This is a genomic window from Luteimonas sp. A649 (assembly GCF_054072735.1).
On record NZ_JBSVRQ010000002.1, the window covers coordinates 279,400 to 337,070 of the forward strand.

A 57,671-nucleotide genomic window follows, 5' to 3' on the forward strand; every position below is an offset into this window, starting at 1 on the left:
TCCACTGCGTCGAACAGCGCCGCGTCGGCCTGCGCCAGCGTGCGCGGCGGCGGGGCGCCGGCCGGGTTGGCGCTTGTCGACACCAGCACGCCGCCGAAGGCGCGACAGAGTTCGACCACCAACGGGTGCGCGCTGACGCGGACCGCGATCCCGGCATGTTCACCGGTGATCCATCGCGGCACCTGCGCGGTCGCAGGCACGACCCAGGTGTGCGGGCCAGGCCAGGACGCCAGGACTTCATCACGCCCCGCGTCCGACAGCGACTTCCAGTCGACAAGGCCTTCAAGCTGGCCCACGTCGGCGGCGATCAGGATCAGGCCTTTGCCGACCTCGCGCCGCTTGAGCGACAGCAGCCGCATGACTGCGGCCTCATCGAAGGGATCGCAGCCCAGGCCCCAGACCGCCTCGGTCGGATACGCGATGACGCCGCCGTGGCGGACGGCGACGACGGCGGCTTCAACGTGTGGTGACGGCTTCATCGGGCAAGCGGGCTCACGGCGCGACGTGGCGCGGACCGACCGGCCCGCGCCGACAGCTTATCCCGCGTCCATGCGCCCGGACCCGGATGCGCGATCAGAACGGAGCGTCGTCGGACAGCTCCGCTTTCCTGGCCACGGTTCTCTTGGCCGGCGCCTTCTTTGCAGCGGTCTTCTTGGCGACCTTCTTGGTCGCGGTCTTCTTGGTGGCTGTCTTCTTCGCAGCCTTCTTGGCCGGCGCCTTCTTGGTTGCGGCCTTCTTCACCGCAGCCTTCTTCGCCGGCACCTTCTTCGCCGCCGCCTTCTTGCCGAAGCCCTTGCGCATCGGCTTGCCGGTGTCTTCCATCAGCGTGATGACTTCCTCGAGCGTCAGCGACGCGGGCTCGCGATCCTTCGGGATCTTGCCGTTGAGCTTGCCGTCGCTCAGGTATGGGCCATAGCGGCCGTTGAGCACCTGGATGTCGCTGCCGTCGAATTCCTTGATGATCCGGTTGCGCGCGATCTCTTCCTTCTCTTCGATCAGGAACACCGCGCGCTCGAGGTCGATCGTGTACGGATCGTCTTCTTTCTTCAGCGACGCATACACGCTGCCACGCTTGGCGAACGGCCCGAAGCGGCCGACGCCCACGCTGACTTCCTCACCCTTGTCTTCGCCCAGCTTGCGCGGCAGGCGGAAGAGGTCGATGGCCTGTTCCAGCGTGATGGTGTGCATGCTCTGGCCGGGACGCAGCGACGCGAAACGCGGCTTCTCTTCTTCGTCCTCGGCGGTGCTGCCAATCGCCGCGTACGGCCCGTAGCGGCCCAGGCGCACGCTGACCGGCTTGCCGGACTTGGGATCCGTGCCCAGCTCGCGGGCGCCGGTGGCCTGGCTGCGGTCGACGCTCTCGGTCTTCTCGTCCACCAGTTCCTTGAACGGGCCCCAGAACTTCTCCATCAACGGCACCCATTCCTCTTCGCCGCGGCTGACCGCGTCGAGCTCGTCCTCGAGCTTGGCGGTGAAGTCGTAGTCGACGTAGCGGGTGAAGTGCCCGCTGAGGAAGTTGGACACCGCGCGGCCGACGTCGCTGGGGCGGAAGGCGCGGCCTTCCATCTCGACGTACTTGCGGAACTGCAGGGTCTGGATGATCGAGGCGTAGGTCGACGGGCGGCCGATGCCGTATTCCTCGAGCGTCTTCACCAGCGACGCTTCGGTGAAGCGCGGCGGCGGCTGGGTGAAGTGCTGGTCGGCGTGGATGCGATCGACCGGAATGCGATCGCCCAGCTTCATCGCCGGCAGCTTGCGGCCTTCGTCCTCGTCGTCCTTGCCCTTGTTGTCCTTGCCTTCTTCGTAGACGGCCAGGAAGCCGGGGTCGACGACGGTGGTGCCGCTGGCGCGGAAGCCATGCTCGCTGCCGGCGGCGAGATCCACCGACACGGTATTGAGGATCGCCGGCACCATCTGCGAGGCCACCGCGCGCTTCCACACCAGTTCGTACAGGCGACGCTCGTCGTCGGAGAGGAAGCGGGCAACCTGCGCCGGCGTGCGCAGCGCCGAGGTCGGGCGCACGGCCTCATGGGCCTCCTGCGCGTTCTTCGACTTGGTCTGGTAGAAATTCGGCTTGTCGGGCAGCGCCCTGGTGCCGAAATCACGCGCGATCACGTCGCGGATCTCGCCCAGCGCCTCGGTCGACAGGCTGACGGAGTCGGTACGCATGTAGCTGATCAGGCCGACGGTGCCTTCGTCGCCGATGGCCACGCCTTCGTACAGCTTCTGCGCCACCTGCATGGTGCGGCGCGTGGTGAACCCGAGCTTGCGCGAGGCCTCCTGCTGCAGCGTGGACGTGGTGAACGGCGGCGCCGGGCGGCGCTTGCGCTCCTTGCTGGCGACGTCGGTGACATGCAGCGCGCCTTGTGCCGCGGCCACGATGCGGCTGCGTGCGTCCTCGGCGGTGTCGCCCTCGGTGATGGTGAACTGCTCGAACTTCTTGCCGTCGAGCTTGGTGAGCTTGGCGCTGAATGCCTGTGTCGGGTGCGCGCACTCGGCCTCGATGGTCCAGTACTCGCGGGCGATGAAGGCTTCGATCTCCTCCTCGCGCTCGACGATCATGCGCAGCGCCGGCGACTGCACGCGGCCGGCGGACAGCCCGCGCTGCACCTTGCGCCACAGCACCGGCGACAGGTTGAAGCCGACCAGGTAGTCCAGCGCGCGCCGCGCCTGCTGGGCGTCGACCAGGTCGCCGGCGATCGCGCGCGGCTTCAGCATCGCTTCCTTGATCGCCCGCGGGGTGATCTCGGTGAACACCACCCGGTGCAGCTCCTTGCCCTCGAGCAGGCCGCGCTCGCGCAGGATCTCGGCGATGTGCCAGCTGATGGCCTCGCCCTCGCGGTCCGGGTCGGTCGCGAGGTAGATGCCTTCGGCGGACTTGGCCGCCTTGGCGATCGCCTCGACGTGCTTCTCGTTCTTTTCGATCAGGTCGTAGCGCATCCGGAAGCCGTCCGCCGGATCGACCGCACCCTCCTTGGGGATCAGGTCGCGCACGTGGCCGTAGCTGGCGAGGACGTGGAAGTCCTTGCCGAGGTACTTGTTGATCGTCTTGGCCTTGGCGGGCGACTCGACGATGAGGAGATGCTTGGCCATTGCGGCTGGGGCTCCGGGGACGGCGGACGCCGCGCCTTGGTGGGGTATGTGTAGACGGCAACGCCCGGGACGGAGGCCCCGGGCGCGCGACGGACGCTCTTTATAGTGGAATCACGGCCGCAATGGGACTGTCAAGCGGCTTTGCGTGGATCAGTGCACCGTTTCCGGCTCGTCCACGAACATCTGGGTTTCCATCCAGGCGTAGGCCGCCTCGGCCCCGGGCTGGTTGAACAGCACCATCAGCACGACCCACTTGAGGTCGTCGAGGTCGAGTTCGTCCTGGTCGAGCGCCATCGCGCGATCGACCACGAGCTCGCGGCGGTCGGCGTCGATCACGCCGTGCTGCTCCAGGAACATCAGGAAACCCCGGCTTTCGACGTCCAGCTTGGCTTCCTCGCGCTGGGAAAACAGGCGCGTGGGTCCGTCCGCGCGCGGCGCGGCGTCCACCGGGCGCTGGGCGGCGAGGGCGTCGAGCCAGTCGAAGGCCTTGCTGGTTTCGGCAGGGCTGAATCCGGCCTGGAGCAGGCCGCTCTGCAGGGAATCGCGGTCGCGGACGGGGTCCGCGTCTTCGGTGAAGTAGTGTTCGAACAGATAGAGCAGGACGTCCAGGATGCTCTCTTTCATTTCCCCCCGGCCTGCGCCCGGGGGCGCGTTACTGAGACTTTCGGGAATACCGGCCGTGCTCGACCGCGACACGACCCTCCAGCTCCATGAGCAGCAGCATGCTGCCTAGTTCCGCGGCCGTCAATCCGGTGCGCGAGACCAGGTCATCCATACCTGTGGGGTCGTGGCCCAGCGCGTGCCACAAGCGCTGGTGGTCGGAGCCTGCGGGCAGGCCGGCGGTGCCGGCCACCCCGTCGGCGGTCCCGGGCACTTCAATGGGGGCGGCCAGACGCCCGCGCAAGTCATCGCCCAGGCTGGTCGCCACCGGGGCCAGCGCCTGGACGACTTCGGCCGGCGTCTCCACCAGTCCGGCGCCGTCGCGGATCAGGCGGTGGCAGCCGCGGGCCTTGGGGTTGTGGATCGAGCCCGGGATGGCGAAGACCTCCCGTCCCGCCTCGCCGGCCAGGCGGGCGGTGATCGCGGCGCCGGAGCGCAGCGCCGCCTCGACCACCACCACGCCCAGCGACAGGCCCATCAGGATCCGGTTACGGCTGGGAAACGCGCCGCTGCTGTACGCCATGCCGGGCGGCACCTCGCTGACCACCGTGCCCGTGGCTGCGATGCGCCCGTAGAGCGCGATGTTCCGCTGCGGGTAGGGCCGGTCGATGGCGGTGCCGAGCACGGCCATGGTGCGTCCGGCCGGCGCCGCCAGCGCGCCCTCGTGGGCGGCGGTATCGATGCCGGCGGCCATGCCGCTGGTGACCGCCAGGCCCGAGACGGCGAAGGCGCGAGCGAAGTCGAAGGCGTTCCTGAGGCCGCCCGCGCTGGCCGCGCGGCTGCCGACCACGGCCACGGACGGGTGCCAGAGAAGGTCGGGATCGCCCAGCACCCAGATCGCCAGGGGTGCATTGCCGAGGCGGGCCAGCAGCGAGGGATAGTCCGGCTGGTGCAGGCCGATGACCCGGTGGCCGGGCGCGGCCTGGAGCCAGCGCCGCCATCGCGCGATATCGTCACTGGCGCTGCGGGCGGACAGGGCGCCCTGCTGGGCGGCGTCCAGGCCGGCGGCGCGCCAGGCCGTGCGCCCGGCCGTGAGCGCCGCCGTGGCGCTGCCATGGCTCTTGAGCAGCCTGCGCCGGGGTTCGCTGCGCCCGCCCGCGGCGAGCAGCCGCAGGAGCGCCAGGGTGTCTTCGCTGTCCATGGCCCAGCGTGGCCCGGAAACGGCGACGGCGCCCTGGGGCGCCGTCGCATGTTGCAGTCGGTAAAGGCCGCGGCCTCAGTAAGGCGCGTCCGGATGCTTCAGGTGGTAGCCCACGCGCGTCGGCTTGACGCTGTCCATGACCAGGCCGTAGCTCATGCGGTCGAAGGTGCGGAACACCATGACGTGGCCGGCGAACTCGTCGGGCAGGCGCACCTTGTTCTCGAAGAACACGGTGGCCTCGTCGCGGTGCAGGCCCTTCTCGACGCGATCGACGACGTTGCTGCCTTCGCGCCAGATCGAGAACACGGTGCCGTTGTCCACGCCCTCGCGGGCGCCGACCGACAGCGCGATCACGTCGCGTGGGCCGCCGGAGGTGAGCATGTCGGTCACCGCCAGCACGCGCGCCTTGCCGTAGTCGGTCTGGACCTTCGGCGGGTGCGGGAAGAACTGCAGGTCGTAGGCCTGGGCGTCCACCGGCACCACGCGGTCGCCGATGCGGACCTCGCGGCCCTCCTCGTCGAGCAGCAGGGTGCTGGCCTGGATGCCGCCCACTTCGCCGCGGGTCACGGTGCCGGCGGTGACGCGCATCAGCTCGTAGCCCAGCGACTCCTGGCCCTTGTCAGGCATGACGACGTTGGCCCAGAACTTGCCGAAGTCGACGCTGCGACGGCCGGTGGCGTCGAGCTCGTCCTTGCCGAAGGTGTCGCAGCACCAGCCCGAACGCAGCAGGTGGGTGTAGCGCACCGTGGGGCGCAGCACCGCGTAGCGTGCACCGGCGGTGGCGCCTTCCAGGCCGCGCACATAGACGACCTGTCCGCGGCTGGCGCGCATGCGGTCGTCTTCCAGGCCCACCACGTAGGGCATGTGGTCGAAGTCGTCGACCACGCGCAGGTCCTTGAGGAAGGGCTCGACCTCGGACAGGGGAACGGCGTTGATCGCGGCCGCCTCGGTCCGCGGGCCGGGGGTCACGCCGACGCGGTTGAGATAGGCCAGGCTGATCACGTCGCCCGGGTAGATGAGGTGCGGATTCGCGATCTGCGGGTTGGCCTGCCAGATCTCCGGCCACAGCCAGGGCTTCTCGAGGAAGCGGCCCGAAATATCCCAAAGCGTATCGCCGCGCTGGACGACATACGTATCCGGGTGGTCGCCGCGCAGGCCCTGGGCCGCCGCGTACGTCGCCACCATGAGCATTGCTACCGCAACACCCGTGCGTAGCGCTTGAGAAAGGCGCTGAAGCTTACCGGCCATCTACCTGCTCCCCTTGGAGATTTCCCCGTATAGCGGCCGCACTATGCCTACAGGAACCGATCCGGCGCAAGCCTGCGGACGCTACAATTGACCCCCGTGCCGCACGGTTGTGACGGCTGCCACCCTTTACCACACGCCCGCATGTCCCTGATCACGATCCTCGAGCACCCCCATCCGAACCTGCGCAAGGTCGCCGCCGAGCGCGAAGCGGCCGGCATCGCCGACCCTGCGTTCCAGCGCCTGCTCGACGACATGTTCGAGACCATGTACGAAGCACCGGGCATTGGTCTTGCAGCCACGCAGGTCGACGTCCACGAGCGCTTCATGATCGTCGACGTCACCGAAGGCCGCGAGCAGCCGCTGGTGTTCATCAACCCGGTGATCCGTGAGCGTTCGGCCGAGTTGCGCGTGCACCAGGAAGGCTGCCTGTCGATCCCGGGGATCTTCGCCGACGTCACCCGTGCCGACGGCATCGAGGTCGAAGCGCTCGATCGCCACGGCAAGCCGTTCACCATGGCCGTCGATGGCCTGCTCGCCACCTGCGTGCAGCACGAGGTCGATCACCTGGACGGCAAGCTCTTCATCGACTACCTGTCGCCGCTCAAGCGCGACCGGGCGATGAAGAAGTACGAAAAGATGCGGCGGCATGACTGAGCGCCGCCACGCGGGGACTGCGGGCGCGGGGCCTGCGCGATGAAGATCGTGTTCGCGGGGACGCCCGAATTCGCGGTGCGTTCGCTGCGCGCCGCCTGCGGCAAGGCCGAGGTGGTGGCGGTGTACACCCAGCCCGACCGTCCGGCCGGTCGCGGCCGCGGGCTGCAGGCCTCGCCGGTGAAGCGCGAAGCGCTGGCGCGCGGCATTCCCGTGCTGCAGCCCGAAAGCCTGAAGACGCAGCTGGCGCGCGATGCGCTGCGCGCGCTGAAGCCCGACCTGATGGTGGTGGTGGCCTATGGGCTGCTGTTGCCGCAGAAGATCCTCGACATCCCCGCCGAAGGCTGCTGGAACGTTCACGCCTCGCTGCTGCCGCGGTGGCGCGGTGCGGCGCCGATCCAGCGCGCGATCGAAGCCGGCGATGCCGAAACCGGCGTCTGCCTGATGCGGATGGAGAAGGGCCTCGACACCGGCCCCGTGCTGCTGTCGCAGTCGCTGTCGATCGGCGATGCCGAAACCGGCGGCGAGCTGCACGACCGTCTCGCGGAACTCGGCGCCCAGGTGCTGTCCGACGGCCTCGGCCTGCTGCGTGCCGGCATCCGTCCGGTGCCGCAGCCGCAGCCGGAGGCGGGCGTGACCTACGCGCACAAGCTGGACAAGGCCGAAGCCAAGCTCGACTGGGCGCTGCCTGCCGAAGCGCTTGCGCGCAAGGTCCGCGCCTTCAATCCCTGGCCGGTGGCGGAAGCGCAGCTGGCCGGCGAGCGCGTGCGCCTCCACGGCGCGATCGCGGTCGATGCGGCTGCGGTCGCAGCGCCCGGTACCGTGCTTGCGGCGGGACGCGAGGGTATCGACGTGGCCTGCGGCAGCGGCGCGCTGCGCATCCGCGTGCTGCAGCGTGACGGCGGCAAGGCGATCACCGCGGCCGACTACATCAACGCCCGCCGCGACCTGGCGCCATGAGCGGTGCCGCGTCGCGCGCCGCCGCCGCGCGCGTGCTCGACGCGGTCCTCAACCGCGGCCGCTCGCTGAAGGCCGAACTCGCCCAGGCGCTGCCCGCGCTCCCCGACACCCGCGACCGCGCACTGGTCGAGGCGATCTGCTTCGCCGCGCTGCGCCAGCACGCACGCGCCGACGCCGCGCTGGCGGCATGGATCCCGAAGCCGCTGGGCCACCGTGATGGCGACCTGCGCGCCTTGCTGCACGCCGGCTTTGCCCAGCTCGATCCGCTGGGGCTCGCGCCACATGCCGCGCTCGCCGCCACCGTGGATGCCGCGCGGGTGATCGGCCGCGCCCATCAGGCCAAGCTGGTCAACGCCCTGCTGCGCCGCGCCCAGCGCGAAGGCCTGCCGGTGCTGGCCGCCGAAGCCGCGTGGCCGGCATGGCTGCGCGAGCGCGTGCGCGGCGACTGGCCGGACGACGCCGACGCGATCTTCGCCGCCAGCGCGCAGCCGGCGCCCACCTGGCTGCGCGTGAACCGCCAGCGCGGCGACCGCGATACAAGTCTGGCGCGCCTGCAGGAGGCCGGCATCGACGCGGCCGCCGTGGACGGCATGGCCGACGCGCTGCGCATCGAAGGCTCGCTGCCCGTCGCCACGCTGCCCGGCTTCGCCGAGGGCGTGCTGTCGGTGCAGGACGGCGCTGCGCAGCGGGTCGCCGACATGCTCGCCCCAGCCGCGGGTGCGCGCGTGCTCGACGCATGCGTCGCGCCGGGCGGCAAGTCCGCACACCTGATGGAACGTGATCCGGCGCTGCGCCTGGTCGCCCTCGACATCGACCCCGCGCGTCTCGTCCGTGTCCGCGAAGGCTGGGCGCGCATCGGCGTCGGTAGCGGTGCCGAGCTGCGCGCCGCCGACGCCTCCGACACCGCCGGCTGGTGGGATGGCGCGCCGTTCGACGCGGTGCTGCTCGATGCGCCATGTTCGGCGACCGGCATCGTGCGCCGGCAACCGGACGTGTTGCTGCATCGCCGCCCCGAAGACCTGGCTTCGCTGATCGTCTTGCAGTCGCGATTGCTGGACGCGTGCTGGAAGGTGCTGAAGCCCGGCGGCGTGCTGGTGTACGCGACCTGTTCGATCCTGAAGGACGAAAACGAACGACAGGTCGCGGCCTTTCTCGCCCGCACGCCCGATGCGCACGCGGACCCGCTCGACGATCGCCATGGCCATGCCGCCGGTCCCGGGCGGCAACGCCTGCCGGGCGAACAGGGCATGGATGGCTTCTTCTACGCCCGGTTGACGGGCGCCGGCTGAATTCGGCGCGTGGCAGGCCAGGGTCAGGCGAGACGCGTTATCGGGAAGCCGCACCTGGATAGATAGACGTTTTCCCCTTGGCTCCATTCGTGGTCGAATCCGTTCGAGCCAACGTAGAAGCTGCGATTGCAGCCAGGCTTCATGCGCTCATGGAGCTCGACGATGATCGAGTCGACCGAGTCGATCCAGGCGGAAGTGTCGGAGAAGACTTCCTTTTCCGCGCCTTCGATGTCCACCTTCAGGATGTTCACTCTCTCGAGGCCGTAATCCTCGATGATCCTATCGACGGTAAGGGCCTTGACCGCGTGGCACACGTTGTCCGGCGATTCCCCTGACGACTGCTTCCCGTCGGTCATGAAGCCCCATTTTCCGAGCCCCGGATCGACCAGGTTTATTTCCTCGTTCCTGTTCCACAGCGCGGCCTGGAGGGGAATGATGTTCGGATAGGGGGATGTATTTTCCTTCAGGAGCTCGAAATTGCTCTTCTCGGGTTCGATGGCGATGATCTTCGCGTCAGGGTACTTATTCGCGAAATAAACCGATGCCAGGCCTATGTTGGCGCCCGCGTCGATGATTACCTCGGGCGCCCTCTCCGTATGGAAGGCGTATTCCTTGTCGATGAAGACCTGCCGGTACGTCGGCACGTCCGACGAGGGGATGCGCAGCAGAATCGGGTGCTTGAGGTGGCTCTTCTTCAGCTTCAGCTTCACGACCGAGTTCGTGGCGCCGGCTCTTGCGGCAGCCAGAATTCCCGGAAGCCCCGCGGCCGTGAGATACATCCTGATTTTCCGCAGCATGGTTTTTCCTGTCGTGGGGTCTTCGCTTCTGGAGCGCCAAAGAGACTTTCAGCGCCTGGTTTCCCTCATGGGATTCCGTGTCTTCCTTTCACCCGCTTGGCCAGGATGCGCGGTCACGCATGGTGCGGGTATGCTGCATGCTCGTGGTCGATCCGTCTGGCTTTACGCGCGCATTGAGTGGCGGCGAATGTACAACAAGTGGAGCGATTCCCTGGGATTCGAGTGCCGTCATTGGTGCAGGACGCACGTCGCGTGACGGATTTGGCGCTGCATGTGGTCAATTTGCCGCGCTCGACCGAGCGCCGCGCATCGATGGAAGCGCAGGCTGCCGCGCTGGGATTGTCGCTGACGTTCTTCGAGGCCGTGAATGGCGGCGATTCCCATCCCCTGTTCGCGCGGGTTCATGCCGGCAAGCGGCAGGCCCGCAAGGGCAGGCCGTTCCGGCCGGGCGAAATAGGCTGCTGGGCCAGCCATTACCTGCTCTGGCAACAGTGCGTCGCAAGCGGAAAGCCGATGATCGTTTTCGAAGACGACATCCTTCTGGGCCCGCGCTTTCCGGAACTGCTGCATGCCTTGCCTCTCGTACCCGCGGAGGTCGGGTATTTCCGCCTGCACGCGGCGAACCGGGCCAGCGTGCCCTGGCGACGCTTCGGGGGCTTCGTCCTGCATCGTTACTGGCGCAGCCCGATGTGCACGTTCGGCTACTACCTGACCCCGGCGGCGGCGGAGCGATTCCTGCGCCATGCCACGGAGTGGGTGCTGCCGGTCGACGATTACATGGACCTGGCGTGGCTGCACGGCGTGGAGTGCCTGGGCCTCAAGCCCGGCGTGGTGTCCGGCGGCGACGTATTCGATTCGACCATCCGGGTCGATGGCAGGAAGAAGGCCGGCGTGGGCGTGACGGGCTGGGTGACGCGCGAGGCCTACCGCGCCTGGCTGAGCCTGCGCTGGTTCCTGCACAACCTGCCTGCGCGCCTGCGCCGGAGCGCACCGCCGGACTGAGGCCGGTGCAGGAGTGATCTAGAATGGCGGCATGCCCGTGCTGCCTCTTTCCCTGGTCGTCATCACCCACAACGAATCGGCGAACATCGCGCGCTGCCTCGACAGCGTGCCCTTCGCTGCGGAAAAACTGATCATCGACAGCGGCAGCGATGACGACACGATCGCCATCGCCCGCGCCCACGGTGCCCGCGTGGTGCACCAGGACTGGCTCGGCTTCGGCGCGCAGCGCAACTTCGCGACCACCCAGGCCGCGCATCCGTGGATCCTGGTGCTCGACGCCGACGAATACCTCAGCCCGGAGCTGGCGGTGGAGCTCGCCGCCCGGCTGCCGCAGGTGATCGAGGGCGATGCCGCAGTGGGCATCCTCCGGCGCCGCACGCTGTACATGGGCGCGCCGATGCGCTGGTACCGGCCGATGGTGGGCGAGCGCCTGGCGCGGCTGTACCACCGCGAGCGCGCGCGCTGGAGCGATGCGCGCGTGCATGAATCGCTGCGCTGGGAAGGCCGCGCCGAAACCTTTGCCGCGCCGTTCGAGCACCTGCACAACCCGACGCTGCCGCACAAGCAGCTCAAGGTGCTGCGCTACGCCGAGCTGAAGTGCCGCGACTGGCTGGAACGCGGCCGGCCGGTGCGCGTGTGGATGACGCCGCTGGTGTACATCGCCTCGTTCGCCAAGGAGGCGCTGCTGCGGCTGGCCGTGCTCGACGGCTGGCGCGGGCTGGTGGTGGCGCACACCGCGGCGACGTATGCGGTCTACAAGCGCATCCGCTACTACGAGATGGTGCGCAATCCCGATTCCGTCGAGCAGGCGCGCGCGGTGCTGCAGCGCCACGGCCTCGACCGCTAGTTCGCCGCCAGACAACGCATCCAGGACCCGACTCCAATGACCGGCCCGCGCCACTACCTGCTGTACGGCTCCGAGCGCTATGCGCTGGCGATCCTGCGCCCGCTGCAGGACGCCATCCGCGCCCGCGGCGACCACGCCGCCTGGTTCTTCGACGGTCCGGGTGCCGAAGACCTGGTGGAGGGCGAGGTGCTGCTCGACGTCGCCGGCGTGCGCCGCTGGCGGCCGGAGGCGGTGTTCACGCCCGGCAACCACCTGCCGCACTTCTTCCCGGGCGTGAAGGTGGAGGTCTTCCACGGCTTCGATGCCGGCAAGCCGCGGCACATCTACATCCGCGGGTTCTTCGACCTGTACTGCACCACCGGCCCGCGCGACACCGGCAGCTTCCAGGCGCTGGCCGACGCGCAGGGCCACTTCAGCGTGGCCGAGACCGGCTGGACCAAGATCGATCCGTTCATGCGCGAAATCGCCGGCGCGCTGCCGCCGGTGCGCGACGTGCCGGTCATCCTGTACCACTCCACGTTCTCGCCGTCGTGGAGCGCCGCCGAGACGCTGTACGACGAGGTCAAGCGCCTGTCACGCGACGGACGCTGGCGCTGGATCATCACCTTCCACCCCAAGATGGCCGCGGAGACGGTGGCGAAGTTCAAGGCGCTGGAGAACGAACACCTGGTGTTCGCCGAGAACGACAACATCCTCGAGCTGTTCCCGCAGGTCGACATGATGTGTTCGGACACCTCGTCCGCGCTCAGCGAATTCCTGCTCACCGGCAAGCCGGTGGTGACGTTCAAGAACCGCCGCCCGGGGCCGCAGCTGATCGACATCGACGACGTGGCCGCGTTCGAGCCGGCGATCGAGCGCGCGCTGTCGCGGCCTCCGGAACTGATGGTGGCGATCCGCGAATTCGCCGACGCCATCCACCCGTACCGCGACGGCCGCAGCAGCGAACGCGTGCTCGCGGCGGTCGATGCGTTCATCGCAGCCGGCGGGCGCAACCGGCGGCCCAAGCCGCGCAACTGGTGGCGCAAGCTCAAGCTTCGCCGCCGGATCGGTTACTGGGGCCCGGCGCGCTGGTGACGCCGCGCTGCAGCAGCCACAGGCGCACGGTCTTCTGGCGCGCGGTGTCGGCGGTGACGTAGGCGTACACCAGCCCCGCCCAGCCGTCGCGAAAGCCACGCGCAGCAGGAGAAGCGCCAGGCCGGCGCCAGCACCAGCTTGGCCAGCGTGGCTCGCTTGCCGCGGGCGTGTGCGTGTTCGGCCATCATCTGCGCGTACTGGCGGCCCTTGGCGAGCTGGTGTTCGAACGATCGGAACGGAAGGTGCAGCAGGTCGCTGGACAGGGTGAGGACCGGGCCGTCGACGCTCGCGCTTTCGTGGACCTCGCGATCGCCGCGCCAACCGCCGCGGCGGCGGTCGAACAGGCGCAGCTTGCGGTCCGGGTAGGCGTTGCCGTGGCGCAGGAAGCGGCCGAAGTACTCCGAGCAGCGCGCGAACCGGTACCCCGCGGCGCGGTCCAGCCCGGCCAAGTGCGCGGTTTCGATTGATGCCCGCAGGTCGTCGCCGATGCGTTCGTCGGCATCCACGCACAGCACCCAGTTGTGGGTCGCTTGCTCCACCGCGAACTGCTTCTGGCTTCGGAAGCCGTCGAACGTGCTGGCCGTGAACGGATTCGACCAGCGCATGCGCTACGGCGGCCAGGACCGCGAGTTCGGGATCCGGTCAGGCGGTGTCGACGCGATGCCGCTGGCCGACGTGGCCTGAGCGGGCCCGGCGGGCCTCCTACCAGCGCAGCGGAAGTCGGGCCAGGTCGGCCGCCAGCCGCGCGTGCAACGCGCGCGCCTCGGCCTCGGGCAGGAACCGCAGCCGCAGCGGAGTACCCGAGGCGCGCGCGCCGGCGGTGTCCAGCCACAGCGTGGCCATGCCGAAGCGCCGGTCCAGCGGCGATTGCCGCAGCTCCAGCGCCTGCAGCTTGTCGATCTCGGCGAAGCGCCAGTGGCGTGACCACCAGCCGTCGCGCACCGCGACCAGCCGTGCGTCGCAGGCGAATCCTGCGCGTCGCGCATGCTGGCGCGCGGCGAACACCGCCCACGGCGCCCAGGCCAGCGCCATCAATCCCCAGGGGCCAAAGCGCCAGTACGCGGCGGCAGCGGCCAGTGCGGCCAGCAGCAGCCCGGGCAGCATCAGCCGCTGCCAGGCGCGCGGATGCAGCGGCTGCCAGGCTTCCGGCGGCCAGGCGATGCCGGGCAGCACCTCGCGGACCAGCGCGTCGCAGGCGTCCGGCATCGCGATCGGCGCCAGTTCGCGCAGGCTGCGCTGGTCGCCTTCCTGCTGCTGTCCGACTGCGGTGTCGACATGCAGCGCGCGCCGCCGCAGCAGCCGGTGCAGCAGGCCTTCGTGCAGGGTCCAGGCCTGGATCCGGCGCCGCGAGGCGCTGGTGCGCACGCGCGTCAGCAGGCCGCGTTCAACCGTCAGCCGGCGGCCGTGGGCCTGCAGCGTGAACCCGTGGAACTGCAGCACGGCCAGCAGCACCGACAGCAGCCGCAACACCACCAGCGCCACCAGCACGAAGCCCGCGACGGCGGCGGCCTGCCCGGCCCAGCCGGTCGCAAGGTGGCTGGCGTAGCCGAAGGCCTGTTCGCCGGCATCGCGCACCAGCCGCGCCATCGAGCGATCCGGGAACACCTGCCAGGAGAGCGCGAATGCGCCGGCCACCACCACCATGCCGCGATTGCTGACCAGGCCCAGGCGCACGACTTCGGCGGTCGGCAGTGCCAGCAGGAGCGTGCCGTCGGGGATGGCATCGGTCGACGCGTCCGCCAGCCCGGGCGCATGCGCGCGCGTGCCGCGCTCCCGGATCAGGCGTTCGAGCGCAAGCGCCTCGTCCATGCGCAGTACGCGCATCTCGGCTTCGGCCTTGCCGCCCGCCGCCGACTCCAGGCGCACCTCGGCCACGCCGAACACGCGGTGCAGCAGCGACTGGTGCAGGGCGACGTTGTGGATCCGCGCAAACGGGATCTGCCGCACCTTGCGCTCCAGCAGCCCCTCGCGCACTACCAGCCGGTCGTCGTCGACGCGGTAGCGGTAGGTGAAGTACTGCCATAGCGAGGCCAGCGCCAGCACCGCCACGCCGATCAGCGGCCACAGCGCGTTGCCGTCGCCGCGGCCCACGAACACCAGCGCCAGCAGCGGGATGATGAACTGCTTGAGCTGCTGCACCAGCACGAACAACCACGACCATGGGTGCAGCCGGCGCTCGAGCTCAGGCGTCGACATCGCTGCCGTCCACGAGGTGTTCGTCGTCGTCGTCGACCTGCTGGGCCAGACGGTCGCGGAGGCGCTCGGCGTCGGCGGCGTCCAGGCCCTGCACGGCGACCGCGCTGTCGCGGGTGCCGGCGGTATGCACCACCAGCGTCGACAGACCGAAGCGCCGCTCCAGCGGGCCGCGCTTGAGGTCGACGTGCTGCACGCGCGTGCGCGGCACCCGGGTCTCGGCGTGCCACAGGCGCCCGCGGCGCCAGCCGAAGCCGGTGTCGTCGAGCAGCCAGCGCGCGGTGCGGTATTGGCGGTGGGCCAGCCACAGGCCGTAGCCGGGCAGCAGCACCAGGCTGGCCAGCGCCAGGCCCAGGGCCAGGCCCTGGTGGTCGCGCAGCAGCAGCCCGATCGGCACCAGCGAGCCCAGCGCCAGCAGACCGAAGCCGAGGCCGTTGCCGAGCATGAACAGGGTCCGGGCGCGCCTGGGCAGCGGCTGCCAGCCGCCGTCTTCCGTTGCCAGCGCAGGAGGCGGCACGTGGTCGGTGCCGGACTCGCGGCCGGACTCGCGATCGGGCGCGGGACCGATGCCGGCCTTCGCGTCGGCCGTGGGGTCGGGGTCGTTCATCGCCGGCCGTGCTCCAGGTCGCGGTAGGGGTTGGTCTCGCCGCTGCCGGGCGGGCGCAGGGTGAAGCGCTTGTAGGTCCACTGGTACTGCGCAGGCGCGCGGCGCGCCATGTGTTCCACGCCGGCGTTGAGCGCCGCGACGGAGGCCTGGATGTCAGAGCCCGACAGCGCGGCCGGGGCGGCATCGAAGCGCAGCGCGAAGCCCAGGTCGTCGTCGATGCGCTCGCAGCTGGCGAACAGCACCGTCGCCCCGCTGCGTTCGGCCAACCGCGAGACCAGGGTCATGGTGAGCGCCTGGATGCCGAAGAACGGCGCGAACACGCCATCGCCGGCCTTCGGCTGCTGGTCCGGCAGGATCCCGACCACCCCGCCGGCCTTGAGCACCTTGTAGAGCTGGCGGATGCCAGGTCCCTCGGCGCGGACCTGGGTGATGCGGTCGGCATCGGTATCGGCGCGCACCCGGCGCAGGAAGGCTTCGCCGACCTTCGACTCCGGCGGCTTGTACAGGATCGCCAGCGGCGTGCGCGCGGCCAGCCACTGGTTGAGCAGCTCCCAGTTGCCGTGGTGGGGCGCGGCCACGATCACACCGCGACCGGCGGTAATGGCGGCATCGAACAGGCCTTCGCCGTGGGTCTCGCGGATGAGGCGCAGGTTTTCGCCATGCGGCCGGGTCCACAGGCGCAGGGTCTCGATGGCCTGGCGGCCGGTGGTGCGCATCACTTCGCGGTGCAGGGACTGGCGCGTGGCGTGGTCCAGCGCGGGCAGCGCGAGCTCCAGGTTGCGCAGCGCCACCACGCTCTCGCGCGTGCCCAAGCGGCGGGTCAGTCCGCCCAGGGCGTTGCCCAGCGCGCGCTGCAGCGCCCACGGCAGGCGCCCGACGGCGCTGGCCCCGCCGTGCAGCAGGCTTGCGAGGAACTCGGTCATCGCTAGAGTCTATCCGGCCGATCCCGATTCCGAGGCTGTCTCCAGATGCTCCTGCTGCTGCAACGCGTGACCCGGGCCAGCGTCGAGGTGGCCGGCGAGACCGTTGGTGCCATCGGCCCGGGCCTGCTGGTGCTGGCCGGCATCGAGCCCGGCGACGGCGCGGCCGATATCGCGAAGATGGCGCCCCGCCTGATGGCCTACCGGGTCTTCGCCGACGACGCCGGCCGCATGAACCGCTCGCTGGCTGACACCGGTGGCGCACTGCTGCTGGTGAGCCAGTTCACCCTGGCCGCCGACACCCGCTCCGGCCTCCGCCCGGGGTTCAGTACCGCCGCGCCGCCAGCCGAAGCTGAACGGACCTTTGACGCCCTGGTGGCCGAATGTCGACGACTTCACCCGCCGGGGGTGGAAATTGGCCGCTTCGGGGCCCATATGACGATAAGTCTGGTCAATGACGGTCCAGTCACCTTCCTGCTGCGGTCCTGAGCCCTCGCGCCGGATGGTATAATTACGGGTTCCCCTTTCTACGGTGAGCGCCACATGGCGATCGAGCGTCCAGCCCCGCAGTCCGACATCAAGCTCCTGATTTCCAAGGGGCTCGAGCAGGGCTATCTGACCTATGCCGAGGTCAACGATCACCTGCCCGACGATCTCGTCGACGCGGAGCAGATCGAAGACATCATCGGCATGATCAACAGCATGGGTATCCAGGTGCATGAAACCACCCCGGATGCCGAGACCCTGCTGCTGGCCGGCGAATCCAGCGGTGGCCGCGACGTCGACGACACCGCCGCCGAGGAAGCCGCCGCGACGCTGACCGCGCTCGACGGCGAGGGCGGCCGCACCACCGATCCCGTGCGCATGTACATGCGCGAGATGGGCACCGTGGAGCTGCTGACCCGCGAGGGCGAGATCGCGATCGCCAAGCGCATCGAGGAAGGCCTTAACCAGATGGGCGCCGCGCTGGCGACCTTCCCCTGGTCGGTCGAGCTGCTGCTCGAGGATTTCGAGCTGCACAAGGCCGGCAAGAAGCGCCTGGCCGAGATCGTGGTCGGGTTCACCGACGGCCTTGACGATCCCGAGCCACCGGTCGCCCCGCCCGCTCCCGCGCCCGCCGCCGAGCCCGCCAAGGCGGGTGCCGAAGGCGCCGATGAGGAAGCCGACGAAGACGCCGAAGACGACAAGGACGACGCCGCCGCCGAAGAGACCGGCCCCACCGGCCCGGACCCGGCCGAGGTCGCGCGCCGCATGGAGGAAATGGGTGCCGCGTACGCCAAGTTCCAGAAGACCGTGGCCAAGAACGGCCCGAGTGCCAAGCAGGCGCTGAAGCTCCGCGAGGAGATGGCCGCCACCTTCACCAGCTTCAAGCTGCCGCTGCCGCTGACCGACGTGCTGGTGCGCAAGCTGCGCGACGTGGCCGGCCAGATCAAGGACCACGAGCGCCGCATCCTGGACCTCTCCACCCGCGTCGCCAAGATGCCGCGCAAGGACTTCATCCGCGCCTGGGACGGCAACCAGACCAATCTCGAGTGGGTGGAGGACCTGCTCAAGCGCAAGCAGAAGTGGGCCAGCGGCCTGCGCGACGTCAAGGAACAGATCGTCGCCGAGCAGCAGGCCACGCTCGATATCGAGAAGGCCATGATGGTGACGCTCGCCGACCTGCGCGAGATCACCCGCACCATGGCCTACGGCGAAGCCAAGGCGCGCAAGGCCAAGAAGGAAATGGTCGAGGCCAACCTGCGCCTGGTCATCTCCATCGCCAAGAAGTACACCAACCGCGGCCTGCAGTTCCTCGACCTCATCCAGGAAGGCAACATCGGCCTGATGAAGGCGGTCGACAAGTTCGAATACCGCCGCGGCTACAAGTTCTCCACGTATGCGACCTGGTGGATCCGCCAGGCCATCACCCGCTCGATCGCCGACCAGGCGCGCACCATCCGCATCCCGGTGCACATGATCGAGACGATCAACAAGTTGAACCGCATCTCCCGCCAGATGCTCCAGCAGTTCGGCCGCGAGGCCACGCCGGAGGAGCTTGCGAAGGAGATGGACATGCCCGAGGACAAGATCCGCAAGGTCATGAAGATCGCCAAGGAGCCGATCTCCATGGAGACCCCGATCGGCGACGACGAGGACTCCCACCTGGGCGATTTCATCGAGGACACCAACGTGGAGTCCCCGGTGGACGCGACCACCAACACCAACCTCTCCGAGACCGTGCACGACGTGCTTGCCGGCCTCACCCCGCGGGAGGCGAAGGTGCTGCGCATGCGCTTCGGCATCGACATGAACACCGATCACACGCTGGAAGAGGTCGGCAAGCAGTTCGACGTCACCCGCGAGCGCATCCGCCAGATCGAAGCCAAGGCGCTGCGCAAGCTGCGGCACCCGAGCCGCTCCGAGCAGCTGCGGAGCTTCCTCGACATCGAGTGAGCCGGCAGTACAGGCACGTCATGGAGCCCCGCGAAAGCGGGGCTTCGTGTTTTTGGGCGTGGAGTTGCGATAATCCCGCTGCGAGGGGCCTATAGCTCAATGGTCAGAGCAGAGGACTCATAATCCTTTGGTTCCAGGTTCGAGTCCTGGTGGGCCCACCATCTACTGATCCGGCTGAGTCCAGATCAGTCCGAATTTACTGGAAAATCGACCGTATTTCTGGGGTTCTTGTCCCACTCTGTCCGGTCGTGTGCGCCAACATCCAGCTGGAACGTGAGTAAAAGTGCGAGTAAGATGGTCGGAAGGCCTTCGGTTACTCACATATTCGTTACTCACAGCCATGCTGACCGACACCAAGCTGCGCAGCCTCAAGCCCCGGGGCAAGGTCTATCGTCTCGCCGACGCCAATGGGCTGTGCGTCGAGGTGAGGCCTTCTGGAGCCAGGATTTGGCGCTATCGGTACCGGTTCGCCGGCAAGGCGAACATGCTGACCATCGGCGACTACCCGGCCGTTACATTGGCAGAAGCTCGCGCCGAAAGAGAGAAAGCCCGGGCCCAGCTAAAAAAGGGCATGGACCCGGCCTTGGCGGTGAAGATCGAGCGAGCGGCGCAGCAGGAAGAGGCCGGCAATACTTTTGGCGCTCTTGCTGAAGAATTGGTTGCTCAACGGGCCAAGAAGCTCAGTCCGGGGTCCGTCGTTCGGGAACGTCGGATGTTGGAGCGCGATCTCGGAAGCATCGCCAATCTACCCGTCCGGAGCGTGACTGCGCCGATCCTGCTGAAGGCCCTCCGGAAAATCGAGGCCCGTGGAGCAGTTGAGACGGCGCATAGGGCTCGCGCCGCCGCGGGCATGGTCTTTCGCTACGCCATCGCCACCGGCCGGGCCGAGAACAACCCGGCCCTGAGTCTTGCCGGCGCATTGACCCCTACGAAAACCAAGCACTTCTCCAGCCTGACTGAGCCCGCGGAGGTGGCAAAGCTCCTCAAGGCAATCTACGGCTACCAAGGTTCGCCAATCGTGTCCGCCGCGCTCAAGCTCTCGGCGCTCCTGTTCGTCAGGCCAGGCGAGCTCCGTGCGGCGCGCTGGGAGGATATCGACCTGGATGCTGCTGAGTGGCGTTACATCACCAGTAAGACCCAGACCCAGCACATCGTTCCCTTGGCTGGGCAGGTAGTCGAACTCCTGGAAGATGTCCGACCCTATGCAAGGAAAAGCCAGTACGTCTTTCCGAGCGTGCGGAGCGTCCAGAAGCCGATCAGTGAGAACACGATCAACGCCGCTCTACGGAACCTCGGGTTCGACGGCACGATGATGACTGCCCATGGTTTTCGGGCCATGGCGCGAACATTGCTGGACGAGATGCTTGGGTTCAGGCCGGATTTCATCGAGCATCAACTCGCCCATGCGGTGCGGGATCCGCTGGGGCGGGCGTACAACAGGACTACGCACCTGGAAGAGCGCAAGAAGATGATGCAGGCGTGGGCCAACTACCTGGACGAGTTAAGGCGTAGCGCATAGCGTGACCCACGGATGAGTTCGTGCATGGTCGATCAATCGAGCTCAGTGAGCGCGGAGCCTGTTCGGTGCTAGGCGGCCGCTTCCGACCCATGGCGGACATCAGCGGATCAACTTCCACGAATCGGTTAACCAGCGATGGAGCACTCCAGGTGGGCCGGCATGTTGATGCGTCTTGAACGCGCGCATGAATCAGAATAAAAGGGAGTGCAGCATCTACTTGAAGATGCAATGGGTGCCTACCCGGCCTTAAGAGTCGCGCTGGACAACGTCTGGTCCAAGGCACGATTTCCGTGCTTGCCTAGATGTATGGCATTCGAGCCACGGGTTGGGTATCGTCCCGGATGCTGCTGGGGCATGGGGAAACTGGGTTTTCCGCCTAGGTTGATGTTGCTCCGATCCAATCACGAGCAGGGGGCTCATGTGATTGCCGAATCCGATCTAGAGGAAATCCACCCGAAGGCACCGACTGGCGTGTCGTCCCAGTCGCAGGTCCAGAACGGAATTCCGATTCCCAAGGCCGGTCGAATCAAGCTCTTCAGTCCCGATGACTGGGAGGAGTTCATCGAGGAATGGGCAAGCTCGCTTGCCACGGTCTACGTGAAGGTTCGGCGGTTTGGTGGGGCTGGCGACCTTGGCGTGGATATCGCGGGATTCTGCTCCGACCAAGGGTTTCTTGGCGCCTGGGACAACTTTCAGTGCAAGAGATATGACCATCCGCTGCGCCCCGCGGACATCTGGGTGGAAATCGGGAAAATCATCTACTACTCGCACCTTGGCGAGTACAGCCCGCCGAGGAAGCACTACTTCGTATGCTCGCAAGGCATCGGAACCAGCCTAGAGAAGCTGTTGAATACGCCTGGCACGCTGAAAGCGAAGGCAGCAGAGAATTGGGGCAAGCATTGCCGCGATGGCATTACATCCCGCGCGTCGATCGCACTGGATGGCGTGTTGAAGGACTACTTTGAAGCCTTCGACTTTTCGATCTTCTCCTCAAGATCGGTCGTCGAAATCATCGAAGAGCACAGTAAGACAAGATTCCATGCGATTCGTTTCGGCGGTGGACTTCCAGTTCGACCGAATCCCGATCTTCCGCCCGACACACCCCAGGAAGATGAAAGCCGTTACATCCGGCAGATCCTCGATGCCTATGGGGACCACCTTGGGGCCAGCTTGTCTGGCGCGGCAGCGCTCGTTCACCACGGTGCTCTCAAGCGGGACTATCTCCGGCAGCGCGAACGTTTCTATCACGCAGAATCATTGAAGAACTTTGCAAGGGATACGGTGCCGGACGGCACCTTCGACGCGTTGCAGGACGAGATCTATCACGGCGTGGTCGATGTCTGTGAAAACAACCACACCAACGGATTCGAGCGGATGAAAGCAACCATTTCGCAGGCGGCCGCGGTAGCCGCGAGTTCGAATCCGCTGGTGTCTTCAATGAAGGTCCAGGACAGGCAGGGAATCTGCCACCAGCTGGCAAACGACGACCGCTTGAGATGGATTCCAGGCGATGACTAGATCAACGCTTCCGAATCCCTTCAACAGCCCCCTGGAGACGGGCGTGCGCTCGCTTACGATTCTGGTTGCGGCGTTCCCTGCGGCGTTCGATCTGCAGCGACTGGTGGAGATGGACTATCTCGTGGTCCATTCTGGAGATGCCGATGGCCCTGAGAGCCTTCATGCGCCTCTTCCGTTGCGTGCGGGGGAGCTGCTTGTAAGGCGAGGCCTGATCGAAAAGGGACTGGTCCTAATGAGGAGTCGAAATCTTGTGAGGCGCATGCCGTCCGAGGATGGATTCCGTTATATCGCCGAGGAGGCGGCTGCACCTTTCATCTCGTCACTGACCTCCGAGTACTCCCGCCATCTGAGGGCGCGTTCCGAATGGGCGGTCGGCCGCTTTCAGCAAACTCCGACGGACGAGGTCCGCCGTATCACGCATCGCCTGTTTGAACGATGGGGGAGCGAGTTCCAGCTTGTGCAAACGAGCGGAGCAGGGCAATGAGCGACGGTTACCTCCAGCTTCGCAGGATCGCATTCAGTGGACCGAAAGGGGACTCCAGCCTCGAGTTCAGCTCGGGCGTGAACGTGGTTTGTGGCGCATCCGACACCGGCAAGTCGTTCCTCGCGGAGTCCATTGACTACATGCTTGGTGGTTCCGAACTCCGGGAAATACCGGAACGGGCGAAGTATGCGGAAGTCGAGCTAGACCTGGGCATCAGCGACGGCGAAAGTTGCCGCCTCCGCAGGGCCACGTCCGGGGGCAACTTCACCCTGATCAACCTCGACGCACCCGGATCTACCGGGATCGTCCTCAAGCAGGCGCATGCGCACGGCAAGACCGACAACCTATCCGGCTTCCTGCTCGAGAAGATCGGCCTGTTGGAAAGGCGAATTCTGAAGAGCGGAACCAAGGCCACGACTCGAAGCCTCAGTTTTCGCGACCTCGCGCGGCTCGTCATCGTCCAGGAGGGGGAGATTCAGCATCGGGGGTCTCCGTTCTGGAGTGGCCAGTACACCACCAAGACATCCGAACTGGCGACGGTCAAGCTGTTGCTGACCGGGATCGACGATTCGGCTGTCGTCGCCCTTGGCGACGCTGGGCCGGATAACACACGCCAGATCGCACTCATCGACGAACTGCTTGCCGATCTAGCAAGCGAGATCGAAGACACGGGCGCGGATCGCGAGGATCTTGTTGGCCAACTCGGTCGGCTGGAAACCTCGGTTGCTAGTCGGCGTGAGTCTCTGAACATCGCGCAACGTCAGCTTGACGAACTGCTGACGCGACGGCGCGAGGCGTTCGAGGAACGAAACGGCATGCAGAATCGCCAGGGCGAGCTCGGCGACCTTCTTGCACGATTCACACTGCTCCATGAGCACTACATCGTGGATACCGACCGGCTCAATGCCATTCGCGAGAGCGGTTCGCTGTTCGTCCACGTCGACGTGAAGCCGTGCCCGGTATGCGGTGCGAGGCCGGAGGACCAGCATCTCGAGTCTGCATGCGATGGCGACGTCGACGCTGTCGTTCTTGCGGCCAACTCCGAGATTCAGAAGATCACAAGGCTTCTCGCGGAACTCGAGGGAACGGTCTCGGACCTTTCAGCCGAGAAAGAAGAACTAAGCAAATCGATTGCCGAACAGGATGCCCGGTTCAGCGAGCTGGACAAGGCGATCCAAGAGACCGTTGCGCCGGACGTGAAAGGCTACCAAGCCTCGTTCTCGGAGCTCGTCGAGGAGCGGGCGAGCGTCCAGAAGCTCGTCGACCTGTTCGCGCGTCGCGAGAAGCTGGAGGGACGCAGGCTTTCGTTGCAGGATGATGGCGAGAGTGCGGATGGCGAAGAGCCGGTCAAGGCCGGGATTCCGGACTCGGCAGCGCATGCATTGTCCACGAAATTGTCAGCCATCCTCAAGGCGTGGAATTTTCCTGGCGAATGCTTGGTTCACTTCGACAAGCAATCCACGGATTTCATCATCGACGGGAAGCACCGGGCGAGCCGAGGCAAGGGATTGCGCGCCATCACGCATGCCGCCGTGAACATCGCGTTGCTCGAGTATTGCCAAGAGAAGGGCTTGTCGCATCCCGGCTTCGTGGTTCTCGACTCTCCGTTGCTCGCATACTTCAAGCCAGAGGGTCCCGAGGACCTTGCTCTCAAGGGGACTGACCTGAAAGAACGGTTCTACGAGTATCTCGTTACTCACCATGGGGCGGACAGTCAGGTGCTCATCATCGAGAACCAGCATCCTCCGGAGCGGCTGGAGAATCGGCTCGTCATGAACGTGTTCACCGGGAACCCTGGTGAAGGCCGTTTCGGTCTGCTGTGACGATAAGAAGCGGGGGTCGGCGCCTGACGGATCAATCCTCGTTCCACACTAGGACTACATCCAAGGATCAGTCGTTAGATCCACATCGATATCCGCATAGACCCTGTTTCGATTCTCCCTGAACCTCCCTACCTCCAGCGCATGCTCGAAATGCTTGGCCACCACCAGATGGTGCCCGCGATGGGCGTTCGCTCCAAGCTCAAAGCGGACGGGACCCCGTCCCTAGAGGCCGATTGGTGGAGCTGCCTTGAAACGGGGATGACTATCCGAACTGGCGCGACGATGAGGAGAGTGCCCTACGGGAAGATGGTGAGATGGGCGCGCCGATTCGCTTGGTCAGCAGAACGACGCTAGCGCCATAGATACAATCTTTGGAGCGCAAAGGAACTGCGCGAATGCGGCTAACATCGACGTATAGTTCGTCCGTCCGGCGACGCGCAATTGTCAGCTCTTGCGGTCGCCCGAGATCCCTCCGACACGAGAGTAGAGATGCTCCTCAACTTTCCGCCTCCAGCGAACTGGCAGGATTTTCAGCTGCTCACTGCTCGCCTTGTCGAGCTCAAGTGCGCCGAAGGGACAGTGCGCGAATACGGCCGCCAGGGACAGCGGCAAGATGGGGTCGACGTCTACGGCGAAATGTACAATGGCGAGCATCTTGGTGTGCAGTGCAAGGAGATGCAGCCTGGACGGAAGCTCACCCAAAGGCTGATCCAGACAGAGGCCGATAAAGCCCGAGACTTCAAGCCAGCGCTCAACACATTCGTGCTGGCCACCACGCTGCCGGAAGACACCGCGATGCACCAGGCGGTGACGACCCTGAACCAGTCCGGCGCCTATCCATTCCGGATTACGTACTGGAGTTGGAAACACTTTAACGACGTGCTCAATCGATCCAACCAGGTCGTCCAGGACAGCTACAAAATCTACGCGCAGAGCTTTGGCTTTGACCAAGAGCTCGCGGATCTGGAAGCCATCAGAACAGGCTTTGATCGCCCGGCCTTTATTGATGATTTCAGATATGAGATGCGCTACGTCGATTTCGTACACGCACTTGGCGACACCGCTCTTTTTCTCGAAACTGGGCTGCTACGTGATCGGCAGACCAACAGCCTGATCAGCGCCACATATGCGCGCGGCATGCTGCCTGCTGGGTCTTCAAAGACACTGCGCACGGAACTCAAGAGAGAAGTTACTGCACTGCGCATACATGCCGCCCAAGACCTTAAAGACGGGCGGCTCGATGCGAGTTCGGCGATCGTGTACAACGCGCGACGGCGTGCGGTACTTGAGACTCTGAATAGAGGGCTGCAGCGGCACAACATGCCCCCGATTGCTGCCAGCTACTGACGCCTCCGGTGTATCGAACCCTTCCAGAGATCGGGTTGCGAGCTTCTTGCAGGGTGGTCGGCCACGATGCTTCTTGATAGTCGGATCGCGCGAACCGATACGCACTGACCGCTGCTGGCCGAAAGCGGACATGGTCGCTTTCGGCCAGAAGCGGACGTTGACGCCTAGGGCACGGCTAGCTCGAACGTTCAGCACGTAAGGCTACGGCTGAAAAGGGATGGATTCGATCCACTGAGGTTCCGCGGCTGCTGCTGGACCCAAGTAGTACCTCTCAGAATCGATGACCTATTGCGTCTCCTAGACCGATCCGAACCATAATTAGCGGTAGCTCCTTCCTCTCGAGTCGTTTACCCATGCATCCGATGAGCCGCGCACGCTTCGAGGCCCTGGCTGCCTACTGCCGCGTCGGGCCGGCGATGAACCTGGTCGACGAGCACGCCTGGTACGAATCGGACGATGGTCGGCTGCTCGGCGTCGTGCTGCGTGAGCTCGTCGACGGCGAGTACCAAGCCATCTTTCTCGCACGCGATCTGGTCGAGCGCTTTCGCTGGATTTACGGCACGAAGTTCTTCGACACCCCGGAGGCCGCTGCAGCCGCGATGACCGAGAAGGCGCCTGGGCTGCTGGCTGGGCTGGACGAGGCGCGGGGGCAGGGCGACGAGCCGCGCCACGCGGTGGACTTCTTCGCCCCGCGCGTGCCCGAGGCGCGCACCGATCCGAGCTTCGTGAATTTGCGCGACCTCGAAGGCTACAGCCCGGCACGCGAGCTCATCAGCGCGATGATGCGCTGGCACGAGGACATCGACGGCAACTACGTTGAGCAGTTTCAGTCCGCTGCCTTCGATGCCCGGCTAATGGAACTGTACGTGTTCGCGCTATTGGTCGAGAACGGCTTCGTCGTTCGCCACGAGGGTGCCGCGCCGGATTACCTTGCCGACGATGGCAACGGCGAACTTGCAATCGAGGTGACCACAGTCAACCCCACACTGGATGCGCAGGGCCAACGCGTGCCGCCTCCGCCGGTCGACACCGAGGAGGAGATCGCGGCGTACCTGAAGCAGTGGATGCCGATCAAGTTCGGCGGTCCGCTAACGGCGAAACTGAGTAAGCGTTATTGGACCTTGCCGCACGTCGCGGGTAAGCCCCTAGTTTTCGCGATCCAGGACTTCCACGCGCCACAGTCGATGATCCGGGCCCGCGCGGGCTTGGGCATCTACCTCTATGGCTACGAACACGCCTGGCAGTACGACGCCGAAGGTCGCCTGATTATTGAGCCGCAACGCGTCACCGACCATCGGTGGGGAGAGAAGGTCATTCCGACCGGCTTCTTCGACCAGCCCGAGGCCGAGAATGTTAGCGCCGTGCTGTTCAACAACAGCGCGACCTTGTCCAAGTTCAACCGCATGGGTTACGTCGCTGGCTTCGGATCGCGGCACGTGCAAATGATCCGAAACGGCTTCGCCTTGAACCCGGACCCCAATGCTGCCGCGCCAACGCCTTTCGTGCATAACGTTGACGAGGAGTATTGGGAAACGTGGTCGGAGGGTTTGGATATCTTCCACAACCCGCGCGCACTGCATCCGCTCGATCCCCGCCACTTCCCCTCGGCGGTACACCACACTCTGCAGGCCGACGGGCAGGTCAGCACGCTGCGGCTGACCGACGAGTTCCACCCGCTAGCATCGATCACCCACATTCTGGTCCCCGACCACGCGGCGCACTGAGGGCCTCAGTTTCTCCTACTACAAAGCACCTGGCTTCGCTGATTCCGAATCCAAAAGCGGAGTTGCCTCTGTGCGCGTGCTGCGGAGGGCACCCCTGCACCTTGCACCCTGCTTGTCACGCGCAGAGGGTTGACCTAAGCCGAATGTAGGAAGCGGACGATCGATGGCGTGCTAGAACCGTCGAGGCAAGTCGATAATAGCCTCGTGCATCTCAGAATTGGCGCGTACCCAAGCATGATCTGGCGGAAGTGCGGCGATCGCATCAATCGCACGCACGTACTTCTGCCGCAGCCATTCGTACTTGAGCCGAACATCTGGCGCTTTAGCCGCGATGCCCTTCTTCAGGATTTTCGCAACGGAGCCGAGGTAGCTGCCATACATGTCGTTATCGCCGCCAATCACTTCGATTACGGCTTTCCAAGAGACGTACTCGAGATAGCGGCAGCCGTCAGTATCTGTTGACAGGTAGCCCTCGACATACGCGCACTCGTCCTCGCCATCGTGATGCTCGGCTGGAGCAGCGTGTGCAACATCGAGCACGCTGTTGCTGACGAGCACGCGCGGGTAGATGGCGCACTTGCTTTCTAGCTCATAGGCTTCGACCATCGCCGCCCCAAGGAGATACCGATCGGTATGGATCAAGTTCCCGACGGTGACCGCGCCTCGAACGAGGAATCCGAGTTCTACCAGTCTGGTGAGTGCAAATCCGAGTTCGCTGATGAGGTCGAACACCGCAGATCGCTCATCGCACCGGTAGGAAACCACCACGCAATCAGAAAACTGTGTGACCTGCTGGGTCTTGAAGAACTCCTGCTGCCGGCCAATCGAGCGCAATGTTTCGATTGCTTCGATGACGCGAGAAAGCATCTGGGGATCACTTTCAGTGGCGCGCGTTATTTCCTTGAACCCTAAAAAATCTAGAAAGAGAACTATGCGCCGCTCGGATGGTGCTTCAAATTCACTTTTTGACATGCGGCCCTCCTCGGGCTCGATAAGAATGCATTTAGCCACACTGGCTTGAGCGCAGTTGGAAACGTCCGCTTCTCAGCCAGACGCGGAAACTGAATGAGCTCCGGCAGTATCGCTTGGCGAGCACTCGGGAATCAGTAACAGGTGGACTCCGCCTCCCGCATCGCGAGTTCATTGTCTCCGACCCATTGCAGGCGCAGTCCTCAAATGCTCAATGAAGGAAAGTTGCGGCTTAAATCCATGTCGGCATACCCGATTGAAGCGAAGCCCCCGAATTCCCGATCGAAGTCATTCTGGGCGGCACGATCTATGGCCGCTGCGCACAGCGGCGGTCGTTAAGGACCAAACGCCTTGCTAACTCATCAGTGCTGCGCGCAACCGGTCTTGGATGGTGAGCGCGTCCGGGCGGCCCGCGGACGCCAAGGCCGCAGCAATGTCGAGCAGCGCGGTGCGTGCGTCCACGCGTTTTCGCATGGCAGCCACATCGTTCTGCAAGATCGTGAGTATCAGGTCGACGAGCGCGTCGCCGCTGCCGTTGCGATGAAATCCAATGGCGGCATTTGGTGCTTCAAGTGCGGCTTTGATCCACAGCAGGCCGTCAGATCGGAGCGGGGCACCGAAGGGCGACGCCAAAAAGTGGCACAAGCCCGCCAGATTATCTGCGCGCTTGAGGTGGGCCTTCGCCCAGGTCGCGAGCTTGCCCCGCATCCGTAGCGCCGCTCCCGCCGGGACGCTGCGACCTGCGCCTGAAGCGTCAAACCTCGACCGCAAATGGCCGGCACCGGTTCGCCCACCAGCATCTTCATCAGCAGCCAGGCGCCAACGCGATCTTCGAAGTCGAACCCCGCTCCGCTCGTGATGCGGAGCGGGGGAGCGGAACGATCCGGATCAGGCTCGCTGGACATATGCATTCATTCTAGGGTCGCCAGGGTGTCCAACGTAGTTCGTCGGGCCGGATCGGGCGGCCTGCCAGCCCGTCGGTTTCGGCGAAGGCCGCAATAGCGGAGGCCGGGACATCGGAGCAGATGTCCACGCAGTCGAGGCCCGAGGCCATGCGATAGCGGGTGCGGTCCAAGCGCGCAGAAATGAGGCTGGTGGTGAGCGCGTGCTGCGCGATCAACCGCTGGATGTTGCCCGAACACCGCCGCCAGGGAATGTCCAGCGCGAACAAGTAGCCGGTCGTGGGGGCCACGGCGACGTCGGCGTCCAGATGCCTGGCCACCGCCCGCAACCATTCGCCGCCCGCCGCCGAAAAGGCCGGGATTGCCCCCACGGGATCGTCATCATCGTGCACGTCCAGCGCAATACTTAGAGCCGAGAAGGTGTACACCGCCCCCGCCCGCACGTCCGGGCGAGCCTGGGCGATCGCGCGCTCGAGCGCCTGCGCTTGGACGACACCTCCGAAGCGCGCCCGCGCCGCCTGCACCAGGGAGGCTTCATCCCACGCGACGAAGCCGCGTGCGGCGACGTCCTCCAGAGACTTCAAGCGCGTGCCGTGGAATACGCGAATGCCGGCGAAGTGAACCCGCAGCGCTGCACTGATACTCTCAACGAGGTCGCACGCGCGGCCTGTAGCGCGAAAGGTTTCCCGGTGGAGCCACTCGATCCAGCCTGGCTCGACCTCATCAGAGAAGCGCGCCAGAACCTCCGCCGGCACGTGGGTTTCGACCACGTGGTACAGCATCGGCGACCACGCTCGCCACGCGTCGCGATCGAAGAAGGGCAAAGGATCAGGGCGGACTTCAGCCAAGGCGATAGTCCACCGGCCATTTTAGATGGCCGGTGAGTTCTTCGAAGCGCGGATCTTCGAACGCGATCACGTCAATCACTTCGGACGGGTCCAAGTCGCGCGGCACCTTCCAATCGAACGACGGCGACGGCTCGGGGTGCGCGATCTGCGCACGTACCGCATTGGACAGCAACTCGGCGGCACGGCATCCGTACAAGTCGTCGACAGGTAGGGGAACGGCACATTTGACGATCGCCGGCTGACCCAGTCCCCCGAACACGTCGGTGACGGCCGCGTCGTCTCCGAAGCCGGCGTACAGCACTTCGCCGCCCCAGGAGCGAAAGAGCCTGTAGACGGCCGAGGCGTAGCGCAGGCTCGACCGGTTCGGGCACAGCCACACCTTGCCAGTTCGGTGGCCATGGCGATTGGCGAGGTGCGCCTGAACCATGGGGCTGTCCACAAAAAACCGGTACTGCGCCGGCGTCATGAGCCCGGCCTGCACCACCGCTTCCAGTCGCGCCTGCACCAAGCCCGGCGACAAGGCACGCAAGCCGTCGGTGCGAATTTGAAGCGCTTCAGGCGGTGTGAGGCGCGTGCAGTGGTAGCCCACCAGCCGATGGCCACGCAGCAGCGTCTCGATGCGCTCGACCAGGGCGTCGTATGCCGGTCGGTACGCGTTAGCGGGCGGGCCGATGCGCACTCGGACATCGGTGCTGCCGAGACGATCGATGCGCTGACGTTCGTGGTGGTAGGCCACCGCAGCGTCGCGCCCATCCTCGACCACACGACGCACGTCTTCCGGCCACGATTCCGGCAATTCGAGTTCGAAGTCTTTGCGGTCCAACGCCCCCATGCCCTCGCCGAAAAACGCATTACCAGATTATCTCCGGAATCCCCTTCGAAGGTGCGCGCTACGACGCGGTTGATCCTTGCGCGCTTTGCGCAGACACACCTACGGGTCAGCGGCCTGCGGTGGCAGCGGCTGCGCTACATAGACGGCCGACGAGGACCACCAGGCCCGTACGATGTCGCCGCTGTCGGGATGACGAAACCACGCCTGTCCGACGCGTCGACTCATGTCGTGTCCGCCACGCAGCGGTAATTGGTCGCCGACGCGATACTCGATGCCAGCGCAGGCGGGCGTCACGCGCCCCGGTTCGGCGGGATAGCCACCATGGCCAAAATCCATTCGAATGCCCTGAATTCCGCCGATCGGCACCCGGCATTGTTCGTCCGAGAACAAGGCAATGCCGGCTTGCCCCACTACGACAAACCGATCCAGAAATGCCGTATGGGTCAGCTGCACGAGCTGCTTGGCGTCGTCGAGCAAGGCCCGGCAGGACGCCTCGACCAGCGTTGCGAACTCCACGCAAAGGCCTTCCAGCGTCTGCAGGTCTTCGTGTTTGACCTGGGGCCGGGGAAAACTTCCGGGACGTTTGGGATCGGGATCCAAGATGACTTCAGCCATCGGTGCGAAATCGAATCGCCGGGGATGGTCATCGGATAAACCGAGCCGTGCATAGAAGCCGGGAGGAGGATCCATGCGCGATTGTCCGCCGCGGTAGATGGACGAGCGATGCTTGGAGACATCGTGCTGGCGCTGGACTTCCTCGATCACGTCGCGATGTTGGTGCCACACCGAACTCACGCGCGAAAAGTACAACGAAAACGCCGGGTGCGCCGATCGGTTGGAACTACCAAGCACCAACCATGGTGCGATCGATCGAAGGCCCTTTTCCGTGGTGATGTCCTGGAAGTCGTTCGGGCGGGCCCCGAATCCCAAGGCGTTCATCGCATACAAGAAGCATTCGAGCGCCGAGTCCAGGCCGAAGAAAATCGACGCCAAGTGGTATTCCGGTTCTAGGTGCCAGCGACAACGCAATTGCCAGGCGTGCAATTCCGCATAGTGTCGTTCCACCGCGTACAGGCGCACGTGGAAGCCTTGGCAGCCACCCCGAAAGGCGCCAAACCAGGCGCCGTGGCCGCCCAGGTTGTAGGACTGAGAGGCCAACAAGGCGAGCTCATCCACAGCACCCATTACCCGGGTGTCGAAGTGGATTTCATAGGGATGTTTAGCTGACTTGTTCATGCCGGAATTTATGGTGGTTGGCCAGTATTCGTGCGAGATCGGCCGAAGGTCGTGTACGTAATCGATATCTAACGTCCACAGAATGTGTGGCTGTTATTGGCCTCAACCGCCGTGGAGATCAGTAGATAGTTGCCGTCCTCAGTGAACTGAAGGTTTCCCCGCTGGACATCCCACGTGCATGGCAGTGAAGCCTACCGCTAGACGTCCGCTTCGGGTCGAAAGCGGACATCAGTAGCGCCTTTCTCCCGGGTAAGCATCATGGACGCCATTCCTACATAGACGTTGGGACGCTGGCGGCGTGGCCGCGACGGTGCTATCTTTTGGCTTGGCGCCTGGCAGGCGCCTGACACCCGTCTGAGCGAAGCTGGAAACGGCACTGCCTGTAAACGATGACCGATCATGGCCTTGTTCGGTCCTCAGCGGTGGTTACGGGTGACGCTGCGCTTACGGACCGTGGAGCAAAGTCATGCATAGCGTCGCCGTGCCTCCGTCCTCCGTGGACGGCATCAAGCGTCTCGCCAAAACACTCAAGCGCGAGCGCTTCATTCCCCACCACCAAGCCCTTGAAGAAGCTGCGCGCATTGCCGGCTTCGAGAACCTGCGTCATGCGCAGCGCCAACTTGAACGTGGAGTTCGTCCAACCCTGCACCCCGTTTTTCTCACTGCCTACTGGCGTGAGAAGGGCCGCGGAGGGCGGGAAACCCTGCGGATCGAGCTGGCAAAGCCCTTGCTCCAGATCGTCCGCCGGAACCAGCTAAACGCCGTGCGCCAACTTGCTGGCTTCCGGCTCGACGCAGATGACCATCTCGAGCGGGAGCTCGACGTTGAGCGTCAGGACGCAGCCCAGCTCTATCTGCATGCCGCCGCCGATGCCTTGCGGTTCATGGTCGCCACGGGGCTCGTTCCCGTGACCACCCAGGCCATGCATCGCAAGTTGCGTTTCTTGCAGGAGATGCCGGGCCGCGACCATCCGAGCGAGTGGCTCGACCCGGCAAGCGGGTCGTGGCTCTACATGGACGAGCCCTACGATCACCACGGCCCGGAACTGCTGGATCGCCGGCGGTTCTGGCTGCGCGATTCGAACGTGTCCGTAGTCGCGCCGGAGTGGAAAGGCCTCTACGTCCCCGGGCGCTCGGTCCCGTATTTCGTCTCCGCCGATGCAGCGCTCCTGGCGCACCTCTCGCGCCAAGTAGCTACCTTGTCGGGAGAAGCACCGCCACAACCCTGGACCGGCGAGTCGGACCGTTACGGCACGGCTTTCCTGAGCCCGGCGCGGGAGGCCGCGGGCCTCAAGCCGCGGCGGCGTCCGATGCCCGCGTGGCGGGGTGAGGTACGTCGTGGTGCCACGCCCTACAGCAGGCCCATTGGCGGCGCCGCCTCGCGGTGGCGCCCGGCGGTCGCGATGCCCATCGAAATGCACCTGAAGGTGGGGCCGTTGCTACACGGTCTGTGTAATTCGAGGCTGCCCAAGCGCGTGCATGACGCGCTCGGTGTCGTACGGTCCGAGCTGGACAGCTGGGTGATGGCGGAGTATCCGGGCGATGCCATGAGCCAGGAGCAGTTCCTGGCCATGTACTACGGCGAGTATGTCGGTCCTATCGAAGGTGCCGCCGCGCAACTCCGGACCATCTGCGAGGTGTACGCCCTGCTCAGGCAAGGATATGCGGATTGCCCACCCCTGAACTCGCTGCTCAAGCACTTGGAGAAGGCCAGGATCGGGCTCGAGAAGTCGGGCTGAGCGGACCAGCACCCACACGCCCCATGGCTTCCCCTGCCGCCGCGAGGCAGGGGAAGCTCTACCAGGCCGTTTGCCGATGGTCGCCGCTAGTCCGACGCAGACCCGTTCCACCGTGCCAGGCAAGCAATCTGAAAGACGAGAGCCCCGCAGTATGACGACATTCTCGACCAGGCATGGCCTCTCCCGACCCGACGCGGAGATCACCATCCGACAGGACGCCCCCAGCGAAGTGCGGGACGCGCTTGCCACCATCGCCTATCAATGCGGATTCAGGCCAAGCGCTTTGCGCGAAGTATTGTGCCAAATCCTGTACCGCGCGCCCGACAGGGGAAACTGGTCGGAGTTCCCGAACATCGACGAAGAGGTTCGAGGCCTGCTGGCGGATTGCGAGTGGTTTGAGGTCTACGACTTCGTTGAAGCGATCGCTTCCCGCCTTGCAGGGACATCGGCGTCGTTCGGCGAAGAGGTCAACCGCTACTTCCGGGTGGCAGGGGTCGGGTGGCAGCTCGTCCATGGCCGGCTCGAGATGCGCGGTGCCGGGGTGTTCGAGCAGGCGATTCGCCAGGGACAGCAAGAGTTGCATCGCCAAGGCAAGCTCACGGCGGCCGGCGAACTGCACGAGGCCATCCAGGATCTTTCCCGACGTCCGGTTCCCGAGATTACGGGTGCGATACAGCACGCAATGGCCGCGCTCGAGTGTGTGGCGCGCGACGCCTGTGCAAGCAAAGACACCTTGGGGGACCTGATTCGGCGGAATCCGGATATCTTCCCCAAGCCGGTCGACCAGATCGTCGACAAGGCTTGGGGCTATACGTCCAACTTCGGTCGTCACCTGCAAGAGGGAAAACCGCCGGAGTTCGAAGAGGCCGAGTTGATGGTGGGCATCAGCGGCGTGCTATGCCGCTATCTCGCCAGGCGCACAGCCGGCCGCGGCTAGGATGGAATGAAGATGACGGACGCCGCCACGATCGAACTCTATGTCGGCAATGCCATAGAGCACGCGTCGGAGCGGGACGTGCTGGCCACGCTCGTCGAGCACCTTTCGAATATCGGCGGATGGGCGACCATCTTCGCCAATGTCCACATCGGTGGCCGTCAGATTGATTTCCTGGTCGCCACCGATTCGCTGACGCTGGTTGTCGAAGCGAAGCATTTCTCGCGCCGTGTCCGTGGCAAGGTCAATGGACTTTGGCAGATGCATGGTTCAGGAGGCATTTGGAGAAATGTTGGAAACCCATACGGCCAGGCATTGGAGGCAAAGAATGCGTTGAGGGACCAGCTCTGCGCGTTTCACGGCGAACTTACTGGCTATCCGGATGCTTGTGTTGTCTTCGCCCCGGCGTTGCCAGCGGGATCGGATGTGCCGGCGTCCGACTTCAAGGTCTCGATCATAGGCGCAGACGCTCTTGCGGACGTCACAGCGAAGCGGTCCGGGCTGCTGCTTTCCAGGGAGCACTGGGCGGCCTTTGCGCAGGAGCTCCGTCTTCAGCGTGTGCAAACGCTGGGCGCCGCGTGCGATCCCAAGTTGCTGGAACAGGAAGAGCTGCTGACGGCCTACGCGTCGGAGTTCCTCCGTACCTACGCTCCAGACGTCGGGTCGCTGAAGAGTGACCGCTATGAGCTCGGGGCAGAAGAGCTCGATGCGACTGGCGTGGCAGACCGCGTTGCGCATGATGATGACGACCTGCTGATTCTCGGGCCATCCGGCTGCGGGAAAACCTTGCTCGCAAAGAAAATCGCCATCCACTGCCTGGAGCATGGCCACGTTCCGATATTCCTGCAGGGGAAGTACTTCGCCGGAAAACTGGGCGAGAGCATCGAGCGGGAAGCCGGCCTGCTCGGTGCACCCTCGGCGACTCGCCTGATCTCGGCGGCCAATGCGAACGGCCGCCCGCTGGTGCTGATCCTGGACGGATACAATGAATGTCCCGCGGCCGAGCAACTGGTGCTCACCAGGAGCTTGGCGGCGGCTGCGCGGCGCTACCATGCGCGGCTGATCGTGAGCGCGCAGACCGACATTGTTCGTCCAGATCTCATTGATGCCAGCCGTGTCGTCGTAAGCGAGCCTGACAAGGCGTTGAAGCTGGCGATTGCGGAATCGACCGCCGGTCAGGCAGGGCATCGATTGGCCTATCTTCTGGATTCTGTATCGAGCGGGCTCGAGGCCGACCTGGTCGGCCGGGTCGGGGCGACATTGGCTGACGGGGCAAGTCGTTTTGCCCTGTTCGACGCCTATGCACGGCAGAAGCTGGGAGGCGACGCATCCGACGGGATTCGATTCCTGGCGGCAGTTGCAGGGCAGCTAATCGATCGCATGTCGTTCAGCCTGTCGATCAGGGACTTCGACCGTCTGGCGGCTGCCGAGCGTATCCATGGCGACGTGCTCGGCAGGATAGTCGCCGCCGGCCTTGTGATAAGGCGCTCGGACAGGATCAGTTTCCGTCATGAACTAATCTTCTCGGCATTCGCGGCCGAGTCCGTTGTTCGCCAGAGCGACCAAGATGTCGAGAAGGTGCTGCAGACGCTGGTCGCGCCCAAGTATCGAAACAGCCGCGCATTGATCCTAGGCGCCTACGATGATGATCGTTTCGTCGCTAACGTGCTTGCGAGGGTCGAGGATGCTGACCTCCTGCGGACCGCATCGAATGGCGAGTGCGGAGTAGTGGCGCGCAACTGGGTCGTGGCCCGGTCCAAACAGGTGCTTGAGAAGTTGACGGGGGAAGCCGCGGCAGTCCAGTACTCACTGCGGGATGACACCTGGGCTGGGGCCGGGGTGTGCGAAGACAGTCTGTGCGACTGGACTCCCGCCGAACGCGCGCTTATGACGACAATTTCAAACGGCGTTTGGCGCGGAACCTACCTGAATCAAGTCCTGCATGCGGTCGCTGAGATGGATCGATCACTGAGCCGAGCGTTCGATGCGCTGAAGGAAGAGGCAAGGGAAAAGAAGGTCAGGCTCCGCACCGCATTGTTCGCCGATGCCTACGTGATGTCGGGGCGCGCCGGGATATCACAGCTGATGAATCGCATCTGCCACGGTGATTTTCCATCCAGAGCAGCCGAGAGCGAAGTTGCGGACAGTCTGAAAGGTGCGTGGGAACGGCCTCGCACGCCCGGTCAGACGCATCTTCTGTTGACCTTGGTCAGGTTCGCGGAGGACAAGGGCTACGTCGTCCCGCATATCCTGCCGCTGCTTGGCGAGCAGTGGAGGTATCAGCCCTATCATCTGCAGCTTGCACTGCTGGACTCCGTGCATTCTCTTAGTCTGGCTGATGAGAGGCTGAAACGACAGCTTGTCGAGGTGCTGGAAGCCTTGCTTCCGACCTTGGGGCCAATGGTGTCCGGGGTGGTGGTCGAAGCGCTTGAGTACATGGGTGCCCTCGAGCAGGAGGTCGACCAGCATGTCGGTTCGGTCAGGGAGGATCTTCAGAATCTGCTGTCGGGCCCCGTGGACGAGGCGGATGCGAAGGCTTGGGCAGCGTACTCCTGCCAGTTCGATCACCCGTTCTCGTCGGCGTACTGCGAGGTCATACAGGAGTTGAGCCCGGACCAGCGCAAGCGCCTGTTGACCATGGCCTGTCGAGGCGCCGGGTACGCAGGACTGTTCGTCTCTCCCTTGATTCAGGAGCTGACCGAGTATCAGGATCCTACGGTTGCGCCGGCTCTCACGAAATGGACAGCGCTGCCGGAACTAAACAGCTTCATGCCGCAAGAATCGATCTCGGTGTTTGTGTGGGCCCACGTCGCGCTTGGAATGTTCAGTTCTCCGCTGCCAGCGGACCGAGGGGATATGGACTCCCCGGCGAAGGATGCCTTGGTCGCCTTCGGGGACATGTACTACTGGATTCATCGCGCGGATCTCGACGCCGAATGTATCAATCAGCGCTGCTCGCCGGCGCTGGACGTCTTGTTGCGGCCGGATCAGCTCGGAGCGGCATCTACCCTGTACCTGGTGGCAAAGTCGCTCTCGTACGAGAACGGAGTCCGGGAATCGGTCATGCGGAGATTCCCGGACAAGATGGCGTGCATATGCCGGAATGCGCTGCTACGGCGAGACGACCAGGTTGGCTACTTTCCCCATTTCGCCTATGACAGCCTCGATGTGCTTCGATTTTCGGTTGGGGTGATTGGCTGTCTCGGCGGCATTGAAGATCTACCCCTCCTGCGCAGCTTGAGCGATGACCTGGCGCTCGGTGAATCGGCTATCAAGGCGATCCAACTGATCGAAGGACGCGTTGGCAATGTGGGCAGCCTAATTCAGTTCTTGGCATAGAGGAGATCGCCGGTAAGCGAGGAGTTGACTTAGGCACTGCGAAATTCCGCTCTTGGCCGATAGCGGACCTGTCAGCCGCAGCCGACCAAGCATGCGATGCGTGGAGGCTTTCGCCCCGAGAGCATGCCAAATCGTGCGGAGCAGGGGGGTGAGAAGCGCAGCGATATCCGATTCAAATGAATCTCACCCACATATCACCCCGTTGAAGCCAGTAGGGTCTGGCTTTGCGCAAGGGCACAGCGCTCCCTGTGCGCCTTCATCATGGATTTCCTATGAGTGACAGGTCGGAGGCGATCTACTGCGTCCTTGTAGTAGTCGCAGCAGCTCTGGTGAGCGTTGCCAGATGCTTCCACTCTAAACACCCGAAGTTCCCGTGATCCAACCCGTGACACACCACAAGGCCCGGCAATCGCCGGGCCTTGTGCGTTTATGCCCGAAATTAAGGAGAAGAGACGATGCACCTGGTTGAAACAATGGCCTACGCCGGCGAGCGGCCGTGGCATGGCCTCGGTCACAAGCTGGCGCCGCAACAGCCAATCGATCTTTGGAAGCGGGAGGCCGGGATGGACTGGTCGATCGAAGAGTCCGAAGTCCGCTACGTGGTCGGCAAGAACGGGATCGGTGCCATCAATGCCTTCCCGGAACAGAAAGTCCTGTACCGGTCCGACACGCACGCGCCTTTGTCGGTCGTGTCCAAGCGGTACAAGGTGGTCCAGCCGGGCGAGATCCTTGAGTTCTACCGCGATCTGACCCAAGTCGGCGGCTTCGAATTGGAGACGGCTGGTGTCCTGCGAGAAGGCCGCAAGTTCTGGGCCTTGGCCAAGACCGGGCAGAGCACAGTCCTGAAGCGGAAGGATCGCGTTGACGGTTACCTGCTCCTGGCCACGGCCTGTGACGGAACGCTGGCCACCACCGCCCAGTTCACCTCGGTGCGAGTCGTGTGCAACAACACCTTGGCAATCGCGCTCGGCAGCAACGCGGGAGCCGTCAAGGTGCCGCATCGCAGCCATTTCGATCCCGACGTGGTGAAGCGCCAGTTGGGCATTACCGTGTCCACCTGGGATTCGTTCGTGGCCCGGATGAAGGCATTGGTCGAGTGCCCGGTGGACCCCGACTCGGTGGATGGACTCCTGCGCCGGGTGTTGACTTACCCGAACCCGGATGGTCAAGGGGTGACGGTTAACGAGCAGGCCTTCACTGCTGCCCGGGCCCTTTACGACGGAGCAGGCAAGGGCTCGGACCTAGCGAGTGCGAAGGGGACGGCCTGGGGTGTCCTCAGCAGCGTGACCGAGTTCGTCGATCACCACCGGCGGGCAAGGAGTGATGACCATCGCAGGGAGGCGGCATGGTTCGGGGCGGGTGCCCAGATCAAGCAGCGGGCCTGGGACGAAGCCATGAAGCTGGTGGCCTGAGCGATGGACGTCGACCATCTCGACGTTGCGTACATCGCCATAGGGGCCAAGCAGGCGCTGGACAAGAGTGGGGCACCGTACGCGAAGGTCCCGTTCCAGGGGGAGTTGGGCTACGTCCAAGCGTGTGTCGACCAGGCCGAGCTTCTGGCTCGGGCCTGGCGCGCATGCAGTGAAGTGTTCCCCGGTGTCTGGTGTTACGAGGTGGCCGAGCCCTTCGGCGTGGCCTTCGGCAAGCACCTCCTGGCTGGAGGTGGGTCTGAGAGCGCGCAGAGCATCCTCAACGACGTGGTGGCCTCAGCGATGGAGGCATCCTCGGCCTAGGTTCGTCATTGTCAGAAAACCCATCAGCCCGGCCTCCCCAAGGAGGCCGGGCTTCTTCTATTGGAGAATCGGAAATGAGCAGATCGGCAGCGATTCGACTCGTGGATACACGCTCCCTTGAGCGTGAGCAGTGGTTGGAAGTTCGCAAGCAGGGCATTGGCAGCTCAGACGCTGCGGCCGCGGTGGGCTTGTGCCCCTACAAGAGCCAGTTGGAGCTGTGGATGGACAAGACTGGCCGGACTGGTCGCGGTGAAGAGCCGGGCCAGAGCGACCCGATGTACTGGGGCACTCTGTTGGAGCCGTTCGTGGCCGCGGCCTATACCGAGCGGACGGAACGGAAGGTGCGCCGGGTGAATGCGGTGCTTCAGCATCCGACCTACAGTTTCATGCTCGCCAACATCGACCGGGAAGTGGTCGGCGTGCCGGATGTCCAGATTCTGGAATGCAAGACGGCGGGGGAGTTCGGCTCACGGCTCTGGCGAGACGGCGTGCCGGAGTACGTCCAGCTCCAGGTCCAGCACCAGCTGGCGGTGACCGGCAAGCAGGCCGCAGATGTCGCCGTTCTTCTGTGCGGCCAGAGGCTTGAGGTTCACCGGATCGAGCGCGACGAGGAGGTGATCTCCCGCCTGATCGTGCTGGAGGCCAGATTCTGGGAGCACGTGACACAGGACACGCAGCCGCCGGCCGATGGGAGCGAGTCTGCCGCTCGTGCGCTGCGCAGCCTGTACACCGGCAATGACACCTGCATCGACTTCAGCGAAGACGCCGAGCTGTCGGCCACCTTCAATGGTCTGGTGCTGCTGCGCGACGAGATCGCCCAAATGGACAAACGGGCAGAGCAAATGCGCCAGCAGCTCGAGCAGTCCATGGGGGAAGCCTCCCGGGCGCTCTTTCCGACTGGTGAGATCACCTACCGGCGCTCCAAGGATGGCACCAGCGTCGACCTCAAGGGGCTGGGCGATGCCTACCCCGATCTCGTGGCCCAGTTCACCGTCCAGCGTCCGGGATCCCGGCGGTTCCGGATCGTTCCCGACCCCAACTAAGGAGCATGACTATGCTGAAAGGCTTGGCGATAACACCGCCCGTGATCGGGCGGATCTCAATCGGCCGCGTGGTCGAGCGCAACGGCAAGCGTCTGCCGGAGAAGGATGATCAATTCACTCTGACAAGCCAGGTCCAAAACCGGGAAGGCTGGGTGCTGCATCCCCTGGACGAGACCTTTCGCAAGGAGGCCGGAGGCAAGCTCCGCTCAATCCCGGTGAGGCTGCTGTTCAACGATCCTGGACTGAACCTGCGGGCCGACTACTCGCTGTTCGACCGGGCAACCGGTCGCCCCGTCTGCGTCGGCAACGGTGAGGCGAGCCGCAGGATGGGCAAGGAGGGCATCACCCAAGAGGCTTGTCCGGGACCCGATGGCTGTCCCTTTGCCATGGGGGAGTGCAAGGCGTACGCCCGCTTGAACGTGAGGGTGGGAGACGAGGACGAGCTTGGAAGCTTCGTGCTCCGCACCACGTCGTACAACACGATCCGGACGCTGGCGGCCCGGCTGGCGTACTTCGACGCCGTCTCGGGCGGACGCCTGGCCTGCATGCCGTTGGAACTGAAGCTTCGCGGCAAGTCCACGACGATGAGCTTCAGGTCGGCGATCTACTACGTCGATCTCGTCGTTCGATCCGGCATGACCTTGGAAGAGGCGATTGTCGAGGCGAGGAAGATTGATCAGTCCCGCCAAGACGCCGGATTCGACCAGGCGGCTTTGGATGAGGCTGCGAGGCATGGCTTCGCGAATGGGGCCTTCGAGGACCTGGCGGAGGACGTTCCGGCGGTGGTCGAGGAGTTCTATCCGGGTGACACGTCACGAGAGGACAGCCCCGTCACGAACGGGCGTGCAGGAGCCAACTTGCACAACCGCTTGGAGAACAAGGTCGCCCGATTGGGCGCCAGCTAATCAACTCAAAAGGAGAAATGGCAATGCTGAAGGCGATTGGTGGGGCCGTGGTGTACGGCTTTGCGCTGTACGGGCTGAACAAGTTCATGGCGCAGGTCAAGGTCATCCAGCGCGGCAAGCAACCGCTGGATCGGGAGGGTCCCGGTCAGTCGTCCGGGCAGGAGCAGGTGTCCGTTGCCTAGCGGGGAATCACCTGAGCTGTTTGGCTCGCGGGCCCGCTAGGGCTGCGTAACGGCACCAAACAAGGGGCGCACTAGCGCCCCTTTTCTCTTGCCATCAAACCAGAACACGAAAAACTCATCGAGGAGAACCAGATGGAGCCACAACCCATGAGCCTGCCGCCGTTGTACGTTCGAAGCGGGACGCGATCCTACAAGGCGGCCAGCGCCGACGAGGTTCTGGAGGCGGCTCGCGCCGTCATCGGGCAAAGGATGCAGCGTGGGGCCGCCTTCTCCGACCCACAGACTGCCAAGGCCTTCTTCCGCGACAAGCTGGGCGGGCTGGGGCAGGAAGTCTTTGCCGCAGCATTTCTCGACGCCCGACACCGCTTGGTCGAGTACGTGGAGCTGTTCCACGGAACCATCGACGGGGCGGAAGTTCATCCGCGGGAGGTGGTCCGTCACGCGCTTCGCTGCAACGCAGCAGCGGTGATCGTGGCCCACAACCACCCCTCCGGTTCGGAACAGCCCTCAGCTGCCGATCGCGCTGTGACGACACGGCTCAAGCAGTCGCTCGCCTTGGTCGACGTGCGCCTGATCGATCACGTGGTGGTCGGTGGACTGCAGACGGTGACCTTGGCGGAGCGTGGCTGGCTTTGATGGCCACATGCGAGAACCAGTGGGGAGTGCAACCGGAACGATTTACCTGCCGGCCAATGGGGGCTGGCAGGCTGTGGCCGGACCTTCTTTTCCATGTCTTGTGAAATACCTGCCAGCCTTGTACCGCGTTGTAGCGATCGTCCGTAGGCTGCAAGCTCTCAAGTCACCTCACCAAAGTGAGCCGACGAATCTCCTGCTCAAGATACACATCCACTGCTTCGACATCCAACGAGCCAGACCGATAAAAACAGGTCAACTCCTTGAGAGAAAGAACGCCAAACCGTGTCCAGGCAATAAGATTTGCATGCAGCATGAAGCCAATCACTGTGCCGCCTGATCGAAGACCAGCATCTACACCATCGACAACACAGAGACTGCCGTGCGCGACGCATAAGACGCGTCTCATTTCAGGGTTGCTTGCACTAGGGACGCACTTCGCCCACGGCACTTCATCTACAAACCGACGCTTGAAGACCCATGCGACTCTTGAGATGAGCTCCGTGATCAGGACTGGAACTGCGAGGGCGGCACCATGGCGGAGGTCGTAGCCCTTCTCAAAAACTTGAACCGCAACCTGTGCAAACGTCTGCCGATGCTGGCCGAAACTCCCGACGTTCACGAACTGCAACAAGGAGTAAAAGGGAATGGGGATTCCGGACCCTCTTTCAACCGCGCCCGATGACCCCGCAGCATCCGAAACCAAATGACCGAGCCAGTTCACGAAGCCAGCAAACACCTTCGAGACCAAATTGCTACCAACAAGCTCAAAGTCATCCGTAGTGATCGTGATGAGCTTTCCGCCGTCTACGAAAGAAGCAGTGCTCGTTAGCTGATTAAGGATGGAAAAGAATAGACCGACGAGATCAGGGGAGTGTGCCAGGCTCTTGATGTGGTGATTCCTGGTGCTCATTGGAAAGAGTTTGCCTACATCTCCTCCGTGTCGATGGTCATAGTTGACCTTGAATTGCCGCTCAAGAAATCCGATCGCACTTGACGTTGGGTTGCTGCCTTCCCTGGGCCCCTGCCAGCCATTCAACTCGGCGAACTTCCTGACTACTGCGTCCATTCCCTTGTCTGTTAACTTGCCGAGCGCACCCGTTCCAGGAGCGCCGACAAACAGCACATCAATCAACCCGCCGATAAGTCCAGAGGTGACTGCGATCATGTAGTCGTACCGATCGCATTGGGCACTCTTGAGCGTGAAGTCTTCTCGAATGCGCTTTTCCAGGCTGATTCGCTGCCCGATTGGCATTAACGACCTGAATGGATCCTCTGGAAGGACTAGCTGATGACGCTCTGCGTATCTGCAGATCTCGGCATAAAAATCTTCTGAATCCGAGTCTTCTTTGATCGCAAGGATGTCAAGCTCGACAACCGCTGCGAGCCTGGCACGCTCCGCATAGCCTTTCGGCACAGTAGACGACAGATCAAACGCCTGTACGGACTCACCAGTCTCTCTGGCCTGGATCGCGGCTTCAGCGCTGGCGATAGCTGCGCCCAAGACAGCCATGTCATCCGCATGACGCGACTCAAGCCCAGATATCGCCTGGCTGATCTCCCCAATCTTGGCACCCGCATCCCTTACTTGATGCTGCTGGACCAGTAGCGTGTGGGCCAAGCGAGTCTTGTCCAAAGTCATGGCTAAGTTCACTTAAACAAGCTGGACAGCTTGCCCGACACCACGCTGCCGACCTTGTAGTAGCCGACCGCCTCAAAGGCCTCAGCCAGGTCTTCCAGTTGTCGCGCATCCAACCCGTCTTTCAGCAGGTACTCCTCCTTCTTTGTTGGCGCACGATCACCAGCTCCATCAACCTCGACCACATGGAGCTCATAGTGGTCAAAAATATAATCATGGAAGTCTCGCTTGGTGGGTTCGCGCGTCAACTGAGCCAGCCTCTCCTTATCGAGCTTCTTGGCGCAATGAATTCTAGAGATTCCGCCCTGTGCTGATTCGCTTCGATCAGTCAGGACCTGGCCGGCGCCGGAAAGCTGAGTTAGAAGCCCGGACAGATGAAGGATCTCATCACCTTTCACATTGTCCTGCTGAATGAGTCCATTGAGCTTCTTGACGACATAGCTCATGTCCTCCATGAAATCCGATATGGTCTTCTGCGTTTGCTTCACCACCTCTGTCAGCATCAGCTCACGACGCTTGGACTTTGCAATCTCATCAGCACCTGTGAACCTGTTCATGCCTGCATAGGCACCAACGCCAAGCAGAACGACGACACCTATGCCGGTCACCATGCCGGACATTCCCAGTACTCCGCCCATGCCGAGTGTCGCAAGGCCGCTGGTGATGCCTGGAGCCGACATCCCCACGACCGAGCCAGTAAGGTATACGGCGGCCATCGGCACGCCCACGCTGGCTGCTTTCGCTGCCACACCTTTCAGCATGGCCGTCATTTGATCATCTGTTACATGTTCGCTCAAAAGCTGTCGATCTACCTTGATGGCATCGAGTGTCAAATTGACTTGTTCATCCGTGACATCGAACGCCTCACGATGCTTGTTTAGAAACTCGAAATTAGCGAGGTCATTGCCTTCCGTGGCCAGATGCACGTTCAACAGGTCCTTGACCAAGGAGACATGAATGCTCTTGATCTGCCCGGATGGCGCGTACTCATCGATACGTGCGATCAGCGCCTCAGTTGACTCGATGCTGGCGGGGTCAGACAGATAGGCACGGAGATCAACACGCGACTCGCTGCCGAGCCCAAGACGAGTCATTAGAAGTAGGATTTCGGCAAGCTCAGCGTCATCGACCTGATTGTCGTTCTCATAGGCCATGTTGACCACAACCTTGCCGTAGGCGACCTTGAGCTGCTCATGCATCCTCTCGACAGGTACGCTTTGCTCTTCTTCGCCGTGGGCAACGCCGGTCCCAATGACCTTCTCCAGAACAGCGACCAGTCGGTCGTGGATTGGGTCAATTAATAGATCAATCGTAATCTGGCTGTCGTCGTGCCTTTCGATCGTTATGATTTTCTTTTTTTTGTTCTTCTCTACGTCGACGATAATCTCTGCGCTTTGAATGCTCTTGACCTCAGCCCACGTGGTGGAGTGCTGCTTTCCTAGGTCGCGAAAGTAGAAGTGTTCACCCGTGATAAGAAACCCCTCCTTGGCGCTACCAAAAAGCGTATTGTCATAAACAGCAATAACTGCGCCGGGTGAACCAGAGAAGCCGTATGCCGCGATGGCATTGTTGAGTTTCTTTTCTGGGATTTTTGGCGCGACGTGCATATTGCTGCCCAGCCCGGGCAGACTTTCCCGCAGGTATACGTTTACGTTCACTTTTTCCCCCTGGTTGAAAGTGATGGCAAATCGGCATGTGAAGCGCGTCGCGCACGCTATCCTAGTTGATGATCATTGAGGTTTAGCCCCGCGCAGGCTTGCCGGCCTCGTCGTGCATTGTTGCGACTAGCGGCTCCCCCACAAGCCGCACCGGGTCGAACGAGAACACATGCTCCAGCGGCGCATCATGGCAGCGACCAACCAGACGGTCTGGAAAGGCAGCCCTCCCGAAGTCCAGATCCACCTCGGCTGAGCAGATCGTGCAAGTGCCCCAGTGGCGCACGACGGCGAACTCTCGAGATTTCAGCTTTCGGCCTGGTGCCGGCATGGTGCGAAGCTGGCCGTAGAGCTCGCTCAGCGCCAGGAATGAAGGCCCTGCCATCGTGACCCGCTGTGTGGGCAGATGGAATACCGGCCGCGACAACCACCAGAGTCCGGCTGTCACCAGCATCGCCAAACCGAGCTGAGCCAGTGTTGCGGCGGTTACAGGGGCGCCGCGGCTCCATGAGGAAAATAGCCAGAACCAGGCGAGTCCAATCAGCACCATGTTCATGGCGGCGCTGCCGATGAGCACGTAGCCGCGCCAGGACTGCACCGGGAACGGCCGGCTGCCCACTACCAGCCTGAGCCACAACGCAGGCCTGACTGGATCCATCTGGTAGCGGACCAAGGTCGGATCGACCTCGGGCGTCGCGATGTCCTCCTCCGGCTCAGCCTCAAGCGTCGGGCGAAACTCGAAGGACAGCCGGGAGGGTAGGCCACGGCCGCCGCCCTTCTTGACCACGAGGTTGGGGGTCAGGGCGCAGCCAGCCTGGGCGCACCGCTGTCGGAGCTGCTCCTGTCGCGAGTCCCACCAGTTGCCCAGCTCGGTCGCCCGAAACACCTTTGAGGCGCCATCTCCCGCCCCTTCGAGTCGCTGAAAGAGCGCTCGAAGTGTCGTGGTGTCCGTCTCAGGGGGCGATTCACCACGCGAGATGGCGGTCAGGGTCGTGTCGATGACCTCCCGGAGGACCCGGGCGTTGCGCTGTTGGCCGCCCTCCCGATCCAGCCACTCAAGCGCCAATTGGAGGGATTCAACCTGTGGATTACCCGTTTGGGCGGGTTTGGATCTGTTTGCGTCCATGGCTTGCCGCGAATTTTTGCTTTCCCTCCGATCAAGGAAAGCATCATGGACACCATCCCAGAGCGGTTCACACTTCGCAATCCGTCGGGCAATCCACTGGCTAGACGCGGCGGGTTTCGCGTCCCCTTTGGTCTGAAAGAGGGCCGAGTCTGGGCACCGAACGAGGTGCCCAAGGGCAAGGCCTGCGGCTGCATCTGTCCGGGGTGCCATGCGCCCTTGGCGGCTAAAGCCCAGGAGAGCCGGCGCAAGCGTCCGCACTTCGCCCACCTGACAGACACTGGCTGCCACACCGGTCGCGAGACCGGCATCCACGAGCGGGCCAAGCAGCTGATCGCCGACCATCAGCGGCTGACGATCCCGGCCTGGCTCGGTGACCTGATCGACATGCCCAACCCGCCGCATGCGCGTGACGACGATGGGCGGCTCCACTGGGGACGCCAAGTCGACCACCCGGCCCACAGCATGCAGCTGCGCGATGTCGAGATCGAGCGATCGTTTGGAAGCTACAAGCCCGACGTCGTTGGCCGGGATGAGGCTGGCGAGCTCCTGATTGAAATCCGTGTGACCCATGCCGTTGGCGACGTCAAGGCGGCGCGGGTCCAGGCACACGGTCGGAGGATGATCGAGATAGACCTTTCCCAGCTGCCCCGGGACATTCCCCACGACCCGACGGCCTTCCAGCATGCGGTGCTGGATGACGCTGCCAATCGCAGCTGGATCTCGTGCCCCGAGGCGGTTGTGGAGTGGCAGGCGTCCAAGCAGGAGCTGGACGAGCAGGTTGCGGCGAGGAACCGTGAGATCGCCCAACTACGGAACGACATGATCAAGGCTGCCCAAGCACGCCAAGAGCGCGAGGCTCAAGAGACAAAGGACAAGGCGGGCCGGAAGGCCTATGTGCGCCGGCTGAAGCGTGCAATGCACGCCGAAGATCTGGAGCATCTCCTCGAGCTAACCTCGCCCGAGCGAGTCGACCGGATCCTGCGCGAGTATCAGATCAGCGCGGAAGAGCGGGTCAGCAAACTCCTGGAATCCGTGCCGGCGGCGGTCCGCTCCGCCTGCCTGCGCGCCCATGTAGATGCCTGGATCTTCGGGGTTGATCCAGCTCTGTGGCAGCTTCTGGCCCATGATCATTTTGTGGCACAGCGGCCTCCCGGTGATCGCTTCAACCAGAAGGATGTTGCTGCCTGGGTGCGCAGGAGCTTCCATCCGGAGCGGGCCCTGTACAGACTCTTCGTCACCCAGTACGCCAACCGAGCCGAGGCCCAACGCGCGGGATTTCCCAAGAGGCAGTTGGCCTACTGGGTGTTCACCGACGAGGAAAATGATCGGATTCCGAACTTCTACTCCGCCGTCAACGACTTCATTGACCGGCTGGAGAGTGCCCGGGTCATCCGGAAACTGCCCGCCCCCATCGGGGAATGCGAGGTCCTGCCGCTGCCGCCGTCGGGCTTCACACCTGCGGCGGCAGTTGCGGCGGCAGTGGCAATGGGGCCGTTTCCGCGCGGCTAGAAGGAGAGCGCGGACGGCCTCTGCCTCTTTCTCATTCTTTTCAATGGCATAGAGTGCTGGGTCAGGCCAGCCTAGCGGCGAAGCTGAACAAACAATAAACCTAGAGAACAGCATTAGACAATTACTGCATCAAAGTCATTGCACTGCGTCGTGCATCGGTGCAACCTACGCTCAACAGCGGAGGGCACTGCAAATGCATAAGACGAAGCACTTTCAGCAGCGGATGGGCCAGCGGGGCATCAGCCAGGCGATGATCGATCTGGTTTTGGGGTACGGCGACAACGAGGGCAGCAAGGTGGTCCTGAGCCGCAAGAAGTCGGAGCAGCTTCGCGAAGCGCTTCGCACCCTGATGAAGATCGTGGACAAGGGCGGCTTGGTGGTCGTTGCCGAGGGCGATGCTCAGATCACCACGTACAACTATGCGGGCAGGAGCCAGTGACCATGTCCAAGGACAATGCCGGACAGGTCCTGTTCCAGGTGATGGAGCACTTCCGCAGCACCTCTCTCAGCGTCGACGAGTCCAAGTTGCTGGCGTTCCAGTTGCTCACGTGGGCGCATCTGTCGGCAAAGGACAGGCTTGAGCCCAGTGTCACGCTGGATACCGCCGTGGCTCAGGGAGGCGTCGAGGGGCTGTTGAGCGTTCTGAAGAAACTGTTCTGGCAACCCGGCGCGCTCGGAATGGCGTTTTTCAATGCCAATCGATACGTCGAGCAGGCGAATGATGCGGTCTTCGCTGCGCTGAGAACGGTGAAGTATCTGGTCGACGGCGGTGTATTCGAGAGGTTCTCGCCGGTCGATGTCGCCGGTGACCTGGTCGGTGGCACTTTCGAGGGTTTCGATGTGCCCGTCGAGCTGGCGCGTCTGATGAAAGATATAGCGGTCGGTGAGACTACGCGTGCGGCCTACTTGCCTTGGGAGACTAGCGGCCAGCTTGTCGGGGTGCTGATGGATCAGCCTGACCTGCGCGTCCACGCTGAAGCACATCTCGGATCGCAAGTTGCGGCATTGCTGGCCCTGTTTCGTGAAGCGCCTACAGACGTTGCGTCAAACGATCCGCTGCGTGCGCCTGCAGCAGTTCATGGCGGACACCTGGAAAGATTTGACGCAACTCTTTCGATTCCACCAATGGGCATGGCCGGCGGCGTCGATGACGTGGTGATGCAGGACATCTACAGCCGCTTTCCTGTGGTCAAGGCCAGCGTGACAGGTCTGATGGTGCAGCACATTGCAGCGCAGACACGTGGCATTGCCGCCATCGTTGTACCTAATGGCTTTCTCTTCAGCTCAGGCAAGGACAGGGACGTTCGCGAATACCTGTTGAAGCAAGGCTGGGTCGAGGCGGTCATTGCGCTGCCCAATGGCATCTTCCAATCCAGCGGGCTGGGAACATCCATGCTGGTGTTGAACACGCAGGCACGCCACCGTCGCGTTGGATTCGTCGATGCATCGTTGCCGCACTTCCGTGCGTCGATGGGCAGGGGGCGGGTTGCGCTGCAGAGTACTGGCCTCATTCTGGACTTCTGCAGGCAGGTGCGCGTCGAGTCTGATATCCAAGCGGCTGCTGGACGTCAAGAAGAGGACTCGTATACGCAAGTCGTCAGTCTGGACGCCATTTTCGACAACGATGCCACGCTGGATGTCGGTCGCTACGTCATTCCAGACCAGCAGCGTGAAGCGCAAGCGCGGTTGGAAACCCTGCCAACCGAAACACTGGAAGATGTGGTCCGAATTCTCATTCCAATACCCAACAGGGACCGCGGAGTGGATGTGTCAGCAGGAGTCGATGTTCTCGAGGTCGGGGCCGTCGATCTTCCCAGCGCAGGCTACATCCGGACCCCCGAGAAGAGTGTCAGAGTGCAACTGGCCGCCAAGCGTTCCGGCGATGTAATGGATATCTTCCTGCGGCCGCATGATCTGCTGTTGGTCGTGAAAGGCACCGTTGGAAAGATTGGCATCGTGCCCGACAACGTGCCGCCACCCGGGGATGGTGGCTGGATTGCCGGACAGTCGTTCGTGGTCCTGCGGGGGGCAAAGCCCGGCGTGGACCTCCGTGGCCTGGGTTTGTGGTTGCGGTCGAAGATGGGCCAGCAGGTGCTCGACGGCATCAAGACCGGCGCGACCATTCCCATGATGTCCATCAGTACGCTGCGCAAGCTCAAGGTCTTTGCGCTGAACGCGGCATTGACTGAGGCCGCAGTCGAAATCATCGAACGAGAAAAAGAGCTGCAATGGCAGATTGAGAGCTTGCAGGATGAGCAAGCCGGGATTGCAGAGGGCTTCTGGAAGGAACTTCTCGCACAGCTACAGCAGGTCGACAAGGGTCAGAACACCCCATGAACATCCAGCAACTCGAAAGCGACCTGTGGCAATCGGCAGACGACCTGCGCGCCAACTCCAAGCTCACCGCCAGCGAATACTCGATGCCGGTTCTGGGGCTGATCTTCCTGCGCCACGCCAGCAACCGCTTCAATGCCTACCTGCCCGGGATCACCGCCGGAATCGGCCCGAAGGTTCCCGCTTCACGGCGGGAAGCCCTCATCAAGCTCGGCTTCCAGGGCAAGGCCGCAATCTATCTGCCGGAGGCGGCGCGCTTCGAGCACATCGCCGCCCTGCCGGCGGGCCCAGGAGTCGGCGAAGCGATCGATGCGGCCATGGACAGCATTGAAGCCGAGCATGAAGTCCTGCGAGGCGCGCTGCCGCGTGGCTTCCCCGCGTTCGAACCGGACCTGCTGGCGCGGCTCATCAAGGTCTTCGACGGGGAGGCGATCCGCAACGCGACCGGCGACGTGTTCGGGCGCATCTACGAGTACTTCCTCAACAAGTTCGCCATGACTGGCGCCCAGGAGGGCGGTGAGTTCTTCACCCCGCCATCGCTTGTGCGGATGATCGTCAACGTCATCGAACCCGACCACGGCCTCGTGCTGGATCCGGCCTGTGGGTCGGCGGGCATGTTCGTGCAGTCCGGCCATTTCATCGAGAGCCGCGGGCAGGATCCGCTGGACTCCGGCGTGGTGTTCCACGGGCAGGAAAAGAGCGACACCAACACCAAGCTGGCGCGCATGAACCTGGCGGTGCACGGACTGGATGCCAGCAACATCCGCCAGGGCAATACCTTCTACGACCAGATTGAACCGCTGATTGGCGAGTGCGATTTCGTCATGGCCAATCCGCCGTTCAACGTGGACGGCGTGGAGACCAAGAAGGTCGAAAGCCAGGTCGCGCTCGGTAGCCGCTTGCCGTTCGGTCTGCCCGGCCTGAACGCCAAGACCGGGGCGATCTCCAATGCCAACAGCCTGTGGATCCAGTACTTCCACTCCTATCTGAACCCGACCGGCCGCGCCGGGTTCGTGATGGCGTCGAGTGCATCGGACGCCGGCAACAAGGACAAAGAGATCCGCGAGAAGCTGGTCAGGACCGGCGATGTGGACGTGATGGTCGCCATCGGCAACAAGTTCTTCTACACCCGCAGCCTGCCGTGCACGCTGTGGTTCTTCGACAAGGGCAAGCCGGAGTCGCGCAGGGACACGGTGCTGATGCTGGATGCACGCAACGTCTATACGGTCGTCTCCGCGCGTTCGCATGTCTTCACCGAGGAGCAGCTCGCCAACCTCAACGCGGTGGTGTGGCTGTATCGGGGGGAGGGCGACAGGTTTGCGGCGCTGGTGGCCAGCCATCAGCAGCAAGCGGATGGCTGGTTGGCGCAGCTGCCGCAGCGGCTGGCCGACGACACGGCGGCAATCGAGGCGCTGGCCCGGAATCTGACCGTGTTCGGCAAAGGCGCGACGCTGGCCGAGCTCAATGACGGCGTTGACGACGAGGCCCGGCTCGATGAAACAACGCTGGAGGCCTTCAAGGTAGAGCTGGACGCGGCTCGGGAGGACGGCAAGGACACCGGGCAAGCCGTCGCAGACCTTGAGGCGGCGGTGAAGCTTGCACGCAAGGTCGTTGCGAAGGCCCGGCCGGACAAACTTGCCAGCGTGAAGGTCGCGCAGGCCGCGCTGGAAGACCTTGCGCCGCAACTGAAGGCCACGGCCCGGCAGCTTGAGGCCCGACACAAGCAATGGCTGAAGCTGCTGGACAAGGCTGAGAAGGAACTGCGCGGGCGCAAGAGCGACGCCTTCGATGCCAAGGCCATCCGAGAGGCCAGGCGCGCCTTGCTGGCCGCCGACCGAAATCGGAACGAAGAGGCCACGGTTCGCGACCTGGCGCTGGAGGCGCTCAAACAATCCGGCTACTTCATCGCCCAGGGGCACTGGTTGCTTTCGAGATTTCCCGACGGCGTGTTCGTGGACGTTCAGGGCCTGTGCGCGGCCGTCACCCGCGAGCGCATCAAGCAGAACGACTGGTCGCTCACGCCGGGACGCTATGTCGGCGTGGCGGTTGTCACCGAGGATGACGAGGAAGGGTTCGTCGACCGGATGCGGATCATCCATGACGAGCTGGTGGAGTTGAACGAGAAGGCTTCAGAGCTTGCAGCGACGATCAGCGCCAACTTCGAGGAGTTGTTGGCGTGAGTTGGAAGTCAATGCGGTTAGGGGATGTGCTTCGCCTGAAACGTGGCCACGACTTGCCGAAAAATAGTCGAACTTCTGGCGATATCCCAATCGTGTCGTCCTCGGGCATCACTGGCTGGCACAACGTAGCCAAAGTTGCCGGGCCGGGCGTGGTGACGGGACGATACGGAACACTCGGCGAAGTGCATTACATTGAAGGCGACTATTGGCCGCTGAACACGGCGTTGTATGTGGAAGATTTCAAAGGAAATCATCCGCGTTTTGCCGCATATTTGCTGATGACTCTGGAGCTAGGGTCTCAGAACGCGGCCGGGGCGGTTCCAGGCGTGAATCGCAACACACTGCATCAAATGCCGGTGAGCGTGCCGGATGTCGAAACACAGAGACAGGTCGCTCAGGTGCTTTTCGCCTACGACGATCTCATCGCGACAAACCAGCGCCGGATCGCCCTGCTGGAGGAAGCTGCCCGCCGCCTGTACCGCGAATGGTTCGTGCACCTGCGCTTTCCCGGCCATGAGGCCGTCAATGTGGTGGATGGCGTGCCGGAAGGATGGACAAGAACTGCTTTCTCCGATGTTGTACAGATCAATCCGAGAACACCGTTCGAGAAGGGTGTCGAACGCCCATTCGTCGAGATGGCCGCATTGTCCGAAAGGTCAATGGTGGTTGGAGAGCGCTCGTCGCGAGTCATCAGTGGCGGGGCGAAGTTCAGGAACGGTGACACCTTGCTGGCGCGTATCACCCCTTGCATCGAGAACGGAAAGACTGGTTTCGTCCAGTTTCTGGAAAGCGATGATGCGGTTGCCAGTGGGTCGACCGAGTTCATCGTTCTCCGCAATGCGAAGGTCAATCCATGGTGGGTTTACTGCATCACACGCGAGGACAGTTTTCGCGAGCACGCGATTCGCAGCATGTCGGGTTCCGACGGTCGTCAGCGCGTGAACACGAAATCATTCTCACAGCTTGCAGTACTGCTACCGCCACAGAGTTTGCTGGCGCAGTTCGCGGAGATGGTGGGCGGCTCGTTCACTCAGATCGAGCAACTGGCCAGTCAGAACAGCATGCTGGCCAAAGCCCGCGACGCCCTCCTGCCCAAGCTGATGAGCGGACAGCTGTACGTCTCCGGGCTCCCGCTGCCGCAGCCAGAAGCGGCGTAACCCGGCGGACGGATTTGCCATACATCAACGAATACATTAAGGTTTGCATGTACTAACTCCCGGAGCTCGCCATGCCTATTACCTCGCAGGACATCGTGCCCTTCAATAAGGCCCGTGCCGACCTGACCCGGCTGGCCGATGAAGTCCGCGCCGGCCACGAAAAGATCATTACCCGCAACGGCGAGAGCTACGTGGCGCTGGTGGACGCTCGCAAGCTGGACTACTACCACCGGCTGGAGCGCGAAACCCTAGCGCGGGCCAACTTTCAGCTTGGCCTGCTGAACGACGTGGCCGCCGGTTTGCAGGACGTTCGCGCGGGTAAGCCCGGGATCCCGGTGGAGGAGGCCAGGTCGCGGTCGCAGGCCCGGCTGGACGCGGCCAGGGCCGCACGCAAGACGGACGCCTGACGCATGCAGGTCGTCCTGGGTGCGGCCTACGAGCGCAGACTGGACGAGGCCGTGGCGTACCTGATCGGCGTTAGCGCGGATGCCGCGGCGCAGGAGCTGCTGGACGACGCCTATGACGCCTTGCCCAAGCGCCTGGCTCAGACGCCGCGCATCGGGCGCGAATTCATCGCCCACAACCCTGAAGCGCCCGAAGTGCTCGCTGCCTGGACAGCCGTGCGCGACCTGTTGGGCGATGACATCGAGCTGCGCGAGTACATTCTGGAAGAATACCTGGCGCTGTATGCCATCCATCAGGACTGCATCCATCTGCTGACGCTGCGCCATCACCGCCAGTGCGGCTTCGACTTCAGCGAGGCGTAAGGCGATGAACGCACGGGGGGATTACAGCGAAGACGGGATGATCCAGAAGGATGCCGCCGCAATCCTGGGTGAGCTTGGTTGGTCGTCGATCCATGCCCAGGCCGAGACCGAGGACAGGCCGCATCTCACCGGACGTAACAACTTCACCGAGACGGTGCTCAAGCCCGACCTGCGCGCCGCGCTGGAGCGCCTCAATCCCGGTCTGCCCGAAGAGGCCTACCAGCAGGCCATCGACCAGGCGACCGCCCACGATCACGCCAAGACCCTGGTCGCCATCAACCAGGACAAGTACGAGCTGTTGCGCAACGGCGCGCTGGTCCGGTTCAAGGATGGTGCCGGGCGAGCCGTGGAACGCCGCCTGCGGCTGGTCGATTTCGTCGATCCGGACAACAACAGCTTCAAGGCCGTGCGCGAGCTGTGGGTGCGCGGGAGAAACTACCTGCGTCGCGCTGATCTGGTGGGCTTCATCAACGGCCTACCGCTGGTGTTCGTTGAGCTGAAGCGCTTCGAAGTGGACCACAACGAGGCCTATAAGAAGAACTACCGCGACTATCGCGGCACCGACGAATCCGGCAAGCAGGCCGCCATCGAGGGCAGCGTCGAGCAGTTGTTCCACTGGAATCAGTTCGTGGTGTTCTCCAATGGCCACATCGCCAAGTACGCCAGCATCACGGCGACGCCCGAGCATCACTACCAGTGGAAGCGGCTGGACGAGGACGATCCGGAGCCTGGAAAGAGCGCGATGCAGCTTCCGCTGCTGCTGCGCGGAATGATGGACAGGGCACGGCTGCTGGACATCATTGAGAACTTCATCCTGTTCGATGCCAGCGAAGGTGCCCTCGCCAAGATCGTGGCCCGCAACCACCAGTATCTGGGCGTGAATCGCGTCATCGCACGGCTGCAGTCGGACGATGACAAGGTGAAAGCCGAGCTGGCGAAGGGCCAGCTTGGCGTGTTCTGGCATACCCAGGGCTCGGGCAAGTCGTACTCCATCGTATTCCTGAGCGAGAAAATCCGGCGCAGGGTGTCGGCGGGCTACACCTTTGTCGTCGTCACCGATCGCAGCGAGCTGGATGACCAGATCGCCGGCACCTATACCCATTGCGGGCGCGCGAACGCCAAGGATGATCAGGCCCAGAGCGGGTCGAGCCTGCGGGCAATGCTCCGCGACAGCAACCGCAGCTACGTCTTCACCCTGATCCAGAAGTACCGCGAGCACGTGACGGAGCCCTACTCGGAGCGCGACGACATCATCGTCATCAGCGACGAGGCGCATCGCAGCCAGTACGGACGCCTGGCCCTGAACATGCGCAAGGGATTGCCCAATGCCAAGTTCATCGGCTTCACCGGCACGCCGCTGATCGAAGCGGCGGAGAAGCAGCTGACCCGCGAAGTGTTTGGCGACTACGTCTCTGTCTACGACTTCCAGCGTGCGGTCGCTGATGGCGCGACCCTGCCGCTGAAGTATGAGAACCACGGTGAGAAGCTGAAGATCGTTGACGACGATCTGAACGAGAAGATCACCCGCTACATCGAGGAAGCCATGCTCGACTCCACGGCGGAAGACCCGTGGACGGACGAGAAGGAAGACAAGCTCTACCGGAAGCTGGCCAGGGAATACACCATCTTCACCTCGCCCACGCGCCTGGACGCGGTGGCGGAGGATTTCGTCAAGCACTACTCGCAGCGCCGCAATGCCGTTGCCGGTGGCAACAGCAAGGCGCTGATGGTCTGCATCGACAAGATCACCTGCGTGAAGATGTATGACCTGATCGCCGACAAGTGGAAGGCGCTGGGCGACACGCTGGAAGAGGAGCTGGTTGCCGACGAGTCGGTCTTCAGCGCCAAGTATCCGCAGCGCCCCTTGCCCCGGATCCTGCAGCAGAAGCGCGAACGCCTGGAGTGGATGCGCGAAACCGAATTCTGCGTGGTGGTGTCCAGCGAGCAGGGCGAGGTGGAGGAGTTCACGAAGTGGACCAACCACCGCGGTGAGCCGCTCGACATTGCGCCGCATCGGGCCAAGATGACCTCGCGCAGCCTGGAGCAGGAGTTCAAGAAGGCCGAGAACCCGTTCCGGGTCGCCATCGTCTGCGCGATGTGGCTGACCGGCTTCGACGTGAAGTCACTGGCCACCCTGTACCTGGACAAGCCGATGCAGGGACACACCCTGATGCAGGCGATTGCCCGGGTGAACCGCGTTGGCGGGGGCAAGGCCAACGGCCTGATCATCGACTACAACGGCATGATCAAGAGCCTGCGCAAGGCGTTGGCGACGTTCGCCCAGGGTGACCGCGACGGCAAGCTGGAAGTCGGTGAGGGCGAGGACCCCGGCTATCTGGAAGACGACGCCGAAGGGATTGCCGAGTATGCCGCGAGCATCGAGCATGCGGCCGAGTTCCTGGCGGACCTTGGCTTCGAGCTGCAGGACCTGATCGACGCCCAGGGCATGGAAAAGGGCGAGAAGATCCTGGAGGCCTGCGATCTGCTGGCGGCCAGCAATGAGCGGCGAAAGACCTTTATGGTGATCGTGGAGGACGTTGCGGCCAAGTATCGCGGCCTGTTCCCGAATCCCGGCCTGTTCGCCTATGACGAGCAGGAGAGCGCCCTCAACGCCATCTACAACAAGCTGCAGGCGGCACGCACGTCGCCGGATATCACCAGGCTGCTGCAGGGCTTC

48 protein-coding genes, 1 tRNA gene and 1 pseudogene (2 of these 50 only partly in view) are annotated in these 57,671 nt (G+C 63.7%); 32 read left to right on the top strand and 18 right to left on the bottom strand.

Annotated elements, in window-relative coordinates; translation table 11 throughout:
* The 5 genes from ACW5E8_RS10795 to ACW5E8_RS10815 all read right to left on the bottom strand — a co-directional run.
* On the bottom strand, window positions 1-479 hold the 5' portion of the coding sequence (locus ACW5E8_RS10795) for a Sua5/YciO/YrdC/YwlC family protein (protein WP_456965528.1). It extends 85 nt beyond the left edge of the window; 479 of the gene's 564 nt are visible here — the first part of the coding sequence; the start codon lies at window positions 477-479; its stop codon lies beyond the left edge, outside the window.
* A 94-nt stretch (window positions 480-573) separates the two neighbouring features.
* Entirely contained in the window at window positions 574-3,093 is a 2,520-nt protein-coding gene (locus ACW5E8_RS10800) for a DNA topoisomerase I (protein WP_456965529.1), read from the bottom strand.
* A gap of 150 nt (window positions 3,094-3,243) precedes the next feature.
* Window positions 3,244-3,717, bottom strand: a complete 474-nt coding sequence (locus ACW5E8_RS10805) for a DUF494 family protein (RefSeq protein ID WP_456965530.1) — start codon at window positions 3,715-3,717, stop codon at window positions 3,244-3,246.
* A gap of 28 nt (window positions 3,718-3,745) precedes the next feature.
* Entirely contained in the window at window positions 3,746-4,894 is a 1,149-nt protein-coding gene (gene dprA / locus ACW5E8_RS10810) for a DNA-processing protein DprA (protein WP_456965531.1), read from the bottom strand.
* A gap of 75 nt (window positions 4,895-4,969) precedes the next feature.
* Window positions 4,970-6,085 carry a LysM peptidoglycan-binding domain-containing protein gene (locus ACW5E8_RS10815; RefSeq protein WP_456965532.1) on the bottom strand — a complete coding sequence of 372 codons (1,116 nt, stop codon included), beginning with the start codon at window positions 6,083-6,085 and terminating at the stop codon, window positions 4,970-4,972.
* A gap of 198 nt (window positions 6,086-6,283) precedes the next feature.
* On the opposite strand from ACW5E8_RS10815, the gene def reads away from it, so the two are divergent.
* The 3 genes from def to rsmB are packed head-to-tail and all read left to right on the top strand — an operon-like array spanning window position 6,284 to window position 9,042.
* A complete protein-coding gene (gene def / locus ACW5E8_RS10820) occupies window positions 6,284-6,796 on the top strand; it encodes a peptide deformylase (RefSeq protein WP_456965533.1) in 513 nt (170 codons plus the stop codon).
* A 39-nt stretch (window positions 6,797-6,835) separates the two neighbouring features.
* The gene (gene fmt, locus ACW5E8_RS10825; RefSeq protein ID WP_456965534.1) at window positions 6,836-7,753 is read left to right on the top strand and encodes a methionyl-tRNA formyltransferase; all 918 of its coding nucleotides are present in this window, start codon (window positions 6,836-6,838) and stop codon (window positions 7,751-7,753) included.
* The gene (rsmB, locus tag ACW5E8_RS10830) at window positions 7,750-9,042 is read left to right on the top strand and encodes a 16S rRNA (cytosine(967)-C(5))-methyltransferase RsmB (protein WP_456965535.1); all 1,293 of its coding nucleotides are present in this window, start codon (window positions 7,750-7,752) and stop codon (window positions 9,040-9,042) included. Before fmt ends, rsmB begins: the two co-directional genes overlap by 4 nt.
* A gap of 23 nt (window positions 9,043-9,065) precedes the next feature.
* On the opposite strand, the gene ACW5E8_RS10835 is transcribed toward rsmB, so the two are convergent.
* On the bottom strand, window positions 9,066-9,839 hold the full coding sequence (locus ACW5E8_RS10835; protein WP_456965536.1) for an FkbM family methyltransferase: 774 nt from the start codon (window positions 9,837-9,839) through the stop codon (window positions 9,066-9,068).
* Window positions 9,840-10,016: 177 nt separating this feature from the next.
* On the opposite strand from ACW5E8_RS10835, the gene ACW5E8_RS10840 reads away from it, so the two are divergent.
* Genes ACW5E8_RS10840 through ACW5E8_RS10850 form a run of 3 tightly spaced genes read left to right on the top strand, consistent with a single transcriptional unit; the run spans window position 10,017 to window position 12,762 of the window.
* Entirely contained in the window at window positions 10,017-10,841 is an 825-nt protein-coding gene (locus ACW5E8_RS10840; RefSeq protein WP_456965537.1) for a glycosyltransferase family 25 protein, read from the top strand.
* 31 nt (window positions 10,842-10,872) lie between these two features.
* The gene (locus tag ACW5E8_RS10845; protein ID WP_456965538.1) at window positions 10,873-11,688 is read left to right on the top strand and encodes a glycosyltransferase family 2 protein; all 816 of its coding nucleotides are present in this window, start codon (window positions 10,873-10,875) and stop codon (window positions 11,686-11,688) included.
* A 36-nt stretch (window positions 11,689-11,724) separates the two neighbouring features.
* On the top strand, window positions 11,725-12,762 hold the full coding sequence (locus ACW5E8_RS10850) for a CDP-glycerol glycerophosphotransferase family protein (protein ID WP_456965539.1): 1,038 nt from the start codon (window positions 11,725-11,727) through the stop codon (window positions 12,760-12,762).
* On the opposite strand, the pseudogene ACW5E8_RS10855 reads toward ACW5E8_RS10850, so the two are convergent.
* The 4 genes and pseudogenes from ACW5E8_RS10855 to ACW5E8_RS10870 all read right to left on the bottom strand — a co-directional run.
* Window positions 12,716-13,334: pseudogene (locus ACW5E8_RS10855) on the bottom strand (glycosyltransferase family 2 protein); the annotation flags it as partial. The gene ACW5E8_RS10850 and the pseudogene ACW5E8_RS10855 sit on opposite strands and share 47 nt — an antisense overlap.
* A 130-nt stretch (window positions 13,335-13,464) precedes the next feature.
* The gene (locus ACW5E8_RS10860; protein WP_456965540.1) at window positions 13,465-14,958 is read right to left on the bottom strand and encodes a PH domain-containing protein; all 1,494 of its coding nucleotides are present in this window, start codon (window positions 14,956-14,958) and stop codon (window positions 13,465-13,467) included.
* Window positions 14,945-15,400, bottom strand: a complete 456-nt coding sequence (locus tag ACW5E8_RS10865; RefSeq protein WP_456965742.1) for a PH domain-containing protein — start codon at window positions 15,398-15,400, stop codon at window positions 14,945-14,947. Before ACW5E8_RS10865 ends, ACW5E8_RS10860 begins: the two co-directional genes overlap by 14 nt.
* 158 nt (window positions 15,401-15,558) lie before the next feature.
* On the bottom strand, window positions 15,559-16,485 hold the full coding sequence (locus tag ACW5E8_RS10870; RefSeq protein WP_456965541.1) for a lauroyl acyltransferase: 927 nt from the start codon (window positions 16,483-16,485) through the stop codon (window positions 15,559-15,561).
* A 45-nt stretch (window positions 16,486-16,530) separates the two neighbouring features.
* Here ACW5E8_RS10870 and dtd point away from each other — a divergent pair, with 45 nt between their 5' ends.
* The 9 genes from dtd (at window position 16,531) to ACW5E8_RS10915 (ending at window position 27,333) form a co-directional block, all read left to right on the top strand.
* Window positions 16,531-16,971 (top strand): D-aminoacyl-tRNA deacylase, encoded by a 441-nt coding sequence (gene dtd, locus ACW5E8_RS10875; RefSeq protein WP_456965542.1) that lies wholly within the window; start codon window positions 16,531-16,533, stop codon window positions 16,969-16,971.
* Window positions 16,972-17,025: 54 nt separating this feature from the next.
* Window positions 17,026-18,918, top strand: a complete 1,893-nt coding sequence (gene rpoD, locus ACW5E8_RS10880; protein WP_456965543.1) for an RNA polymerase sigma factor RpoD — start codon at window positions 17,026-17,028, stop codon at window positions 18,916-18,918.
* Window positions 18,919-19,003: 85 nt separating this feature from the next.
* Window positions 19,004-19,079: transfer RNA gene (locus tag ACW5E8_RS10885), tRNA-Ile, on the top strand.
* 179 nt (window positions 19,080-19,258) lie between these two features.
* Complete coding sequence (locus ACW5E8_RS10890) at window positions 19,259-20,437, top strand: tyrosine-type recombinase/integrase (protein ID WP_456965544.1); 1,179 nt, start codon at window positions 19,259-19,261, stop codon at window positions 20,435-20,437.
* 420 nt (window positions 20,438-20,857) lie between these two features.
* Entirely contained in the window at window positions 20,858-21,955 is a 1,098-nt protein-coding gene (locus ACW5E8_RS10895) for an ABC-three component system protein (protein ID WP_456965545.1), read from the top strand.
* Window positions 21,948-22,439, top strand: coding sequence for an ABC-three component system middle component 2 (locus ACW5E8_RS10900; RefSeq protein WP_456965546.1), 492 nt, complete (start codon window positions 21,948-21,950; stop codon window positions 22,437-22,439). The genes ACW5E8_RS10895 and ACW5E8_RS10900 overlap by 8 nt, the downstream gene beginning before the upstream one ends.
* Window positions 22,436-24,262 carry a hypothetical protein gene (locus ACW5E8_RS10905; RefSeq protein WP_456965547.1) on the top strand — a complete coding sequence of 609 codons (1,827 nt, stop codon included), beginning with the start codon at window positions 22,436-22,438 and terminating at the stop codon, window positions 24,260-24,262. The genes ACW5E8_RS10900 and ACW5E8_RS10905 overlap by 4 nt, the downstream gene beginning before the upstream one ends.
* Before the next feature lie 489 nt (window positions 24,263-24,751).
* Window positions 24,752-25,609 carry a hypothetical protein gene (locus tag ACW5E8_RS10910; RefSeq protein WP_456965548.1) on the top strand — a complete coding sequence of 286 codons (858 nt, stop codon included), beginning with the start codon at window positions 24,752-24,754 and terminating at the stop codon, window positions 25,607-25,609.
* Window positions 25,610-25,962: 353 nt separating this feature from the next.
* Window positions 25,963-27,333 carry a hypothetical protein gene (locus ACW5E8_RS10915; protein WP_456965549.1) on the top strand — a complete coding sequence of 457 codons (1,371 nt, stop codon included), beginning with the start codon at window positions 25,963-25,965 and terminating at the stop codon, window positions 27,331-27,333.
* A 171-nt stretch (window positions 27,334-27,504) separates the two neighbouring features.
* Here the strand turns inward: ACW5E8_RS10915 and ACW5E8_RS10920 are convergent, their stop codons facing one another.
* From ACW5E8_RS10920 to ACW5E8_RS10940, 5 genes are all read right to left on the bottom strand, one after another.
* On the bottom strand, window positions 27,505-28,305 hold the full coding sequence (locus tag ACW5E8_RS10920) for a hypothetical protein (RefSeq protein ID WP_298577015.1): 801 nt from the start codon (window positions 28,303-28,305) through the stop codon (window positions 27,505-27,507).
* 351 nt (window positions 28,306-28,656) lie between these two features.
* The gene (locus ACW5E8_RS10925) at window positions 28,657-29,010 is read right to left on the bottom strand and encodes a hypothetical protein (protein ID WP_456965550.1); all 354 of its coding nucleotides are present in this window, start codon (window positions 29,008-29,010) and stop codon (window positions 28,657-28,659) included.
* A 208-nt stretch (window positions 29,011-29,218) separates the two neighbouring features.
* Window positions 29,219-30,052 (bottom strand): hypothetical protein, encoded by an 834-nt coding sequence (locus ACW5E8_RS10930; protein ID WP_456965551.1) that lies wholly within the window; start codon window positions 30,050-30,052, stop codon window positions 29,219-29,221.
* Window positions 30,045-30,875: a hypothetical protein gene (locus tag ACW5E8_RS10935; protein ID WP_456965552.1), complete on the bottom strand. Its 831-nt coding sequence runs from the start codon at window positions 30,873-30,875 to the stop codon at window positions 30,045-30,047. The genes ACW5E8_RS10930 and ACW5E8_RS10935 overlap by 8 nt, the downstream gene beginning before the upstream one ends.
* Window positions 30,876-30,983: 108 nt before the next feature.
* A complete protein-coding gene (locus tag ACW5E8_RS10940) occupies window positions 30,984-32,120 on the bottom strand; it encodes a hypothetical protein (protein WP_456965553.1) in 1,137 nt (378 codons plus the stop codon).
* A 466-nt stretch (window positions 32,121-32,586) separates the two neighbouring features.
* On the opposite strand from ACW5E8_RS10940, the gene ACW5E8_RS10945 reads away from it, so the two are divergent.
* The 9 genes from ACW5E8_RS10945 to radC all read left to right on the top strand — a co-directional run bounded on the left by ACW5E8_RS10945 (window position 32,587) and on the right by radC (window position 42,630).
* Entirely contained in the window at window positions 32,587-33,858 is a 1,272-nt protein-coding gene (locus ACW5E8_RS10945) for a DUF5623 domain-containing protein (protein WP_099476197.1), read from the top strand.
* A gap of 151 nt (window positions 33,859-34,009) precedes the next feature.
* Entirely contained in the window at window positions 34,010-34,795 is a 786-nt protein-coding gene (locus ACW5E8_RS10950; RefSeq protein WP_456965554.1) for an AbiJ-NTD4 domain-containing protein, read from the top strand.
* A 6-nt stretch (window positions 34,796-34,801) separates the two neighbouring features.
* The gene (locus ACW5E8_RS10955; protein ID WP_456965555.1) at window positions 34,802-38,131 is read left to right on the top strand and encodes an NERD domain-containing protein; all 3,330 of its coding nucleotides are present in this window, start codon (window positions 34,802-34,804) and stop codon (window positions 38,129-38,131) included.
* A gap of 455 nt (window positions 38,132-38,586) precedes the next feature.
* Window positions 38,587-39,543 carry a DUF932 domain-containing protein gene (locus ACW5E8_RS10960; RefSeq protein WP_456965556.1) on the top strand — a complete coding sequence of 319 codons (957 nt, stop codon included), beginning with the start codon at window positions 38,587-38,589 and terminating at the stop codon, window positions 39,541-39,543.
* Window positions 39,544-39,546: 3 nt separating this feature from the next.
* On the top strand, window positions 39,547-39,864 hold the full coding sequence (locus ACW5E8_RS10965) for a hypothetical protein (RefSeq protein WP_456965557.1): 318 nt from the start codon (window positions 39,547-39,549) through the stop codon (window positions 39,862-39,864).
* A 74-nt stretch (window positions 39,865-39,938) separates the two neighbouring features.
* Window positions 39,939-40,907, top strand: a complete 969-nt coding sequence (locus tag ACW5E8_RS10970; protein WP_456965558.1) for a YqaJ viral recombinase family nuclease — start codon at window positions 39,939-39,941, stop codon at window positions 40,905-40,907.
* Between the two features lie 11 nt (window positions 40,908-40,918).
* On the top strand, window positions 40,919-41,812 hold the full coding sequence (locus tag ACW5E8_RS10975) for a recombination directionality factor (protein ID WP_456965559.1): 894 nt from the start codon (window positions 40,919-40,921) through the stop codon (window positions 41,810-41,812).
* Between the two features lie 23 nt (window positions 41,813-41,835).
* Window positions 41,836-41,994 (top strand): hypothetical protein, encoded by a 159-nt coding sequence (locus ACW5E8_RS10980; protein ID WP_456965560.1) that lies wholly within the window; start codon window positions 41,836-41,838, stop codon window positions 41,992-41,994.
* Window positions 41,995-42,141: 147 nt separating this feature from the next.
* Window positions 42,142-42,630 carry a RadC family protein gene (gene radC / locus ACW5E8_RS10985; RefSeq protein ID WP_456965561.1) on the top strand — a complete coding sequence of 163 codons (489 nt, stop codon included), beginning with the start codon at window positions 42,142-42,144 and terminating at the stop codon, window positions 42,628-42,630.
* Window positions 42,631-42,793: 163 nt separating this feature from the next.
* On the opposite strand, the gene ACW5E8_RS10990 is transcribed toward radC, so the two are convergent.
* From ACW5E8_RS10990 to ACW5E8_RS11000, 3 genes are all read right to left on the bottom strand, one after another.
* The gene (locus ACW5E8_RS10990) at window positions 42,794-44,269 is read right to left on the bottom strand and encodes a hypothetical protein (protein WP_456965562.1); all 1,476 of its coding nucleotides are present in this window, start codon (window positions 44,267-44,269) and stop codon (window positions 42,794-42,796) included.
* A gap of 8 nt (window positions 44,270-44,277) precedes the next feature.
* Window positions 44,278-45,924 (bottom strand): hypothetical protein, encoded by a 1,647-nt coding sequence (locus ACW5E8_RS10995; protein WP_456965563.1) that lies wholly within the window; start codon window positions 45,922-45,924, stop codon window positions 44,278-44,280.
* 82 nt (window positions 45,925-46,006) lie between these two features.
* Window positions 46,007-47,047 (bottom strand): hypothetical protein, encoded by a 1,041-nt coding sequence (locus tag ACW5E8_RS11000; RefSeq protein WP_456965564.1) that lies wholly within the window; start codon window positions 47,045-47,047, stop codon window positions 46,007-46,009.
* A 45-nt stretch (window positions 47,048-47,092) separates the two neighbouring features.
* Between ACW5E8_RS11000 and ACW5E8_RS11005 the strand changes: the two genes are divergently transcribed.
* The 8 genes from ACW5E8_RS11005 to ACW5E8_RS11040 all read left to right on the top strand — a co-directional run.
* On the top strand, window positions 47,093-48,556 hold the full coding sequence (locus ACW5E8_RS11005) for a hypothetical protein (protein ID WP_456965565.1): 1,464 nt from the start codon (window positions 47,093-47,095) through the stop codon (window positions 48,554-48,556).
* A 193-nt stretch (window positions 48,557-48,749) separates the two neighbouring features.
* Entirely contained in the window at window positions 48,750-48,995 is a 246-nt protein-coding gene (locus ACW5E8_RS11010; protein WP_130535620.1) for a DUF4258 domain-containing protein, read from the top strand.
* 2 nt (window positions 48,996-48,997) lie between these two features.
* The gene (locus tag ACW5E8_RS11015) at window positions 48,998-50,893 is read left to right on the top strand and encodes an N-6 DNA methylase (RefSeq protein WP_456965566.1); all 1,896 of its coding nucleotides are present in this window, start codon (window positions 48,998-49,000) and stop codon (window positions 50,891-50,893) included.
* Entirely contained in the window at window positions 50,890-53,070 is a 2,181-nt protein-coding gene (locus ACW5E8_RS11020; protein WP_456965567.1) for an N-6 DNA methylase, read from the top strand. The genes ACW5E8_RS11015 and ACW5E8_RS11020 overlap by 4 nt, the downstream gene beginning before the upstream one ends.
* Window positions 53,067-54,227 carry a restriction endonuclease subunit S gene (locus tag ACW5E8_RS11025; RefSeq protein WP_456965568.1) on the top strand — a complete coding sequence of 387 codons (1,161 nt, stop codon included), beginning with the start codon at window positions 53,067-53,069 and terminating at the stop codon, window positions 54,225-54,227. The genes ACW5E8_RS11020 and ACW5E8_RS11025 overlap by 4 nt, the downstream gene beginning before the upstream one ends.
* Before the next feature lie 71 nt (window positions 54,228-54,298).
* A complete protein-coding gene (locus ACW5E8_RS11030) occupies window positions 54,299-54,634 on the top strand; it encodes a type II toxin-antitoxin system Phd/YefM family antitoxin (RefSeq protein WP_153854603.1) in 336 nt (111 codons plus the stop codon).
* A gap of 3 nt (window positions 54,635-54,637) precedes the next feature.
* Window positions 54,638-54,994 carry a type II toxin-antitoxin system RelE/ParE family toxin gene (locus ACW5E8_RS11035; protein ID WP_153854602.1) on the top strand — a complete coding sequence of 119 codons (357 nt, stop codon included), beginning with the start codon at window positions 54,638-54,640 and terminating at the stop codon, window positions 54,992-54,994.
* Between the two features lie 4 nt (window positions 54,995-54,998).
* On the top strand, window positions 54,999-57,671 hold the 5' portion of the coding sequence (locus tag ACW5E8_RS11040; protein WP_456965570.1) for a type I restriction endonuclease subunit R. The gene runs 657 nt beyond the window's last position; the window shows 2,673 of its 3,330 coding nt (coding positions 1-2,673); it begins with the start codon at window positions 54,999-55,001; its stop codon lies beyond the right edge, outside the window.

Bases quoted from the DNA above. Each gene is read 5' to 3' on its own strand.
- ACW5E8_RS10800 (WP_456965529.1), bottom strand. From the start codon at position 3,093: ATGGCCAAGCATCTCCTCATCGTCGAGTCGCCCGCCAAGGCCAAGACG.
- ACW5E8_RS10805 (WP_456965530.1), bottom strand. From the start codon at position 3,717: ATGAAAGAGAGCATCCTGGACGTCCTGCTCTATCTGTTCGAACACTAC.
- dprA (WP_456965531.1), bottom strand. From the start codon at position 4,894: ATGGACAGCGAAGACACCCTGGCGCTCCTGCGGCTGCTCGCCGCGGGC.
- ACW5E8_RS10815 (WP_456965532.1), bottom strand. From the start codon at position 6,085: ATGCTCATGGTGGCGACGTACGCGGCGGCCCAGGGCCTGCGCGGCGAC.
- def (WP_456965533.1), top strand. From the start codon at position 6,284: ATGTCCCTGATCACGATCCTCGAGCACCCCCATCCGAACCTGCGCAAG.
- fmt (WP_456965534.1), top strand. From the start codon at position 6,836: ATGAAGATCGTGTTCGCGGGGACGCCCGAATTCGCGGTGCGTTCGCTG.
- rsmB (WP_456965535.1), top strand. From the start codon at position 7,750: ATGAGCGGTGCCGCGTCGCGCGCCGCCGCCGCGCGCGTGCTCGACGCG.
- ACW5E8_RS10835 (WP_456965536.1), bottom strand. From the start codon at position 9,839: ATGCTGCGGAAAATCAGGATGTATCTCACGGCCGCGGGGCTTCCGGGA.
- ACW5E8_RS10845 (WP_456965538.1), top strand. From the start codon at position 10,873: ATGCCCGTGCTGCCTCTTTCCCTGGTCGTCATCACCCACAACGAATCG.
- ACW5E8_RS10850 (WP_456965539.1), top strand. From the start codon at position 11,725: ATGACCGGCCCGCGCCACTACCTGCTGTACGGCTCCGAGCGCTATGCG.
- ACW5E8_RS10860 (WP_456965540.1), bottom strand. From the start codon at position 14,958: ATGTCGACGCCTGAGCTCGAGCGCCGGCTGCACCCATGGTCGTGGTTG.
- ACW5E8_RS10865 (WP_456965742.1), bottom strand. From the start codon at position 15,400: ATGCTCGGCAACGGCCTCGGCTTCGGTCTGCTGGCGCTGGGCTCGCTG.
- ACW5E8_RS10870 (WP_456965541.1), bottom strand. From the start codon at position 16,485: ATGACCGAGTTCCTCGCAAGCCTGCTGCACGGCGGGGCCAGCGCCGTC.
- dtd (WP_456965542.1), top strand. From the start codon at position 16,531: ATGCTCCTGCTGCTGCAACGCGTGACCCGGGCCAGCGTCGAGGTGGCC.
- rpoD (WP_456965543.1), top strand. From the start codon at position 17,026: ATGGCGATCGAGCGTCCAGCCCCGCAGTCCGACATCAAGCTCCTGATT.
- ACW5E8_RS10890 (WP_456965544.1), top strand. From the start codon at position 19,259: ATGCTGACCGACACCAAGCTGCGCAGCCTCAAGCCCCGGGGCAAGGTC.
- ACW5E8_RS10900 (WP_456965546.1), top strand. From the start codon at position 21,948: ATGACTAGATCAACGCTTCCGAATCCCTTCAACAGCCCCCTGGAGACG.
- ACW5E8_RS10905 (WP_456965547.1), top strand. From the start codon at position 22,436: ATGAGCGACGGTTACCTCCAGCTTCGCAGGATCGCATTCAGTGGACCG.
- ACW5E8_RS10910 (WP_456965548.1), top strand. From the start codon at position 24,752: ATGCTCCTCAACTTTCCGCCTCCAGCGAACTGGCAGGATTTTCAGCTG.
- ACW5E8_RS10915 (WP_456965549.1), top strand. From the start codon at position 25,963: ATGCATCCGATGAGCCGCGCACGCTTCGAGGCCCTGGCTGCCTACTGC.
- ACW5E8_RS10920 (WP_298577015.1), bottom strand. From the start codon at position 28,305: ATGTCAAAAAGTGAATTTGAAGCACCATCCGAGCGGCGCATAGTTCTC.
- ACW5E8_RS10925 (WP_456965550.1), bottom strand. From the start codon at position 29,010: ATGCGGGGCAAGCTCGCGACCTGGGCGAAGGCCCACCTCAAGCGCGCA.
- ACW5E8_RS10940 (WP_456965553.1), bottom strand. From the start codon at position 32,120: ATGAACAAGTCAGCTAAACATCCCTATGAAATCCACTTCGACACCCGG.
- ACW5E8_RS10945 (WP_099476197.1), top strand. From the start codon at position 32,587: ATGCATAGCGTCGCCGTGCCTCCGTCCTCCGTGGACGGCATCAAGCGT.
- ACW5E8_RS10950 (WP_456965554.1), top strand. From the start codon at position 34,010: ATGACGACATTCTCGACCAGGCATGGCCTCTCCCGACCCGACGCGGAG.
- ACW5E8_RS10955 (WP_456965555.1), top strand. From the start codon at position 34,802: ATGAAGATGACGGACGCCGCCACGATCGAACTCTATGTCGGCAATGCC.
- ACW5E8_RS10960 (WP_456965556.1), top strand. From the start codon at position 38,587: ATGCACCTGGTTGAAACAATGGCCTACGCCGGCGAGCGGCCGTGGCAT.
- ACW5E8_RS10965 (WP_456965557.1), top strand. From the start codon at position 39,547: ATGGACGTCGACCATCTCGACGTTGCGTACATCGCCATAGGGGCCAAG.
- ACW5E8_RS10970 (WP_456965558.1), top strand. From the start codon at position 39,939: ATGAGCAGATCGGCAGCGATTCGACTCGTGGATACACGCTCCCTTGAG.
- ACW5E8_RS10975 (WP_456965559.1), top strand. From the start codon at position 40,919: ATGCTGAAAGGCTTGGCGATAACACCGCCCGTGATCGGGCGGATCTCA.
- ACW5E8_RS10980 (WP_456965560.1), top strand. From the start codon at position 41,836: ATGCTGAAGGCGATTGGTGGGGCCGTGGTGTACGGCTTTGCGCTGTAC.
- radC (WP_456965561.1), top strand. From the start codon at position 42,142: ATGAGCCTGCCGCCGTTGTACGTTCGAAGCGGGACGCGATCCTACAAG.
- ACW5E8_RS10990 (WP_456965562.1), bottom strand. From the start codon at position 44,269: ATGACTTTGGACAAGACTCGCTTGGCCCACACGCTACTGGTCCAGCAG.
- ACW5E8_RS11000 (WP_456965564.1), bottom strand. From the start codon at position 47,047: ATGGACGCAAACAGATCCAAACCCGCCCAAACGGGTAATCCACAGGTT.
- ACW5E8_RS11005 (WP_456965565.1), top strand. From the start codon at position 47,093: ATGGACACCATCCCAGAGCGGTTCACACTTCGCAATCCGTCGGGCAAT.
- ACW5E8_RS11010 (WP_130535620.1), top strand. From the start codon at position 48,750: ATGCATAAGACGAAGCACTTTCAGCAGCGGATGGGCCAGCGGGGCATC.
- ACW5E8_RS11015 (WP_456965566.1), top strand. From the start codon at position 48,998: ATGTCCAAGGACAATGCCGGACAGGTCCTGTTCCAGGTGATGGAGCAC.
- ACW5E8_RS11020 (WP_456965567.1), top strand. From the start codon at position 50,890: ATGAACATCCAGCAACTCGAAAGCGACCTGTGGCAATCGGCAGACGAC.
- ACW5E8_RS11030 (WP_153854603.1), top strand. From the start codon at position 54,299: ATGCCTATTACCTCGCAGGACATCGTGCCCTTCAATAAGGCCCGTGCC.
- ACW5E8_RS11035 (WP_153854602.1), top strand. From the start codon at position 54,638: ATGCAGGTCGTCCTGGGTGCGGCCTACGAGCGCAGACTGGACGAGGCC.